The organism is Campylobacter lari (assembly GCF_001017575.1).
In the GTDB taxonomy this organism is placed as follows: domain Bacteria; phylum Campylobacterota; class Campylobacteria; order Campylobacterales; family Campylobacteraceae; genus Campylobacter_D; species Campylobacter_D lari_C.
The window spans coordinates 342,832-400,502 of record NZ_CP011372.1 but is presented as its reverse complement, the minus strand read 5'-3'; the positions used below and the strand labels follow the sequence as shown (position 1 = coordinate 400,502).

The 57,671-nt window shown below is 29.0% G+C and carries 57 protein-coding genes and 3 pseudogenes (2 of these 60 only partly in view); 30 read left to right on the top strand and 30 right to left on the bottom strand.

The genetic code is table 11. The features are described 5' to 3' along the window. The 4 genes from CD56_RS02135 to mqnE all read right to left on the bottom strand — a co-directional run. Nucleotides 1-1,249 carry the 5' portion of a molybdopterin guanine dinucleotide-containing S/N-oxide reductase gene (locus CD56_RS02135; protein ID WP_047208057.1) on the bottom strand. The gene continues 1,151 nt to the left of window position 1, outside the view, so only the first 1,249 of its 2,400 coding nucleotides appear in the window; it begins with the start codon at nucleotides 1,247-1,249; its stop codon lies off the left edge, out of view. Between the two features lie 64 nt (nucleotides 1,250-1,313). Next, nucleotides 1,314-1,754 carry a phosphoribosyltransferase gene (locus CD56_RS02130; protein ID WP_047208056.1) on the bottom strand — a complete coding sequence of 147 codons (441 nt, stop codon included), beginning with the start codon at nucleotides 1,752-1,754 and terminating at the stop codon, nucleotides 1,314-1,316. Between the two features lie 9 nt (nucleotides 1,755-1,763). Further along, complete coding sequence (locus CD56_RS02125; protein WP_047208055.1) at nucleotides 1,764-3,080, bottom strand: NCS2 family permease; 1,317 nt, start codon at nucleotides 3,078-3,080, stop codon at nucleotides 1,764-1,766. A gap of 8 nt (nucleotides 3,081-3,088) precedes the next feature. Further along, nucleotides 3,089-4,153 carry an aminofutalosine synthase MqnE gene (mqnE, locus tag CD56_RS02120; RefSeq protein WP_047208054.1) on the bottom strand — a complete coding sequence of 355 codons (1,065 nt, stop codon included), beginning with the start codon at nucleotides 4,151-4,153 and terminating at the stop codon, nucleotides 3,089-3,091. A 115-nt stretch (nucleotides 4,154-4,268) separates the two neighbouring features. Between mqnE and CD56_RS02115 the strand changes: the two genes are divergently transcribed. From CD56_RS02115 to CD56_RS02090, 6 genes are all read left to right on the top strand, one after another. Beyond that, nucleotides 4,269-6,623, top strand: coding sequence for a hypothetical protein (locus CD56_RS02115; protein WP_047208053.1), 2,355 nt, complete (start codon nucleotides 4,269-4,271; stop codon nucleotides 6,621-6,623). A gap of 3 nt (nucleotides 6,624-6,626) precedes the next feature. After that, nucleotides 6,627-8,426: a glutamine--fructose-6-phosphate transaminase (isomerizing) gene (gene glmS / locus CD56_RS02110; protein ID WP_039640970.1), complete on the top strand. Its 1,800-nt coding sequence runs from the start codon at nucleotides 6,627-6,629 to the stop codon at nucleotides 8,424-8,426. A gap of 127 nt (nucleotides 8,427-8,553) precedes the next feature. Next, on the top strand, nucleotides 8,554-9,945 hold the full coding sequence (fumC, locus tag CD56_RS02105; RefSeq protein WP_039617716.1) for a class II fumarate hydratase: 1,392 nt from the start codon (nucleotides 8,554-8,556) through the stop codon (nucleotides 9,943-9,945). Between the two features lie 43 nt (nucleotides 9,946-9,988). After that, the gene (locus tag CD56_RS02100) at nucleotides 9,989-10,363 is read left to right on the top strand and encodes an HIT family protein (protein ID WP_039640966.1); all 375 of its coding nucleotides are present in this window, start codon (nucleotides 9,989-9,991) and stop codon (nucleotides 10,361-10,363) included. Nucleotides 10,364-10,802: 439 nt separating this feature from the next. Further along, the gene (locus CD56_RS02095) at nucleotides 10,803-11,915 is read left to right on the top strand and encodes a DUF4153 domain-containing protein (RefSeq protein ID WP_235375840.1); all 1,113 of its coding nucleotides are present in this window, start codon (nucleotides 10,803-10,805) and stop codon (nucleotides 11,913-11,915) included. A gap of 49 nt (nucleotides 11,916-11,964) precedes the next feature. Further along, a complete protein-coding gene (locus CD56_RS02090) occupies nucleotides 11,965-12,339 on the top strand; it encodes a DUF1090 domain-containing lipoprotein (RefSeq protein WP_039617709.1) in 375 nt (124 codons plus the stop codon). Between the two features lies 1 nt (nucleotide 12,340). On the opposite strand, the gene CD56_RS02085 is transcribed toward CD56_RS02090, so the two are convergent. From CD56_RS02085 to nadD, 3 genes are read right to left on the bottom strand one after another with little or no spacing between them, the layout of a single operon-like run. After that, on the bottom strand, nucleotides 12,341-14,716 hold the full coding sequence (locus tag CD56_RS02085; protein WP_047208051.1) for a tetratricopeptide repeat protein: 2,376 nt from the start codon (nucleotides 14,714-14,716) through the stop codon (nucleotides 12,341-12,343). A gap of 9 nt (nucleotides 14,717-14,725) precedes the next feature. After that, nucleotides 14,726-15,055 (bottom strand): ribosome silencing factor, encoded by a 330-nt coding sequence (rsfS, locus tag CD56_RS02080; RefSeq protein WP_047208050.1) that lies wholly within the window; start codon nucleotides 15,053-15,055, stop codon nucleotides 14,726-14,728. A gap of 13 nt (nucleotides 15,056-15,068) precedes the next feature. Then, nucleotides 15,069-15,614: a nicotinate (nicotinamide) nucleotide adenylyltransferase gene (nadD, locus tag CD56_RS02075; RefSeq protein ID WP_039628047.1), complete on the bottom strand. Its 546-nt coding sequence runs from the start codon at nucleotides 15,612-15,614 to the stop codon at nucleotides 15,069-15,071. Nucleotides 15,615-15,673: 59 nt separating this feature from the next. Here nadD and gap point away from each other — a divergent pair, with 59 nt between their 5' ends. The 10 genes and pseudogenes from gap (at nucleotide 15,674) to CD56_RS08505 (ending at nucleotide 24,800) form a co-directional block, all read left to right on the top strand. Then, nucleotides 15,674-16,669: a type I glyceraldehyde-3-phosphate dehydrogenase gene (gap, locus tag CD56_RS02070; protein ID WP_039628046.1), complete on the top strand. Its 996-nt coding sequence runs from the start codon at nucleotides 15,674-15,676 to the stop codon at nucleotides 16,667-16,669. A 1-nt stretch (nucleotide 16,670) separates the two neighbouring features. After that, complete coding sequence (locus tag CD56_RS02065; protein WP_047208049.1) at nucleotides 16,671-17,873, top strand: phosphoglycerate kinase; 1,203 nt, start codon at nucleotides 16,671-16,673, stop codon at nucleotides 17,871-17,873. Further along, nucleotides 17,870-18,550 (top strand): triose-phosphate isomerase, encoded by a 681-nt coding sequence (locus CD56_RS02060; RefSeq protein ID WP_047208048.1) that lies wholly within the window; start codon nucleotides 17,870-17,872, stop codon nucleotides 18,548-18,550. The genes CD56_RS02065 and CD56_RS02060 overlap by 4 nt, the downstream gene beginning before the upstream one ends. A gap of 3 nt (nucleotides 18,551-18,553) precedes the next feature. Beyond that, nucleotides 18,554-20,188 (top strand): hydrogenase small subunit, encoded by a 1,635-nt coding sequence (locus CD56_RS02055; RefSeq protein WP_047208047.1) that lies wholly within the window; start codon nucleotides 18,554-18,556, stop codon nucleotides 20,186-20,188. 125 nt (nucleotides 20,189-20,313) lie between these two features. Beyond that, nucleotides 20,314-20,859 carry a hypothetical protein gene (locus tag CD56_RS02050; protein WP_047208046.1) on the top strand — a complete coding sequence of 182 codons (546 nt, stop codon included), beginning with the start codon at nucleotides 20,314-20,316 and terminating at the stop codon, nucleotides 20,857-20,859. Nucleotides 20,860-20,872: 13 nt separating this feature from the next. After that, nucleotides 20,873-21,565, top strand: coding sequence for a dUTPase (gene dut / locus CD56_RS02045; protein WP_039617693.1), 693 nt, complete (start codon nucleotides 20,873-20,875; stop codon nucleotides 21,563-21,565). After that, entirely contained in the window at nucleotides 21,562-22,272 is a 711-nt protein-coding gene (locus CD56_RS02040; protein WP_047208045.1) for an EI24 domain-containing protein, read from the top strand. Before dut ends, CD56_RS02040 begins: the two co-directional genes overlap by 4 nt. Continuing rightward, complete coding sequence (locus tag CD56_RS02035; protein WP_039628036.1) at nucleotides 22,265-22,672, top strand: pyridoxine 5'-phosphate oxidase family protein; 408 nt, start codon at nucleotides 22,265-22,267, stop codon at nucleotides 22,670-22,672. The genes CD56_RS02040 and CD56_RS02035 overlap by 8 nt, the downstream gene beginning before the upstream one ends. A gap of 130 nt (nucleotides 22,673-22,802) precedes the next feature. Next, nucleotides 22,803-23,459: pseudogene (locus CD56_RS08510) on the top strand (cache domain-containing protein); the annotation flags it as partial. Between the two features lie 114 nt (nucleotides 23,460-23,573). Further along, nucleotides 23,574-24,800 carry a methyl-accepting chemotaxis protein gene (locus tag CD56_RS08505; RefSeq protein ID WP_308401028.1) on the top strand — a complete coding sequence of 409 codons (1,227 nt, stop codon included), beginning with the start codon at nucleotides 23,574-23,576 and terminating at the stop codon, nucleotides 24,798-24,800. A gap of 31 nt (nucleotides 24,801-24,831) precedes the next feature. On the opposite strand, the gene fldA is transcribed toward CD56_RS08505, so the two are convergent. The 5 genes from fldA to CD56_RS02005 all read right to left on the bottom strand — a co-directional run bounded on the left by fldA (nucleotide 24,832) and on the right by CD56_RS02005 (nucleotide 28,347). After that, nucleotides 24,832-25,323, bottom strand: coding sequence for a flavodoxin FldA (fldA, locus tag CD56_RS02025; protein ID WP_039617689.1), 492 nt, complete (start codon nucleotides 25,321-25,323; stop codon nucleotides 24,832-24,834). Next, nucleotides 25,324-26,016, bottom strand: coding sequence for a hypothetical protein (locus tag CD56_RS08055; protein ID WP_052768358.1), 693 nt, complete (start codon nucleotides 26,014-26,016; stop codon nucleotides 25,324-25,326). 3 nt (nucleotides 26,017-26,019) lie between these two features. Next, nucleotides 26,020-26,337 (bottom strand): DUF2325 domain-containing protein, encoded by a 318-nt coding sequence (locus CD56_RS02015; RefSeq protein ID WP_039625466.1) that lies wholly within the window; start codon nucleotides 26,335-26,337, stop codon nucleotides 26,020-26,022. A gap of 86 nt (nucleotides 26,338-26,423) precedes the next feature. Then, nucleotides 26,424-27,557 (bottom strand): tRNA pseudouridine(13) synthase TruD, encoded by a 1,134-nt coding sequence (gene truD / locus CD56_RS02010; protein WP_047208758.1) that lies wholly within the window; start codon nucleotides 27,555-27,557, stop codon nucleotides 26,424-26,426. Then, entirely contained in the window at nucleotides 27,526-28,347 is an 822-nt protein-coding gene (locus CD56_RS02005) for a thiamine-phosphate kinase (RefSeq protein WP_047208043.1), read from the bottom strand. Before CD56_RS02005 ends, truD begins: the two co-directional genes overlap by 32 nt. Nucleotides 28,348-28,444: 97 nt before the next feature. Between CD56_RS02005 and CD56_RS02000 the strand changes: the two genes are divergently transcribed. Genes CD56_RS02000 through CD56_RS01950 form a run of 11 tightly spaced genes read left to right on the top strand, consistent with a single transcriptional unit; the run spans nucleotide 28,445 to nucleotide 36,365 of the window. Next, complete coding sequence (locus CD56_RS02000; protein WP_052241334.1) at nucleotides 28,445-29,083, top strand: DUF5644 domain-containing protein; 639 nt, start codon at nucleotides 28,445-28,447, stop codon at nucleotides 29,081-29,083. 9 nt (nucleotides 29,084-29,092) lie between these two features. Next, on the top strand, nucleotides 29,093-29,797 hold the full coding sequence (locus CD56_RS08050) for a hypothetical protein (protein ID WP_052243072.1): 705 nt from the start codon (nucleotides 29,093-29,095) through the stop codon (nucleotides 29,795-29,797). Next, nucleotides 29,781-30,176 carry a hypothetical protein gene (locus tag CD56_RS01990; RefSeq protein WP_047208042.1) on the top strand — a complete coding sequence of 132 codons (396 nt, stop codon included), beginning with the start codon at nucleotides 29,781-29,783 and terminating at the stop codon, nucleotides 30,174-30,176. The genes CD56_RS08050 and CD56_RS01990 overlap by 17 nt, the downstream gene beginning before the upstream one ends. After that, nucleotides 30,169-30,825, top strand: coding sequence for an RsmD family RNA methyltransferase (locus tag CD56_RS01985; protein WP_047208041.1), 657 nt, complete (start codon nucleotides 30,169-30,171; stop codon nucleotides 30,823-30,825). The genes CD56_RS01990 and CD56_RS01985 overlap by 8 nt, the downstream gene beginning before the upstream one ends. A 57-nt stretch (nucleotides 30,826-30,882) precedes the next feature. After that, nucleotides 30,883-31,929 (top strand): flagellar basal body P-ring protein FlgI, encoded by a 1,047-nt coding sequence (locus CD56_RS01980; protein ID WP_047208040.1) that lies wholly within the window; start codon nucleotides 30,883-30,885, stop codon nucleotides 31,927-31,929. Continuing rightward, nucleotides 31,929-32,294 (top strand): rod-binding protein, encoded by a 366-nt coding sequence (locus CD56_RS01975; RefSeq protein ID WP_039617679.1) that lies wholly within the window; start codon nucleotides 31,929-31,931, stop codon nucleotides 32,292-32,294. Before CD56_RS01980 ends, CD56_RS01975 begins: the two co-directional genes overlap by 1 nt. A 60-nt stretch (nucleotides 32,295-32,354) precedes the next feature. Then, nucleotides 32,355-32,561 (top strand): hypothetical protein, encoded by a 207-nt coding sequence (locus CD56_RS01970; RefSeq protein WP_047208039.1) that lies wholly within the window; start codon nucleotides 32,355-32,357, stop codon nucleotides 32,559-32,561. A gap of 43 nt (nucleotides 32,562-32,604) precedes the next feature. Further along, a complete protein-coding gene (gene flgN, locus CD56_RS01965; RefSeq protein ID WP_039617675.1) occupies nucleotides 32,605-33,039 on the top strand; it encodes a flagellar export chaperone FlgN in 435 nt (144 codons plus the stop codon). Nucleotides 33,040-33,049: 10 nt separating this feature from the next. Beyond that, nucleotides 33,050-34,879, top strand: a complete 1,830-nt coding sequence (flgK, locus tag CD56_RS01960; protein ID WP_047208038.1) for a flagellar hook-associated protein FlgK — start codon at nucleotides 33,050-33,052, stop codon at nucleotides 34,877-34,879. Then, complete coding sequence (locus CD56_RS01955) at nucleotides 34,879-35,628, top strand: TIGR02757 family protein (protein ID WP_047208037.1); 750 nt, start codon at nucleotides 34,879-34,881, stop codon at nucleotides 35,626-35,628. The genes flgK and CD56_RS01955 overlap by 1 nt, the downstream gene beginning before the upstream one ends. After that, entirely contained in the window at nucleotides 35,613-36,365 is a 753-nt protein-coding gene (locus CD56_RS01950; protein WP_047208036.1) for a TSUP family transporter, read from the top strand. Before CD56_RS01955 ends, CD56_RS01950 begins: the two co-directional genes overlap by 16 nt. Here the strand turns inward: CD56_RS01950 and CD56_RS01945 are convergent. The 10 genes and pseudogenes from CD56_RS01945 to rplM form a co-directional block, all read right to left on the bottom strand. After that, a complete protein-coding gene (locus CD56_RS01945; RefSeq protein ID WP_047208035.1) occupies nucleotides 36,362-37,522 on the bottom strand; it encodes a type II secretion system F family protein in 1,161 nt (386 codons plus the stop codon). The genes CD56_RS01950 and CD56_RS01945 overlap by 4 nt on opposite strands. After that, nucleotides 37,519-39,033 (bottom strand): GspE/PulE family protein, encoded by a 1,515-nt coding sequence (locus CD56_RS01940; RefSeq protein ID WP_052768357.1) that lies wholly within the window; start codon nucleotides 39,031-39,033, stop codon nucleotides 37,519-37,521. The genes CD56_RS01945 and CD56_RS01940 overlap by 4 nt, the downstream gene beginning before the upstream one ends. After that, nucleotides 39,026-39,355 (bottom strand): transformation system, membrane protein CtsX, encoded by a 330-nt coding sequence (locus CD56_RS01935; protein WP_052241327.1) that lies wholly within the window; start codon nucleotides 39,353-39,355, stop codon nucleotides 39,026-39,028. Before CD56_RS01935 ends, CD56_RS01940 begins: the two co-directional genes overlap by 8 nt. After that, nucleotides 39,336-40,726, bottom strand: a pseudogene (gene mshL, locus CD56_RS01930) (pilus (MSHA type) biogenesis protein MshL). Before mshL ends, CD56_RS01935 begins: the two are co-directional and overlap by 20 nt. After that, nucleotides 40,698-41,021 carry a hypothetical protein gene (locus CD56_RS01925; protein WP_039628027.1) on the bottom strand — a complete coding sequence of 108 codons (324 nt, stop codon included), beginning with the start codon at nucleotides 41,019-41,021 and terminating at the stop codon, nucleotides 40,698-40,700. Before CD56_RS01925 ends, mshL begins: the two are co-directional and overlap by 29 nt. Nucleotides 41,022-41,024: 3 nt before the next feature. Continuing rightward, on the bottom strand, nucleotides 41,025-44,579 hold the full coding sequence (gene nifJ, locus CD56_RS01920; RefSeq protein ID WP_047208032.1) for a pyruvate:ferredoxin (flavodoxin) oxidoreductase: 3,555 nt from the start codon (nucleotides 44,577-44,579) through the stop codon (nucleotides 41,025-41,027). 117 nt (nucleotides 44,580-44,696) lie between these two features. Then, nucleotides 44,697-45,341: an HAD family hydrolase gene (locus tag CD56_RS01915; RefSeq protein WP_039617658.1), complete on the bottom strand. Its 645-nt coding sequence runs from the start codon at nucleotides 45,339-45,341 to the stop codon at nucleotides 44,697-44,699. A gap of 3 nt (nucleotides 45,342-45,344) precedes the next feature. Then, nucleotides 45,345-46,331 carry an OmpA family protein gene (locus CD56_RS01910; RefSeq protein ID WP_047208031.1) on the bottom strand — a complete coding sequence of 329 codons (987 nt, stop codon included), beginning with the start codon at nucleotides 46,329-46,331 and terminating at the stop codon, nucleotides 45,345-45,347. Nucleotides 46,332-46,579: 248 nt separating this feature from the next. Then, nucleotides 46,580-46,969, bottom strand: coding sequence for a 30S ribosomal protein S9 (gene rpsI / locus CD56_RS01905; RefSeq protein WP_039617655.1), 390 nt, complete (start codon nucleotides 46,967-46,969; stop codon nucleotides 46,580-46,582). Between the two features lie 2 nt (nucleotides 46,970-46,971). Further along, entirely contained in the window at nucleotides 46,972-47,397 is a 426-nt protein-coding gene (gene rplM / locus CD56_RS01900) for a 50S ribosomal protein L13 (RefSeq protein WP_039617653.1), read from the bottom strand. Nucleotides 47,398-47,585: 188 nt separating this feature from the next. Here rplM and CD56_RS01895 point away from each other — a divergent pair, with 188 nt between their 5' ends. The 3 genes and pseudogenes from CD56_RS01895 (at nucleotide 47,586) to CD56_RS08500 (ending at nucleotide 49,336) form a co-directional block, all read left to right on the top strand. Then, nucleotides 47,586-48,389 (top strand): DnaJ domain-containing protein, encoded by an 804-nt coding sequence (locus tag CD56_RS01895; RefSeq protein ID WP_080956326.1) that lies wholly within the window; start codon nucleotides 47,586-47,588, stop codon nucleotides 48,387-48,389. Then, a pseudogene (locus CD56_RS01890) lies at nucleotides 48,389-49,048 on the top strand (WG repeat-containing protein); the annotation flags it as partial. The gene CD56_RS01895 and the pseudogene CD56_RS01890, both read left to right, overlap by 1 nt. Before the next feature lie 15 nt (nucleotides 49,049-49,063). Beyond that, the gene (locus CD56_RS08500; RefSeq protein WP_407712417.1) at nucleotides 49,064-49,336 is read left to right on the top strand and encodes a WG repeat-containing protein; all 273 of its coding nucleotides are present in this window, start codon (nucleotides 49,064-49,066) and stop codon (nucleotides 49,334-49,336) included. Nucleotides 49,337-49,422: 86 nt separating this feature from the next. Here the strand turns inward: CD56_RS08500 and CD56_RS01885 are convergent, their stop codons facing one another. The 8 genes in view from CD56_RS01885 to ccoP are tightly spaced (at most 9 nt apart) and all read right to left on the bottom strand, a layout consistent with a single transcriptional unit that may run on beyond the window. Then, nucleotides 49,423-51,105, bottom strand: a complete 1,683-nt coding sequence (locus CD56_RS01885) for an NERD domain-containing protein (RefSeq protein ID WP_047208030.1) — start codon at nucleotides 51,103-51,105, stop codon at nucleotides 49,423-49,425. 9 nt (nucleotides 51,106-51,114) lie between these two features. Then, entirely contained in the window at nucleotides 51,115-53,859 is a 2,745-nt protein-coding gene (locus CD56_RS01880; RefSeq protein ID WP_047208029.1) for a RecB-like helicase, read from the bottom strand. Continuing rightward, on the bottom strand, nucleotides 53,856-56,243 hold the full coding sequence (locus CD56_RS01875) for a PD-(D/E)XK nuclease family protein (RefSeq protein WP_047208028.1): 2,388 nt from the start codon (nucleotides 56,241-56,243) through the stop codon (nucleotides 53,856-53,858). The genes CD56_RS01880 and CD56_RS01875 overlap by 4 nt, the downstream gene beginning before the upstream one ends. Beyond that, nucleotides 56,243-56,755 (bottom strand): FixH family protein, encoded by a 513-nt coding sequence (locus CD56_RS01870; RefSeq protein ID WP_047208027.1) that lies wholly within the window; start codon nucleotides 56,753-56,755, stop codon nucleotides 56,243-56,245. The genes CD56_RS01875 and CD56_RS01870 overlap by 1 nt, the downstream gene beginning before the upstream one ends. Nucleotides 56,756-56,757: 2 nt before the next feature. Further along, nucleotides 56,758-57,333, bottom strand: a complete 576-nt coding sequence (locus CD56_RS01865; protein ID WP_039617643.1) for a hypothetical protein — start codon at nucleotides 57,331-57,333, stop codon at nucleotides 56,758-56,760. Continuing rightward, entirely contained in the window at nucleotides 57,330-57,431 is a 102-nt protein-coding gene (locus CD56_RS08250) for a hypothetical protein (protein WP_087685197.1), read from the bottom strand. The genes CD56_RS01865 and CD56_RS08250 overlap by 4 nt, the downstream gene beginning before the upstream one ends. Nucleotides 57,432-57,433: 2 nt before the next feature. Beyond that, nucleotides 57,434-57,646 (bottom strand): DUF4006 family protein, encoded by a 213-nt coding sequence (locus CD56_RS01860; RefSeq protein ID WP_039617641.1) that lies wholly within the window; start codon nucleotides 57,644-57,646, stop codon nucleotides 57,434-57,436. Further along, on the bottom strand, nucleotides 57,646-57,671 hold the 3' end of the coding sequence (gene ccoP, locus CD56_RS01855; protein ID WP_047208026.1) for a cytochrome-c oxidase, cbb3-type subunit III. 853 nt of this gene lie beyond the right edge of the window; only the last 26 of its 879 coding nucleotides appear in the window; its start codon lies off the right edge, out of view; its stop codon occupies nucleotides 57,646-57,648. The genes CD56_RS01860 and ccoP overlap by 1 nt, the downstream gene beginning before the upstream one ends.

Genomic DNA, 57,671 nt, shown 5'->3' with positions numbered 1-57,671 from the left:
CAGGGATGTTAGTATCAAGATTATTTTTACCTTGTGGTAAGCCTACCGGTAATCTTACACCTGAAAATGCTTGTCCACCACCTGAATAATGCATTGAAAAACCAAATCCACCACCAGGTAAACCTACTTGACCTATCATTGAAGCTAAAACCATTAAAGTCCAATCAGCTTGCTCACCATGATGCGCTCTTTGCATAGCCCAGTTACCTGCTAAGAAAGTTCTATTTTTCACAAAAGTATCTGCTAATACAGTAATAACTTTTTCTTCAACACCGGTAATATTTGCAGCCCAAGCTGGAGTTTTATCAATACCATCGGTTTTTCCAAGTAAATAAGGTAAGAATTTGTCAAAACCATCGGTATATTTTTCAATGAATTTTTTATCGTATTTTCCACTTTTATATAAATAATTCATCATACCAAGCATTAAAGCTACATCGGTATTTGGACGAATTTTAATCCACTGAGCATTTAAAATTTCTGCTGTTTGAGTGTATTGAGGATCAATACTAATAAATTTGATATTTGATTTACTGTATTTTTTATAATACTCATCATTGCCACGATTTGCAACTTTAAAGTCAATTTGATTACATTTATAAAGATCAGCTCCCCATAAAACATAAACTTGGGTATTTTCTAAAATAACCTCATGAGAAGTTTGTAATGAATAAACTTCCAAATCCCCTACTATACTAGCATTTACTTTACCAGCAGCCCCATTGCTATACTCACCATCAGTACCAATGTGACCACCTAAAGCGGTATTGAAAAATCTTCCTGCAACAGAATTACAATTGTGCAATAAACCTACATGCCCCCAAGCACCATAACTTGCATTAAATAAATTTTCAATAGGAGTTTCTTTTAATTTTTCTAATACAAGCTCTAAAGCTTTTTCCCAACTTACTCTTACAAAAGGCTCTTTACCTCTTAATTTAGGTCTTTTTTTACCTTCTAAAAAGCTTTTTCTAACACAAGGATATTTCACTCTAGTATCTGAATAAGTTCTATCGATAATAGCATCAGTGATAATAGAAGGATGTTTGTCAGATTGTTGTGGTGTAACTTTTACAAGTTTTCCCTCTGAATTTACTTCAGCCCAAAAAGCACCAAAATGAGTTGCATGAGGAATTTTTTTAGTATCATAAAATTTAGTTCCCTCGCTTGCAGCTATTAAAGGATTAACCGAAGCAATAGCTGAAGTAGCAGCGAGTCCTTTTAAGAACTTTCTTCTTGTCAGTCTCATAAGTCCCTTCCTTTCAAAATGAAATACAAATTGTCATTATAGTATTTTTTTTTTTTTGAAAAGATCAAATTTTAATACTCCAAAAAAAGTCAATCCACTCTTTAGCTTCTTTTATATAAAACTCAGGAATTAATAATGCTGAAGGTTTGTAAAAAACACTTGCTACTTTAAGTTCTAAATGAGGATATTTTTCCATTAAAACTCTTTTGATTTCTATCATAGTTTCACCACTATCTATAATATCATCCACCAAAAGAACTTTTTTATATGAACTAAGATCAGGAATGTTGAAAATTTTAATTGTATCTAGTTTTTGTGTATCTTCATAATGAATAGAATTTAAAGAAAATAAGTTTCTATTTCCCATACCTTCTGCTAAAAAATGACCTAAAGTCATACCACCTCTTGCAATGGCAAGTAATACATCAGGATTAAATTCTTCCTTAATTTTGCGTGTAAAAGGAATAATTTCTTTTTGAAATTCTTCATAAGCATAATAATACATAATCACTTCCTATAAAAATTGTAATAAAAATACTAGCAATGAAATCGCACTTAATACAATAATACCAAGATTAATTTTATCAAATTCTTTTTGCATAATACGCATAAATAAATACGCAATAAATCCAAAAGCAAAACCTGTAGTAATAGAGTAAGTCAGTGGCATCATAATAATAATAAAAAATGCACTCACTGCTATAGCTTTATCTTTAAAATTAATATTTGCAACTTCCATAAACATCAAAACTCCAACAAGCACCAAAATAGGATAAATAGAATTTGCAGGAATAGCTTTAAACACCGGCAGTAAAAATAAAGTAAAAACAAAACATATAGCAGTAACTAAAGCTGTAAGCCCCGTCCTACCTCCTGCTTCTACCCCTGCTGAGCTTTCTACAAAAGCAGTTACAGTAGAAGTTCCAATAACAGCACCCATAGCCGAACTAGCAGCATCAGCACCTAAGGTTTTACCTAATTTTTTCTCACCTTGTTTTGGATCATCAAAGATTTTTCCTCTTGAGCCTACACCTGTGATTGTACCCACACTATCAAAAAGCTGAGTAACAAAAAAAGTAAGTACTATAGGAATCATACTAAGCTCTAAAGCTCCTTTAATATCAAGCTTACCAAATATAGTGCTTAAACCATTATCTCCACTAATAACTGGTAAAGATAAAAGTTGCTCTGGAAACCTAGCTCCATCAATACCAAAAATCCAAGCACATAAAGCACTTACAAAAACAGCTAAAATAAACGCAGCTTTAATCCTCCAAGCCCAAAAAACAAAAACTAAAAATAAACCAAATAATCCAAAAAGTACTTTAGTGTTTGAAAAATCACCCAAACCTACTAAGGTTGCTTCGCTTTTGGTGATAATCCCCATTTGCACAAGCCCCATAAAAGCTATAAAGGTTCCAATACCTGCTGATATAGCTTTTCTTAAATCATTTGGTATGCTTTTTATCACCCAAATCCTAAAATTAGTAAAAGATAATAAAGTAAAAATAACACCCGATAAAAACACAGCTCCCAAAGCGCTTTGCCAAGGAATTTGATAGGTATTGCACACACTAAAAGTAAAATACGCATTTAGCCCCATACCCACACTCATAGCCACAGGAGTATTAGAGAAAAAAGCGCTAAAAGTAGTAGCTATAATAGTCACTAAAGCGGTTGCAACAATTAAAGCTTCTAGTGGCATACCTGAATTACTCATAATATTTGCATTAACTGGTATAATATAAATCATTGCTAAAAAAGTAGCAACACCTGCATAAATTTCAGTTTTTACATCACTATTATGCTCTTTAAGTTTAAAAAAATCCATTTTTATCCTTAATAAGTTTTTAATTCATTATACAAACTATCACGTTCTATCGCTATATAACCTGAGCTTTGAATCATTTCTACAAAAGTTTTTAAACTCAAGCCATTTGAACTTTTTGCACCACCTGCACTTTGTATACTTTCTTTTTCTATAGTACCATCTAAATCATTTGCACCAAAATCTTGAGCTACCATAGCTAAATTTATACCCATGGTTGCCCAATAAGCTTTGATATTTTTAATATTATCAAGCACTATCCTTGCAATAGCCAAGGTTTTTAAAATTTCTACCGAACCAAGTGGTTTTTTACCTGTAATAAAACTATTATCTTGTTGCCAAACCAAAGGAATGAAAGCATTAAACCCACCGGTTTGATCTTGAAGATTTCTCAATCTTATCATATGATTAATTCTATTTTCTCTACTTTCTATATGCCCAAAAAGCATTGTGGCATTACTTTGTCTACCTTTTTCATGCCAAAGTTTATGAATTTTTAGCCAATTTTCACTACTTACTTTACCATGACAAATTTTTTTTCTAACTTCCTCATCAAAAATTTCAGCCCCACCACCTGGCATAGAATCAACACCATATTCAAGCATTTTTTCTATCACTTCTTCATAGCTCATATTAAAAGCCCTGCTTAAAAAATCAATCTCAGCAGCAGTTAGGGCTTTAATATGTAAAAATGGATATTTTTCTTTAATCATTTTAAAAATCTCCAAATACCACTGCCATGAAGTGTTTTTATTGTGCGCTGAAACGATATGAATTTCTTTGGTATCTCTTAAAACTGTTTCATCGACTATTTTCATTATCTCTTCGTGGGACATAGTATAAGGATTAGGATTTTTCCTGTGTGCTGAAAAAGCACAAAATTTACAAGTATCTGCGCATATATTTGTAGGGTTAATATGGCGATTGATATTAAAATAAACCTTTTTACCATGCAAATTAGTGCGAATTCTTTGTGCATATTTACCTAAAGTAAAAAGCTCTAAATCCCAAAGCTTATTAGCTTCTTCTTCATTTAATCTTTCTTGATTTTCTAGTTTTTCTATAATTGTTTGCATATTCTTACCATTTTTTAAATTTAAATTACAATTATAATTTTAACTTACTTAAAATTTAATACAAAGTATTTTTGGTATGATACTAGTAAAATTAAATAAGGATTATTATCAAGTTATGAATATACAAAAAATTCAAAAATTAAAAAATTCTTTAAAAGATTATGAAGCTTATTGTTCTAGACTTTTTTTAAAACAAGGTTCATTTAGTTTTTACCACTCTAAAGAAATTGATCGTTTTATAGAAGATGTTTATGAGCTTGTTTTAAATGATTTTTTTGATGATTATTTTCCACATAATGATAAATTCCCTTTTTGTATTATCGCTATTAAACAATATGCTAAAATGAATTTAAGTATAAAAGAAAATGTTGATTTATTACTTATTTATAAAGATATAAAAGCTTATAATATCAAGCCTTTAATGAAAGCATTTATTGCTTCTTTAAATGATATTAATTTAAATATCAATTATCAAATTTGTGAAATAAATGGACTTTACAATATAGCTAAAAATGAGTTAAAACAAAATATTTTACAATATCGTTATATTTGCGGTTCTAAAATTTTATTCAAACAAATCAAAGAAAAAATTTCTCAAGCTCAAGATGAGTTAAAAGAAGAATTTGCTTTGAAAATCTTGCAAGAGTTCAACCCATATCATCAACCTTTAATCAAGCAAGAATTTGATATTAATAAAAATTTTGGTGGTTTAGATGAGCAACTTGATATAGAAAACCTAAGTATATTATTTAAAGATTCTCCTAAAAACTATATGCTTAATTTTATCAACGAAAAAGAATTAAGTGAATTTAAGCTTGCGAGTGATTTTTTATTTTCACTTAAATGCGCAATGAATCTTTTAGAAGGTAAAAATACCAATTTGTTTTTAATACAAAATTCACAAGAACTTGCTAACTTGATGCAAAAAAAAGAAAAGAAAAATTTAGATCTTAAATCTATACTTATTCAAAAAGCTATGCAATGCATGCAAACTTGCGGAATTTATACGCAATTTTTAGCAAGGTGCATCCAAGAAAAACACTACAAAGATAGCAAGCTTTATGAAACACAAGATAGCTTTTTTACTTATTCTAGCAAAAGTGAAAACCTAAACTCGATATTAAACCAACTTTTAAAATTAGATGATAAAGATTATAATTTTGATATTAAACTCATTTTTGCACTAAAAAGAGCAGAAAACAAAGATGAAAATTTAGAATTATTCAAGAAAATTTTAGAAAGAAGGCATTCTTTTACTCTTTTAAAACTTCTTGCTGATGCTAATATTTTAAAAGATTTTTGCAAACCTCTTACTCAAAGTAAATTTTTACTCGAAGAAGAAGGTATTTATAGCGCGTTAGATAGAGTATTACTTTGCTTAAAATACTTTGAAGAAAAAGATTATGACTTTGATGAAAATACACTTTTAATAATAAAACTCACTATACTTTTAAGCGCTATTCATGAAGAAAATGAAATTTCTTTAGCAAATATTTACAGAGCTTATGTAGGAAAATTCCAAATTGATAATGAACTTCTAGATCTTGGCTTAAGATTATATAAAAATTTTAACTCTTTTAAAGACATTATAGAGAAAGAGGATATTTATAATTCTACTATTGTTTTAAATTTTATTTCCAAATTAAATGATATAAATACCTTAAAAACCTTACATCTTTTATCTTTTTGCAATGCTAAAGCTTTGGGTATAGAAAATCATTTTTATTATAAAAGTTTAGAAAGATTATTCCAAAATGCGTTAGAAGGCTTTGAGGATGAAAATTTAATTGATGAGAGTCAAAGAAGAGTAAAAAAAGAACAAACTCTAAAAAGAAGTAAGGCTTTTTTAGATCTTGATGAACAAACTCAAGATAATATCACTCATATTAAATCCAATCTATTTTTTATAAAAAATAGTTTTGAAAAAATCATTAAAATAGCACAAATTGCACAAAAAGAAAATTTTACTTTTTGGCTTGATAATCAAGATAATTTTACTCTAGAGCTTATAATGAATAGAAAAAACAATCTTGAAAATATACTCAATACTTTAAGTTCTTTAAATTTAATCTTTATGAGTTTTTTTGAATTATTTGATGAAAAAGTTTATTTGAAATTTGAATATTCAGATATAGTAAGCGATACTCAAAAGCAAAGTTTAGAAAATTTACTAAATTCTAAATTACATTTAAAAGTACAAAAAAAGGCAAAAAAACCAAACATTAAAAAAGATGAATTAAAATTAGATATGAATTACTCCAAAAACTATGCCAAAATAACCTTAAACACAAAAGATCAAAAAGGTTTAATGGCTTATGTGATGGATGTGCTTGTAAGATATGATATTATCTTAAGCGCAGCAAAAATTCAAACCATAAAAGAAAGAACGCGAAATGTTTTGATTTTGCATAAAAATGAAAGCTTGCAAGATCATAAAGATCAAATTCTTAAATCACTAATAAGCGAGTAAAAGATGTGTGGAATAGTAGGTTATATAGGAACTAAAGAAAAGAAAAAAATCATATTAGAAGGCTTAAAAGAGCTTGAGTATAGAGGTTATGATAGTGCTGGTATAGCAGTAATGAAAGATGGGGAATTAGACTTTTTTAAAGCGGTTGGAAAATTAGAAAATTTAGCTAATAAAACTGCTAATTTTAATAGTGATGGCTTTGGGCTTGCTATAGGTCATACACGTTGGGCAACTCATGGAAAACCAACTGAAATAAACGCTCATCCACATTTAGGACAATACTCTTGCGTAATACATAATGGAATCATAGAAAATTACCAAGAATTAAAAACAAAACTCACACAAGAAGGTATTAATTTTCTAAGTCAAACTGACACTGAAGTTATTGTACATTTATTTGAATACTATGCAAGCAATTTAGAACCATTTGAAGCTTTTAAAAAGACTATAGCTGAACTAAAAGGTGCTTTTGCAATCTTGCTTGTAAGTAAAAAAGATCCGAATACAATTTATTTTGCCAAAAATGCAGTGCCACTCATCATCGGAAAAAATGGCGATGAAAATGAATATTATTTTGCATCAAGTGATGCGCCATTAGTTTCTTTAGTGGATAAAGTAGCTTACCTTGAAGATGGAGATTATGGATATGTAAATTTAAACGAATGCAAAATTTGCCATGATCAAGCTTGCATACAACCTACTTTTGTAGCTTTAAGTCAAGATAAAAGTTATGCCCAAAAAGATGGTTATAGATTTTTCATGGAAAAAGAAATTTATGAGCAAAGTAGAGTTTTAGGCGAAGTTTTAATGGGGCGCTTACAAGGTGAACAAATTGTTTTTGAAGATATAGATGAAGCGCTTTTACAAAACATAGATGAAATCACACTTTGTGCTTGTGGCACAAGCTATCATGCAGCATTAAGCGGAGCTTATTTGCTTGAAAGACTTGCAAAGATTAAAACTAAAGTTGAAGTAGCAAGTGAATTTAGATACAGAGAAGCCATTATAGGCAAAAATACTCTTTTTATAGTAATCTCACAAAGTGGTGAAACAGCTGATACACTTGAAGCTTTAAAAATAGCAAAAGCACAAGGAGTTAAAACTTTAGCAATATGTAATGTCGATAATTCTAATATCGTGCGTTTGGCTGATATATCATTACTTACTAGAGCGGGCATTGAAAAAGGTGTGGCTTCAACTAAAGCTTTTGCTACTCAAGTAGCAACTTTATGGATGCTTGCAATCTATCTTGCACAAAAAGCAAATTTAGATATGAGTAAAGAAATCAAAGCTCTAAGAAGCTTGCCAAGTATAGTTAAAGTTGAACAAAACTTGCATGAAAAAGTACATAGAATTTCAAAAAGATACCTACATGGTCATGGCTTTTTCTTTATAGGAAGAGATGTATTTTATCCATTAGCTTTAGAAGGGGCTTTAAAATTAAAAGAAATTTCATACTTACATGCTGAAGGATATCCAGCAGGTGAAATGAAACATGGACCTATTGCTCTAGCAGATAGTGAGCTTTTTACAGTTGCACTAATGCCGCAAAATTGCCTTTATGAAAAAACCAAATCAAATGTAGAAGAATTAGCTGCAAGGGATTCTACCTTGCTTGCTATTTCTCCGCTTGATTTTGATTTAAGTGATGATTTTATAAGAACTTCAAAACAAGAACACTATATGTGTGAATTTTTTGAAATGATGGTGATTTTACAGCTTCTTGCTTTAGAAGTTTCTATAAGACTTGGCAATGATGTGGATATGCCAAGAAATCTAGCAAAAAGCGTTACTGTAGAATAATATTTTGTGTAGTTTTGAAAAAACTACACTTTTTTAAAAAATTTTATAAATGCTTCTTAAATTATAAGCAAACTTTAGGGTTTATTTGGTTTAAATATCATATCTTATTTTATTACAAGGAAAAGCCATGGAATATAGAATCGAACACGATACTATGGGAGAGATTAAAGTTCCTAATGATAAATATTGGGGTGCGCAAACTGAAAGAAGTTTTGAAAATTTTAAAATTGGTTGTGAAAAAATGCCAAAAGTTTTAATTTATGCTTTTGCAAATCTTAAAAAATCTTTGGCTTTAGTTAATAACAAACTTGGCAAATTAGATGATGCTAAAAAAGATGCTATTGTGCAAGCTTGCGATGAGATTGTAGCAGGAAAATTTGATGATAACTTCCCACTAGCAATATGGCAAACAGGTTCAGGCACTCAAAGTAATATGAACATGAATGAAGTTATAGCAAACCGTGCAACTGAAATTATGGGCGGTGATTTTAGAAAAGAAAAACTTGTTCATCCAAATGATCATGTAAATATGAGCCAAAGCTCAAATGATACCTTTCCAACTGCTATGAGTATAGTTTCAGTAGAGCAAGTAGAAAAAAAACTTATCCCTGCTTTAGATGAACTTATTGCAACTTTTGAAAAAAAAGTAAAAGAATTTGAAGGTATTATTAAAATAGGAAGAACCCACCTTCAAGATGCTACACCACTTACCCTAGCTCAAGAATTTAGTGGATATCTTTCTATGTTACTTCACTCAAAAGAGCAAATCATCGCTTCTTTGCCTACATTAAGAGAGCTTGCAATAGGCGGGACAGCTGTTGGTACAGGATTAAACGCTCATCCAGAACTTAGTGAAAAAGTAAGTGAAGAATTAAGCAAGCTAATAGGTACTAAATTTGTTTCAAGTCCAAATAAATTCCATGCGCTAACAAGCCATGATGCAATTAATTTTACCCATGGAGCTATGAAAGGTTTAGCTGCAAATTTAATGAAAATAGCAAATGATATTAGATGGCTAGCAAGCGGCCCTAGATGTGGTCTTGGAGAGTTAAACATACCTGAGAATGAACCAGGAAGCTCTATCATGCCAGGTAAGGTTAATCCTACTCAGTGTGAAGCTTTAACTATGGTTGCGGTACAAGTTATGGGAAATGACGCAGCAATTGGTTTTGCAGCAAGCCAAGGAAATTTCGAGCTTAATGTTTTTAAACCTGTGATTATTTATAACTTCTTGCAAAGTCTTGATTTATTAGCTGATGCTATGCATTCATTCAATATCCACTGTGCTGTTGGTATAGAACCAAATAAAGAAAAAATAGATCATAATCTACATAATTCTTTAATGCTAGTAACTGCACTAAATCCACACATTGGTTATGAAAATGCAGCTAAAGTAGCAAAAAATGCTCACAAAAAAGGCATTTCTTTAAAAGAAAGTGCTATGGAGCTTGGCTTAGTAAGCGAAGAAGACTTTGCTAAATTTGTAGATCCTACAAAAATGATAGGTCCAAAAAAATAATCAAAAGACTAGGGATAATCCTAGTCTTTTCTTAAGAGTTAGTATGATTTATGAAAATGATTATTTATTTATAGAAAAAGAAAATTCTCAAATTCCTTGGGTGAAAATTTTTACTAAAGAAAATTACAGAGAATTAAGTGATTGTCCAACCTTTTTACAAAATATGCTTTTTCAATATGTTTTAGCTTGCGAATTAAGCCTTAGAGAGTATTATAACCCAGAAAAAATCAACATAGCTTCCTTTGCAAACTATGTACCAAGAGTGCATTTTCATGTTATGGCACGTTTTAAAGAAGATGCTTTTTTTCCTGAATGCATGTGGGGAAAACAGCAAAGAGAAATTAAAGATTTAAATTTACCTGATTTTGATGGATTTGTATCAATATTACTTAAAAAAATAAAAAATATTTATGTTTAAAAAATTTATTAATTCTAGCTATATAGCTTTATTACATCATCCACTTGGAGTTATTTTTTATTTATGTTTTTGGTTTTTTATAGCATTTTTTTATAGTTCATACCAGACTAGTATTTTTTTACTTTTAACCCTATTTATAATTTTTTGCGAAACATTCACTGAATCAAAAAGCAATTTAATACAAAATTATAAAAGTTTGAAAAATTTATGGGTTGGGTTTTTTGGACTAATTTTTTATATATTTTTGAATTTTATCTTTAAAAAAGATAATGTGGAAAATAATTTAATATTTCTTACCGATAATACTTTATATATTTCCTTAACAATAGCTCTTGTAACTTTGGTATGCGCAAGAAAATTACATGATTTTAATTATTTCCATAATTTTTTAGCTGCCCTTTTTTTTAGTGTAAGCTTTTGGCTTATTTTTGGTGTATTTTTGGCCATATTTTATAGTTCGTTTAATTTTTTATTTGATATTTCTTCAAGTAAACTAAATTCTCATGTTCTATCATTATGGATTTTTAGTGCTGGAATTTTTTCTTTATTTTTACTTGGCAATTTTACTTCATATATTTTTAATAAAATTTTTATATTCATACTAAATACTTTTAGTGTTTTATATATTATCATGCTTTTTTCTTATAGTTTAGGAGTATTTTTTAACCTTTTAGAAAGTCTTAGCATAGTTCATTTATGTCTTTGGTTTGGTAATTTTTTATTAATTAATCTTTGGATAAATTTATCTTCTTATAAAATCAAAAAAGCATTACTCTATGTCTTTTTTGTTATAGTACTATTATTAAATATTTTTGTATTTTATGCTATTATAATTAGAATTGCACAATATGGCTTTACACCAGAACGCTTAGCGGTATTGGCTTTAAATTTATGGCTTTTGGTTGCAAATTATCTAAGTGTATTTAAACAAAACATAGCATTAAAATTTTCTTTTTATCTGCTTGCACTTATATCCTTATTTTTAGGATTTTTTGCAAATTACATAAGCTTTTCTTCACAAAAATACCAATTACAAAAACTAGAAAACTCTATACATTCTTTAAATCTTGACTATACTCAAAGTAAGCAATACTACAATCAAATTAAAAGCATCAAAAACACCTTGCATAATCTTAATAAAAATTATAACAACAATTATAGTTTTGATGATTTTTTAAAAACTTATAATTTAACTCATTTAAAACCACAAAAAATAAAATTTCATAATATGTCTAAAAAATTTCATCCAAAATACTCCAAATTAAAAGAAAATTATGATGAAGTATTGTTTGATTTTATTGCTAATACAAGTGAATTTAAATATTTTATGAAGATTGATGGTAACACCTTGTATTTTTTACTTCAAGAAAAAGAACTTTTAAAACTTGAAAATTTTGACAAAGTCTTAAAAAACTACCAGAAAAATTCGCAATTAAGCTACAAACTTAACAATGACTCATCTTTGATTTTTATCCCTTTAGAATTTAATATTAGCATAAAAGGTCAAATAACTTTTTTTAAAACTCATGTTTTTATTAAAAACAGCAAATAAATTATTTAATATAATAAACTAAAATATCAAAAAAAGAAAGGTTTAAACTATGAAACAGTTGTTATTCCTACTTACACTTTGCTCATTTGCATTTTCCACACAATGTGAGGTTAAAATAGAGCAAATTCAAAAAGAAATAGCTTATGCTAAAAATTACAATCATCAAGAAAAAGCTTTAAGCTTAGAATTAGCCTTAAAAGAAGTGCAAGCAGATTGTGCAAAAGATCCTCTTTTTTATGATAAAAAATTAGAGGCTAAAAAACTTAAAGAGCAAGAGATAGAAAAAATCGAACAAGAGTTAAAAGAATTAAAAAAACAAAAAGACTATATGAGTAAAACAGAGTATAAAAATAAAAAACAAGCTTTAAAAGATAAAAAAGACAAAATCAAAAAAGAGATTGAAGAATATATCAACAAACTCTAGTTTAATTCCAAATTTGCCACCATTTTTTATTTTGCTGCTTTAATTTTTGCATTAAAATATCTTGATTTTTTAATGCAAACTCATTTTCTTCATCAAGTTTTAATAATTCTTTAGTGCACTCCAAAGCTTGCTCATATTCTTTTAACTCTTCTAAACACTGAATTTTTCCCACCAAAGCATCGGTATTTTCATTTACTATCTTTAAGCAATCTTCATAACATTGTAATGCATCATGAAAATCACCTAAATTTCTTAAACACTCTGCCTTATAATAATGTGTCCAATTTTGACTATCATCTAAATTTAAAGCCATATTAAGATATTTTATAGCCTCTTTAAAATCTTGTAAATATACTTTAACCGCACCCATAAAATGATAACACTCATATGATTTTGGCTCAAGCTCACTTGCTTTTTTTGCAGCTTCAAAGCTTTCATCATATTTTCCTAAAAAGCTTAAAATTTGTGCTTTTTCTATCCAATACTCACCAATATCATCAATTATTTTTAAGCATTCATTGATATCTTTTAAAGCTTCGTTGTATTTTTCAAGATTTCTTTTGCATTTTGCTCTATGAAAATACGACTCATCATCTTCTTCGTTACTTAAAATCACGCTATCATAACATTTTATAGCCTCTTCAAATATATAAAGATCTTCATAACAAAGTCCTTTATAATACTTTGCACCATTATGGTTTTTATCGATTTTTAAAGCCTTGTTTAAATCTTCTATAGCTTCTTCTTCTAAGCTTAAATTATATTTAGCAATTCCTCGCCAAAAATAAAGTTTAAAATTATTTTTATCCACCTTGTGTGCTGCATTACAATAAGCTATTAATTCTTCATAAGATTCAAGCTCTTTTGCACAATATGCCCTTTCAAATAATACATCTTTTAAATCAATATAATCTTTATATGTTTTTATAAGCTCATTGTATTCATCCATAGCTTCTTGAAATCTTTCAAGTCTACTTTTAATCCAAGCTCTTTGAGAAAGGGAATTAGCATAATCTTGGGTATTATTTTGCTTTTTATAATATTTAACAGCTAGTTCACTATCTTCTAAAGCTTCCTCATATTTTTCAAGATCAGATTTTAAATAAGCCCTATTAAAAAATACATCGGGATATTCTTTTTGATATTTTAAAGCTTTTTCATAGCTTATCAAAGCTTCATCATATTTGTCTATTTCATATAAACTATTACCTAAATGATAAAAACCATAAGGAACTGCGTGTTCAAGTTCTGCTAATTCTGATGGAGTAAAATCATGTTTACTTACTCTTTCTTGATAATATTTAGCTGCTAAATCAAAATCCTCTATAGCCTCTTCAATCATTTTTAGATTGATTTTAGTATTGCCTCTATTAATATATGCTTGGGCATATTCTTCATAAAGCTCAATTGTTTTATCATAATACTTCAAAGCTTGCTCATAATCTTCTAAATCATACAAAACCCTAGCCAATGCAAAACATGGATATTGCAAATTTTCATCTAATTCAATTGATTTTTTAAAAGCATCTATTGATAATTCTATCTTTTCCAAGTCTTTATAAATATGTCCCAAAATTAAGTACGCCATTGCATTTTCATTATCTAGTTCAATAGATTTTAAGCAATCTTGCAAAGCTCCTTCTAAATCATCAACCTTGCGTTTATTATTGGCCCTTTTATAATACGCATCAGCAAAACTCTCATCTTGCTCAATCATCTTGGTAAAAAATTCTATAGCTTTTTGATAATCTTCTAAATTCTCATAAGCTACCCCTTGATAATAAAAAATCTGCGAGGATTCAAAGCCTAAATCTTGAGATTTTTTAAAATCAATTAAAGCTTGTTTTGGATCAACACTAAGCAAGGCAATGGCTCTAGTATAATAAGCTATATAATACTCGGGAGCTAAATCAATACAAATTTGCAAATCTTTTAAAGCTTTTGCATGTTCATCTAAAAGTATATAAACCCTAGCTCTGTTAAAATATGCTAAATAATATGCATTATCTAGCGCTATAGTTTTATTAAAAGCTAAAAGCGCTTCTTGTAATAAATCTAATTTAAAATTACATAAGCCCAAAAGATTAAACAAAAATACATTACTAGGATCAAATTCTACAGCTATAGTTGCATCTTCAAGTGCTTCTTGAAATTTTAAGCAATTAAATCTACAAAACGCTCTATTATGATAAGCCTCTAAAAGCAAACGCTCTTTATCCTCATCATCTATAAAAATCACTTTACCATCTTGCGCTAGTGTAACTTCACCTTTACAAAAAGCTATAAGTTCACTTAAGACTTCGTCACATTTTTCAAATTCTGAATTATCAAAATATTCTTTAGCTAAATCTGATAACTCAGTAATCAAATTATCCAATTTTATTTCCTAGTTTTGATTTTCTTTGTTTAAACTTTTTAAAAATTCTTCTATATTATATTTTGCTCTATAAGTTTCATTCATTAAGTGAATCAAAATATCTCCCAAATCAAGTACAGTCCATTCTTCACTACTTTCTATATTTAAAAACTCCTCACCCTTGCTTTTAAGATTAGTTTTTAAATCATCAATCAAAGAAAGCGCATGTCTTTCCCCCATAGTAGTAGCAATCACTACAAATTTGACAAAATAATCCCTATCTTGCATATCAAAGGTTTCTATTAAATCTGCTTTTTTATCATCTAAAATTTGCACTATATTATTAATTCTTTCTTGCATTGTTTTCCTTTTGTTAAATATTTTTAAATTTAGAATAATAAAGCTTAACTTCTTCTTTGATTTGCTCACAAACTTGTGATGTTTGCAAGGTTTCTCTTATAAAAGAAGAAGAGATATCTACTTTAGTATCTAAGGTTTTAAAATGTTTTGGTATAAAAATACCATCTCTTTTAGCTACAACAAATTCTACCAAATTTTGCAATCTTTCAAATTCATGCCATTTTTCAAGACTTTGTAAATGATCAGCTCCCAAAATAAGATAAAATTTAGAAATTTCATATTGTTTGTACAAAAAATCAACACTTTCTATACTAGGTACAGGTCTTTGTTTTTTTATTTCAAAATCACAAATTTCAACTTTTTCCAAACCTCCCCAAATCATCTCACACCATTTTAAGCGTCTTTGTTCATTTGCGGTAAATTCTTGCTTAAAAGGGCTAATAAAAGTTGGCATAATAATGAGCTTATCAAGCTCTAAATTTGCTAGCGCATTAAAGACTATAGCATTATGCCCTAAATGAGGTGGATCAAAACTGCCACCAAAAAGTGCGATTTTCATTAAAATTTAACCTTTTTTTAGTAGAATTTTACCTACTTAATCATAAAAAGGAAATGAAAATGGCTGTAAAAGTTGCAATAAATGGTTTTGGACGCATTGGAAGATGTGTTGCAAGAATTATTATGAAGCGCGATGATATCGAGCTTGTAGCGATTAATGATACTACTGATATAGAGCTTACTAAATATCTTTTTAAATATGACACCGTTCATGGGGTATATGATGGTAGTGTTGAAAATGATGGTGATGATTTAATAATTGATAATAAAAAAATAAAAGTTTTAAAAAGTAGAAATGTAGCTGATTTAGACTTTGCAAAATATGGCGCACAGATTGTTTTAGAATGTACTGGCGCACACTTAACTATGGAAAAATGTCAAGGATTTTTAGATCATGGGGTACAAAAAGTTATCATGAGCGCACCTGCAAAAGATAAAACTCCAACTTATGTTTTAGGGGTAAATGCTCACGAATACAAAGGCGAAAACATCATCTCAAACGCAAGTTGTACTACTAACTGTCTAGGTCCAATTTGTAGAGTTTTGCAAGATAATTTTGGCATAGAAAAAGGTTTAATGACAACTATTCATGCCTACACAAACGGACAAAGCATTATTGATGCAAAAGCAAGAGATAAAAGAAGATCACGTGCTGCTGCTCAAAATATCATCCCTACTTCAACAGGTGCAGCAAAAGCTATGAAACTTGTTATGCCTGAACTTGATGGAAAATTACATGGTCAAAGCATGCGTGTACCTGTAGCTGATGTGTCAACTGTGGATTTAACTGCAACTTTAAAGAAAAAAGTAAGTAAAGAAGAAATCAACGAAGCCTTTAGAAAAGCAGCTGCTAGTAATTTAAAAGGTATATTATTGGTTGATGATGAAGAAAGAGTTTCAAGTGATTTTATAACTTGCTCTTATGGTGCAATTGTAGCAAGTGATTTAACTCAAGTAATTTGTGATGATTTTGTTAAAGTGGTTGCTTGGTATGATAATGAATGGGGATATTCTTCTCGTTTAGTAGATATGGCAGTATTCGTAGCAAAGGCTTAAGATGAGTAGTATTTTATCGATTAAAGATATTGATCTTGCAAAGAAAAAAGTATTTATAAGATGTGATTTTAATGTTCCTCAAGATGAGTTTTTAAATATTACTGATGATCGTCGTATTCGCTCAGCTATCCCTACCATAAGATATTGTTTAGATAATGGTTGTGCAGTTATTTTAGCTTCACATTTAGGGCGCCCAAAAGAAATAGCTTCAAAATATTCTTTAGAACCGGTTGCAAAAAGACTTGCACGTTTAATGGCTAAAGAAGTCATCATGGCTAAAGATGTTATAGGTGAAGATGCAAAGAAAAAAGCTAGTGAATTAAAGCCGAGTGAAATCTTACTTTTAGAAAATTTACGCTTTGAAAAGGGAGAAACTAAGAATGATGAAAATTTAGCCAAAGAACTTGCTTCTATGGCCGATGTTTATATTAACGATGCTTTTGGGGTTTGTCATAGAGCTCATGCTAGTGTTGAAGCTATCACTAAATACTTTGACAATACACACAAAGGTGCAGGCTTTTTACTCCAAAAAGAAATCGAGTTTGCAAGTAATCTCATCAAACACCCTGCGCGTCCTTTTGTGGCGGTAGTAGGTGGCTCTAAAGTAAGCGGAAAACTACAAGCTTTGACTAACTTACTTCCAAAAGTAGATAAGCTTATCATAGGTGGAGGTATGGCCTTTACTTTCTTAAAAGCTCAAGGTTATGATATAGGAAATTCTCTTTTAGAAGAAGATTTAATTGAAGAAGCAAATAAAATCTTACTCAAAGGTAAAAATCTAGGTGTAAAAATTTATCTTCCTGTGGATATTACAGCAGCACAAACTTGCTCTCAAGAAGCAGTGATGAAATACACCCCTGTACAAGAAATTCCTGCGGGTTGGATGGGGCTTGATATAGGTCCAGCTAGCGTAAGGTTGTTTAAAGAAGCGCTTTCTGATGCTCAAACTATATGGTGGAATGGACCTATGGGGGTTTTTGAAATAGATAAATTCTCAAAAGGTAGTATTAAAATGAGCCATTATATTAGCGAATCTCATGCAACAACTGTAATAGGCGGTGGTGATACTGCTGATGTTGTAGCAAGAGCAGGTGATGCTGATGAGATGACTTTCATTTCAACTGGCGGTGGAGCATCATTAGAACTTATAGAAGGAAAAGAACTTCCTGGTGTAAAACCTTTGACTATAAAGGATAATGAATGATTTTTGCAGCAAATTTAAAGTGCAATCACACAAGATCAAGCTTTGAACTTTACGCTCAAAAATTAAACCAAAACTTAAACAAAGAAGATGAAGTTTTCATCTTCCCTCCTAGTGTAGCTTTCTTAAAAGACAATTTTTCCTTCCAACAAGGCGCGCAGAATTTCTACCCTTGTGAAAATGGAGCGTATACTGGAGAAATAGGTAAAATTCACTTGGAAGAATTTAGTATCAAAAGTGTTTTAATAGGCCATTCTGAAAGAAGAGCTTTAAGTGAAGATGAAAGCTTTTTAAGGGCTAAATTTGATTTTGCAAAAAATCTTGATTTTAATATCATTTATTGTATAGGCGAAAGTTTAGAAACTAAAAATGCTAACAAAAGTTTGGATTTTTTAAAAAAACAAATTGAAAATATTGACTTATCTTATAAAAAACTTATCATAGCTTACGAACCTATTTATTCTATAGGCACAGGAGTTAGTGCCAATCTTGATGATATTAACACTATACTTAATTTTTTAAGAGAATTTACCAACGCTAAGCTTTTATATGGTGGAAGTGTCAATCAAAGCAATGTTAAAGAAATTTGCGCTTTAAAAAATTGTGATGGAGTATTAATAGGTTCGGCTGCATTAAATGCAAATGATTTTTTAAATATGATACAAATAGCTAAAGGTTAAAAAATGTCTTTAAGCAATGAAAAATTAAAAAGCATATTAGAGCATAAAATCGCTCTATTGGAAAACTCACACAAAGAAGAAAAAAATATCTCATTAGAGGCTGTAAATTCTATTATTAAAATTTTAGGTTTACCAAATGATTTTAGCCCTTTAGCGCATAGATATTTTCAACTTCACACCCCACCTAGCCTTATATGGCTTCATTTAAGCGAATGCACAGGGTGTAGTGAAAGTTTGCTTAGAACTTCATTGCCTGATTTTTTGGATTTAATTTTTGATTTTATTTCTTTAGAATATCATGAAACCTTTATGAGCGCAAGCGGACATCAAGCAGAATCACATCTAGAAGAAATTTTAGAAAAAAAAGATTTTCTTTTAGCTGTTGAAGGTGGGGTTTGTGCTATAGATCCTTTTTATTTAACCATAGGAGCACATGGTGAAAATGGATATGAAATTTTACAAAAATGTGCTAAAAATGCTAAAACAATCTTTGCTATGGGGACTTGTTCAAGCTATGGAGGAATTCAAGCTGCGCATCCAAATCCTACCAAAAGCATAGGAATTTCTAAAGTCTTAGAAGAAAAAGTAATCAATATACCAGGTTGTCCTCCAAGCGATGTAAATATCATCGCAGCACTTTGTTTTTATATATTATTTGAGCAGGATATGGCTTTAGATGAACAAAATAGACCTTTAGCTCTTTATGGAAAATGCTTGCATGATTTATGTGAAAGAAAGGCTAAATTTGAAGCAGGAAATTTTGCTCAAAGTTTTGATGATGAGAATATAAAACAAGGCTATTGTCTTTTTAAGGTAGGTTGTAAAGGACCTTATGCTTACAATAATTGCCCTAAGGTTAAATTTAACTCCAAAACCTCTTGGCCAGTAGCTGCAGGACATGGATGCATTGCTTGTAGTGAAGAAAATTTTTGGGATGATTTTGGTTTTTATGAAAAACCTATGAGTAATGAATTTGCTTATAATGATTTTTCTATTATATTAGATGATAAAATAGCCCATAGTAGTTCTATCGATGAGCTTAGTTCAGATAATATTTTACTAGATTTAGAAAGTGAAATTAGTGGGATTTTTTATCTAAATGATATAAAGATTAATTTTTTAGATTTTAGTTTTGAAGCTAATCCTAAAGTTTTTTTAAATAATTTTGCAAAAACCAAAATGGCTATGACTTTAGTGCAAAATTATCAAGAACAATTTAAAACATATTATGATTTTATACAAGAAAATTATAATGATGAAAGCAAAATTAGTAATAATATCTTAGATTTATTTTATTTTATCTATCCATTTATTAGCGGAAAAAAATTAAACCATTTAGATGAGTTTTTAGATCTTGCTTTAGCTTATAAGTTTAAACATCCTAGCAAATTTGATTTTAAAATCACAATTAACGAGCAAGCAAAACTTGATGTTTCTAAATCTATGCGTATGCCTTTGATTTATATTTTAGGTGGCTTAGATAAAGAAGCCATTGCCTTTGGGTTGATTTTTTCTTTAAAAGAACATTTAAAACAAGCTTTAAAAGTATGCAAAAAAACACACAATAAAAAGCAAATTTTAATATGTGCAAAAAATGAAAAATTATTAAAATTATTTTGGGATTTAACGAGCATTTAAAGACTTAATGTTAAAATATTTATCTCCCTAATATTTGAAATTTGCAAAGTATAAAAACTTTGCAAATTTGTTTAAGATTGAGTTATTTTGACGATATAGCTTTATCTTGACTTGAAAGGAATGTTATGCAAATTTCTAGTTATAATTCTCAAAATTTTTCTATGGATATTAAAACAAAAAATGGCAATCATCTTTCTTTTTCTATGTATGATAAAAAAGAGGCAAAATTTGACAAAGATGGTAATTCGGCCTCTTTAAGCCTTAGAAATCAATTTGGTTTTTCATTCTCATATAATGGAACCAAACTTTCACAAGATGAAATAGAAGAAATAAAAGAAGCAGTAGCTAAAGTACAACCTCAAATCGATGAATTCATGAAAAACTCAAGAGTAGGAACTTTAAAACCAAAAGAGCTTATCACCACTGCAATGAAAATTGGCAATGCTTTACCTGAACCAAAAAATGAAGAACATAAAAAAGCTACTTTGCACGAATTGTTTAACACCATGGATAAGAGTTTAAACAAAGAAATAAATAAAACTGATCTTGAAGATATTAAAAAGCAAATTTTTCAAGATAGTGCTAAATTATTAGAAGAAATTTGGGAACAATACAACAAACAAAAAGAACAAAAAGAAGAAGATAATAAAGAATTTGGATTTTATGCTTAAAAAAGGAAACAACATGGAAGTAAAAGATATTTTAAAAAGCATGCTAGAACTCCAGCAAAAACTAAATGATGAGACCAATGGTATAGGTTGGGAAAACGGCTATACTAAAGAAGGCAAATTAATTAGTTTTAGAAGATGTATTTATATGGAGTGTGCTGAGCTTATTGATTCTTTTGCTTGGAAACATTGGAAAAGCATACATACTCCTGCAAACTGGGATAATGTACGCATTGAAATAGTGGATATATGGCATTTTATTTTAAGTTTAATTTTAGAAGAATATAAAGAAAAACAAATCGATGATAAAAACTTCATAGCAGAAGAAGTTTCTTCTGTAACTTTTTTTGATGATTTTTGTAAAGAAACTTCTAATCCAAGTGAAGCAGATATTTATGGAATTTTAAATGATATTGAACTTATTATTCATAAATGCAGTGGATTTGATTATGATTTAGGTGAACTTTTAAGCGTGTATTTTGTTTTAGCTAGAAAATGTGGTTTAAATTTCTTTGAGCTTTATAAAACCTATATTGGAAAAAATATATTAAATCAATTCAGACAAGAAAACGGCTACAAAGAAGGCAGCTATAAAAAAACATGGAATGGCACAGAAGATAATGAAGTTTTAAATCAAATTTTAAAAGAAACGCTAGATTATAAAGAAATTTATCAAAAACTTCAAGAAAATTACAATCAAATTAAATGAGTATATTATATCTAAGCTTGCAAGATTTTCTTAGCAAGCCTTTTTTAAAATTTTCTCTCTTGCCATTTTTAATTAGTTTATTTCTTTTTGCCTTACTTGTATATTATAGCTATGATATATTCTTTTCTTACATAGAAGATGTAGTTAGCGGTTCTTTTATGGCTTGGTTTTTTAGCTTTTCCATAGTGCAATTTTCACTTGCATTTTTAAGTGTCATAGGCGGATTTTTCATAGTAGTATTTGCCTCAGTATTTTTTACTATGTTAATAATTTCTTTTTTAACTCCTTATATAGTCAAAAAAATCAATCAAAAATATTACAACCATTCTATACAAAAAGAAGTAAACTCTTTAGAAGTTTTACTAAAAACATTCAAATTTATACTCATCTCATGCGTATTGTTTGTAGTAGCTACTTTCTTATTGGTTATACCCTTTGTTAGCATTGTAATTTATTATGGAGTATTTTATTGTTTATTTCACAAACTTTTATTATTAGATGTGTTAAGTAATGTCTTAGATAAAAGCAATTTTGATGATTTTTATAAAAACTCATCACCTTTGTATTTCAAAATTATCACTTTGATCTTTTTTGCTTTATCAAGCATACCTTTACTCGGTTTATTTTTACAAGTATTTTATGTAATTTTTTTAACTCACTTAAGTTATCAAAAAATTTTAAAACTTAAAGCTAGTAACAATGGATGAAAGAATTAAAAATTTCATCCATTCACAAAAACTTTTAAATTTAAGCATGCTTGATGAGGATGGTGGAGTATATTGTGCAAGCTGTTATTATGCTTTTGATGATAAAAATTTAGCTTTAATTTTTGCCAGTGAAGAGCACACTAAGCATATTCAACTTTCCTATAAATCCCCTAAAGTGGCAGTTAGTATAGCATTAGATACAAACATTATTAATCTCATTAAAGGAGTGCAAATTAAAGCTCTTTTTCAAAAAGCCACCATAGAACAAGAAAAAATATATTATGAGAGATTTCCTTTTGCAAAATTTGCTAATGCTTATATTTTTGCTTTAAATATACAATGGGCAAAATACACTGACAATAAAATTCTACTCTCCAAAAAATTAGAATTTTTTATTTAAAAATATTTCGCAATATAATATTTTTTAATAAAAATAAATATTTTTTATAAAATTTTAAATATTTTTTCAATAAAATCTTATAAACTATTATAATCATAGAGTCATATATTGACTTTTTCAAGGAGAAAAAATGCTCTCATCGCTAAAGAAGTACCTACTGGGAAATTTTTCCAATAAAATAGCCTTTTTGGTCTGTATTTTTGTTGTAGTATTGCTATGTGTTTTGGGTTTTTTTAACTATGTTAAATCTAAATCCAATAGCCATACACTACTAGTTCAGTTTCAACAAAAAGTTGCTTTTGATGTTAGTAAAAGATTTGATTTATATGCAAGCGATAGACGTAATGTGATCAATTCTTTAACAAAATACATTAAAGAAAATAAAAACAATCTAACCCCAGAGCAATACACTAGTTTACTAAAATCCATAGGAGATTCTTTGGGTTTTGATTTAACCTATGTAGGCTTTGAAGATGGTAAAATATTTAGATCCAATGGCAACAATCAAACTCCAGAAAGCGGATATGATCCTAGAGCTAGAGGGTGGTACAAAGAAGCTAAAGAAAAAAGAGAGCTAGTTGTTACAGAACCTTATATATCATCTAGTATGAAAAAACCTACTATTTCTTACGCCAGCCCTATTATGGAAAATGGTAAAGTTATAGGCGTTGTTGCAGCTGATTATGATTTGAAAAAATTCTCAGAAGAAGTTTTAGCCATAGGCAAAACACCTTATTCACATGCAGCGGTTTTAGCTCATGATGGAACTTATCTTTTTCACACTGACTCATCTAGAATTTTAACTTCAACAGACATTAGTAAAGATATTATTTCAAGCTACTTTAAAACACCTGAAGGCGCAAACAAGACCCTTTCTAAAGATATTTTTAAAGTTCAAACCATGGAAGAAGGAACCAAGGCTTTAATTTGTAATGGCAGTATTAATCCAAAATACACTATTTGCTCTATAGCTGATTATGATTTTTATAGTGATGCAGCCAAACAAACACTAATGGAGCAAATTATTATCTCTCTAATTGCTATTTTTATAACCTTGATATTTATTAGAATGATTATTTCATATAATCTTAAACCTATTGCAATTATTTCTTCGGGATTACATAATTTCTTTAACTATCTAAATCACAAAGACGCTCATTCTCATCCTATTAAACTTAAAACTCAAGATGAATTTGGAAAAATGGCCGATGAAATCAATGAGAACATTGAAATTATTAAAGAGGCGTTAAGTAAAGATGCAAAAGCTATTGAAGAATCTGTAAATGTTGCTAGAAAAATAGAAACAGGTGAGCTTGATTTACACATTAGCTCTCATGCTAATAATCCGCAAATTCAAGAACTCATAGAAGTTTTAAACAAAATGCTTACCACCTTGCAAACAAAAATAGGTCGTGATTTAAATGAAATTCAAGCTGTATTTGATAGCTACAAACATTTAGATTTTACAGCAGCTATCAACACACCAAAAGGCGATGTAGAAAAAGCAATCAATGCACTAGGAAATGAAATTAAAAATATGCTCTCCCAATCACTCAATCAAGGTGAATTGTTAAACCAAAAAGCTGAGGCGCTCAAGCAAAGCATGCAAGAACTTACCAATGATGCCACACATCAAACCTCATCACTACAAGAAAGCGCAAGAGCTTTAGAGCAAATGAACTCAGCTATGAGTGAAATTTCCATTAAAGCACAAGATGTAGTAAAGCAAAGCAATGATATCAAAAGTGTTACTACGGTGATTTCAGATATAGCTGAACAAATTAATCTCCTTGCATTAAATGCTGCTATTGAAGCTGCACGCGCAGGAGAACATGGACGTGGCTTTGCTGTTGTTGCCGAAGAAGTTAGAAATCTAGCAGAAAGAACTCAAAAGTCTTTAGGTGAAATAGAAGCCAATACTAATATCTTAGCTCAATCTATAAGTGATATGGGAGATTCTATCAAAGAAGAGGCAAATGACATTAGTCAAATCAATGAGTCAGTTGCTACTATAGAAAAGCTCACACAACAAAACTCTCAAACAGCTATAAGAACTAATGCTATTGCTAATGAAGTAGATTCTTTAGCACAAGATATATTAAGTGAAACTAAAAAAAGAAAATTCTAAGTTATATTAGATGCCTAAAGGCATCTAATATTTAAGAAAAAGAAGGTTTGATTTGCTCTAACCAAGCATCAATTCTACTTTCAGTTAAATCCTCATGATTATCATTATCTAATGCAAGTCCTACAAACTTATCGCCTTCTACGGCCTCACTTGATTCAAAAGTATAACCACCTGTAGAAACAGCGCCTACTAAATTTGCACCTGCTGCTTTTAAAGCTTGAGCAAGTTTACCCATAGCGCTGCAATATGTATCTGAATAGCTTTCACTATCTCCCATACCAAAAACTGCAACAGTTTTGCCACTAAGATTTAAAGCAGAAAAATCAAAACCATCCCAATCATCTTGAAAATCTCCGCTTCCCCAAGTAGAAGTACCACAAATTAATTTATCATAAGAATTAATTTTTTCTGCATCAATATCTGCGATATTTAATACATCAGAAATTCCCATTTTTTGAGCAATCATATTTGCCGCACTTTCAGTATTACCCATAGAGCTACCATAAATTACTGCTATTGACATTTAACATCTCCTTAAAATTTGATTATTAATAGTATAGGGAACTAATTTTAGCAAAGTTTTGTTATTTTCACATAAATTATGTCTTATTTCTTTATTTTGAGTGAAATTTTTATTTCTTGGATACACAATATAAAATCTTTCAAAAGAATTATCTTTTATAAATTGTAAAGCAAGCTCTACATCTTTATCACTATCTTTATAAAATAAAGGCATAACTGCCATTTTTTCATTGATGATAATAATGTTTTTATCAAGCTTTATCTTAGATTTTGTATTGCTTTTGCAAATTTTATCATATACAAAAGCCTCAAAAGCAACTTGCAAAGGTAAAGTAAAAATAGGTGATAAAAACACATTTTGTATTAATTTAGCTAAAGCATATTTTGGTTTCTTTGCTTCAAGCTCTAATTTATTTAAATTTCCTTCTTTATATGCTTTGATGATTTTATGAGAATATGGACAAAATTGCTTTACTTTACTAAATCTCAAAGTTCTTTCTGCGCTCATATTTTGAATTTTTAACTCAAAAATATTTCTTAAACAGCCAGCTTGTTTTGCATAGACATAAGGTATTTTTAGATCATCTTCAACCAAGGAATTATATAAATTTAAAAAAATATAATTAATACTTTTTTGCTCTAAATCTCTAAATATTTTAGGTATAAAATCCTCTTTTTCATTAAATCCAAACATACACTAAGCCTTCTTTGCACACTCATAAGCTTGATCAAGTCCAAAAACTTTACAGTACTCACAATAAACACAACTAACACTGCGTTTAGCACAAACTAAAGGTATATTGCGTTTTTTTGCCTCTGTTTTGATTTTTTTCATAGTATTATGATTTAAAAAACTAGTCAGCATAACTATACATTCAGTATTTTGTGGAATGGGTTTTCTATTTACCCTATTTTCATTTCTAGCATCCCAATGCTCTATATTTTTTGCACCTAGGTTTGTTAAAACTGCCTTAATTGGAGTTATTTCATCTGCTCCGATAACCAAAACTGACATTGAGCTTTCCTTTTTATAAAAATGATAATTGTTATTATAATTTATAAAAGATAAATTTTAACTGATACTCAATATCAATTTTAAAATTATATATTATGTGTTTGTTCAAAGATGTCTGTGTGTAAAATTTCCTCCAAAACCACCGTGGCATACGAGCCTTTTTGCAAGAAAAACTCCAAAGTAAAATGAGCTTTTTCTTCATCATAATAACTTTTGCAATCTTGCAAATAAGACCACATAAAGCGCCTTGAACCTTGCATTCTATCTTTAAACTCATATGCAAAAGAAAAAATCTCATCTTCTAATTTTTTAGCTAGACCTTCGTTTGCTTCATAAGCTTTAGAGCCTATTAAAAGACCCATTGCGCTAATATCTTTTTGATTAAATCTTTCTACTTCACTTGATAAATCTTCACATATAAAACATTTACCAAAAGGATAATGTCCTAAAACTTCACCCTTTAAAAGCTTAAAAAACTGTGTTTGATTTTTTAAACTTTTGATTTCTTCTTTTTCTAAACCATAAATTTGCTTTATTTCTTTTTCACTAAAGTCATTAATAAAATGTGATAATTCCACCCTTTTGCTCAAATATCTATTAAAAAGCTCGCTTTGAAAAGCAGAAATTAAAAATTCTTGCATTTTTTTATTTTTGATTTTTTTGCCTTTTAAAATTTCTAGTCCTTGTGAAAAATTATCTTGAAATTTGCCAAAACGCTGATATCCAAAATAATTAGCAAAACCTTGTTTTTGGATATTTTTAAAAGCTTGTTCTATTTTTAAAGCATCCACTTTTGAAACTTTTTTTAATCTTATAAAAAATGAATTTCCTTTTAAATGCCCTATTCTAAGTTTATTATCATGATAAAAAGTTTCTAAAATTTTCATCTTATCATGTTTAAAATTTCTTAAGCTCTCTTCAAATTTTTTAGGCATAGAAATATATTGAAAAGTTAAACCTTGTTTATCTTTTAAACCGCTATAGCCAAAATCTTTCATTTTAACACCGCTTTGCTCACTTAAAATTCTCAAAGCCTCGCTAGTGCTAAGATCTTTTTTTTGTATATGCAAAATTAAATGTTCACCTTTGCCACTAAATTCATATAAAGGCTTTTCTCTTACTACAAAATCATTGCTATTTTTTGAAAAATACACATCTATCGGGCTATGTTTTAAAGCATATAAGGGTTTAAAAATGATGTTCTCTTCCATAAAATTTATACCTTCCTGTTGTTGTTTTTGCAAAAATATTTAGTTTAATTCTATGTTTTTTTGCCATATTTTGTATAAATGCTTTATGTTTTTTATCAAAAGCAAATAAAATTTCATATTCTTCTGCACTATTTAAGCTAAATTTATCTAATTTTTTAAGGAATTTTATACTAAGTTGGTTTTGAAACAGCATTCTTGATAAGTCTTTATTTAAACCATCTGAAATATCCATACTTACTCTAACTTTTTTTGCTATATCATAAAAAAAATTTTGTCTCAAACTAGGTTTTATAAAACGATGTTTAGAATGCAATTTTCCACCGCGAAATAAAATATTTAAACCTTTTAAACTCTCACCTAATTTCCCACTAAAAGCAAACAAATCTCCTTTTTTCAAACCTTTTCTAAAAATAGCCTTTTTATTTACTTTAGAAATAATAGTTACACTAATATTGATTTTATTATCCGCTATAGTATCTCCACCTATAATTTGTACCCCAAATTCTTTTGCACTATCTAGTAAGCCTTTTTGTAAAGCTTTAACTTGTTTCATTTCTAAACATTTTGGCAAAGAAAGCCCTAAAAGAGCATATTTTGGCGTAGCATTCATAGCAATTGCATCAGAAATATTAACAAGCATAGCCTTTGCTCCAACTTGCTCTAAACTCATCCAAGAACGCTTAAAATGCACGTCTTCACAAAATAAATCTTTAGAATAACAATATCCATCGATGATTGCCCCATCATCTCCATTGATAGGATTAGCAAAGGCATTGATAATAATTTTTTCTTTATCCATGTGAATATTTTATACAAAAAGCTTTTAATTTTATATAATAATCAAATTTTTATAAGTTTAAAATGTATATAATGAAAAATAATACCAAGGATAAAATATGCAAATAACTTTAAGAATTTTTCGTTTTGATAAAGATAGTGATTATTTAGCTTATTATAAACCTTATGTTTATGATAGTAAAAATTTTAAAAGTGTTTATGATATTTTAGTGCAAGTGAAAAAAGATGATATATATTTTGACTTTGAAGAAAATCCAGAAAGTTGTATTAAAATCAACCAAGTTGCCCTTAGACAACGAAGAGATTTAAATAATATCATTGAGAAATTTGGAAAAGAACTCATCATAGAACCACTTGACACCAAAAGAGCAACCAAAGATTTAATCATGGATAAAAGTGATTTTTTAGAAAAACTCGAACTTTTTAAAGGACTTATTGATATACACGATATAGAACTTTATAAACAATATGACTTTTTATATTATACAAGTGAAATTAGAGAATTTTTACCTGAGTATCTTGGCGATAGTTTTTTTATCTTTGCTTATAAGATGTTGCTTAAATATCCAGAAAAAGCACCGCAATTTTTAAAATTAGTCGCAGATGAAGAAAAAGGAATTTACTATCATACTAAATTTAAAAATTTTATTTCATCAAATGAGCTTGATTATGAATCTTATATTAAAGAATTAAAAGTAATGCTTGTAAAATCAGGCCTTGCAAGAAGTATTTTTTAAGGAATTAAAATGTATAAAATTTATACTAATAGCAATAATGATTTATTTTGTTATTTTGATATCATCAAAGATGCTTTAGATAAAGTTGGAGTTCAAAGCGCATTATGTGAAAAGCCTTTAGGTAAAAATTATTTTATTATTGATTATGATCCAAAAGAAATACTAAATGAGTATTCAAGAATGATGAATGAAGATAATATCTTAGCTTGCGAATACAGCTCTTATGAAATTATGAGTAAAATTGAAAAAATTCAATATGCTCCAGAAGTTTTTTTAAAGCATCTTAAACAAGAACACATTAAACATTTTTTTGAGCAATTTAATATAGGTGTTTATCAAGGATTTTCTAATGCAAATTTTTCTTTAGAACTTACTAAAATACTTAAAGCAAATATCATAGACTTTGAAAGGAAATACAAAAGCTGTGGCTATGGATTTTTAAATTTAAATGCTGAGCTAGCTTTCAAAAGTGCTGCTGCTACAATGTTAGATGCTTATGATAGTGGTTGTGATTTTTTAGTAGTTGAGGATTTTTATTCTTTTTATATGTTTGACAAATGCTATAAAGAATTACAAGCTATTTCAAATAGAAATTTTGAAGATTTTTATATTTTAAGTTTTGCAGAGCTTGCAAATTTAGCCCTAGGTATAGTACCATATACTTTAAAAAAACACAAATTAAAAGTGAGTTTAATCAATGAAAATCGCTCTTGAATGTAAAGATTTAATTTTAGAAAAAACTTTAGAAATTGCCTTGAAAGATTTTTTAGTTTTAAAAAAAGATTGTGATTTTTTAGTCTGTGATGAAAAAATCAATACACAAAAACCACAATTTATCATCAATAAAAAATCAAATTTTTTAACCCCTCCTTTTAATATGCAAGAATTGCTTAATGCCTTAAATGATTTCAATGCAAGTTTGCAAAGTATTGCTTATAAGATTGCTATGCGTGAGAAAAAACTTATGAATCAAAAATGTGAAGCCATTTTAGAGCAATTGCGTCAAGAAAGTCATGAAAAAATCGATGCGATATTTGATCTTTACAAAATAGAGTTAAAAAACCTCATCAAAGAAGAAAATAATAATGCATAAAACACAAGAATATCAAAGCGTAAAAGATTTTTTAAAAAATTACAAAGAGGATAAAAAAACAAACTCAAAAAAACAAACTCAAAAAATTTACACCACCATAGAAAGTGGAATCTATAAGGGTAAAAAAATTTTACTTCCTAGTCTAGACATCACAAGAAGTACCAAAAGCATAGTAAAATCTTGTGTTTTTAATGTTTTGCGTTTTTCTTTACAAGATAAGGTTTTCATAGAAGCCTTTGGAGGAAGCGCTTTAATGGCATTAGAAGCAAGAAGTAATGGTTGCTTAAAAAGCTATGCCATAGAAAAAGATAAAAAAGCTTATGAAATCGCTTTAAAAAATGCATCTAGTATTGATCAAAACACCATTTGTCTCAATGATGATACCTTTAAAAAAACCCCTCAAATTATTCAAAATTCCAAAGAAGATATTATTTTATATCTTGATCCACCTTTTGATATTAGAGAAGGTTTTTTTGATATTTATGAAAAAACTTTAAAATTGATAGAAAATATAAAAAATTCAAATGTTAAAATCATCATCATAGAACATCACAGTACTTTTAAAACTCCAACTAAAATACAAAATTATCAAAAAACTAAAGAAAAAAAATTTGGTTCAACCACTCTAAGTTTTTACTCCTTTGCATAAATTTGGAACTTTTTTTGCTTTAATTTATGAAAATAGCATAGATTAAAGGAAGAATCGATGAGAATATTATTTTTAAGCTTAGTGCTAAGTCTAAGCGTTTTTGCAGCTACTATTAAAGAACTTACCAATGTAGTAGGTGTTAGAGATAACCAACTTATAGGATATGGTTTGGTTGTTGGTTTAAATGGAAGTGGAGATGGCACAAGTAGCGAATTTACCCTACAATCTATTTCAAATATGCTTCAAGGTATGAATGTAAAAGTTAGCCCAGGTGATATAAAATCAAAAAATACAGCAGCAGTAATGGTTACAGCAAAACTTCCTGCTTTTGCAAGAAGCGGAGATAAGCTTGATGTAAGTGTAGCTTCTTTAGGTGATGCTAAATCTTTACAAGGTGGAACCTTACTTATGACAGCTCTAAAAGGGGTTGATGGAGAAATTTATGCAGTAGCTCAAGGTTCATTAGCTATAGGTGGACTTAGTCCAAGACCAGGTGCAGCAGGAACACACTCAACCTCAGCAAATGTTATTAATGGTGCAGTAGTTGAAAGAGAAATACCTCAAAATTTCAGTCAAACAGATGATCTGATTTTAAGCTTAAAAGAAGCAGATTTTAAAACAGCTAACAATATAGAAAGAGTTTTAAATACTATTTTTGATACAGATATAGCAAAGGCTTTAGATTCTAGAACTATAAAATTAACAAAACCTGAAGAATTTTCTCATGTTGAATTTATGGCAAGAGTATTAGAACAAGATATAGCTTATACTCCAGAAAGTAAAGTGATCATCGATGAAAGAACAGGAACCATAGTAGCGGGAGTAAATATAGAAGTTGAGCCTATATTAATTACCCATAAAGATATCACTATAAAAATCGATCCAAACAATACTGTAGCTTTAGGACAAAATGAAATCGATATGAAAGATGGTGGTATTTTAGATCCTGTATCTAATACTTTAAAAATCACAAACAACAAAACAACAGTAGCAAACATAGCTAGAATGCTAAATAAACTTGGAGCAGCACCAAATGATATCATAGCTATTATGCAAAATCTAAAAAGAGCTGGTGCAATTAGTGCTGAATTAGAGGTGATATGATGAGAGTTGATAATTATTTAGCGAGTAAAAACTATAGCAGTGAACTTTATGAAAGTATTACTAAACACAATAACAGCTACAAGGCTGCTAAAAATTATGCAGATAGTGCTTTTAAAAATGATTTAACTCATATACAAGCATTAAATGATGAAGATAAAGCTTTAAAAGAACAAACTGACGCTTTTGAAGCTTTTTTAATCAAAAGCGTTTTGGATATTTCTTTAAAACAAGAAAATTCTTTATTTGGAAAAGATGCAAGTGATGAAATTTATTCATCTATGTATAATGATACTATGAGTAAAGCATTAAGCGGGGGGTTAGGTTTTTCAAAATTATTATTTGATTATTTAAAAGAAAGGGGTTAAGTTATTTTTTTAAGTGTCGATATAGTTCTTAGAGTTTTTCAATAGAACTGGAGGCTTAAAATGATAAACCCTATACATCAAAGTTATGTAGCGCAGGTTGCTACTAATGATATAAATAAAACAGAAAACAAAGAAAACAACAAGGCAAAAGAAACTCAAAAGGCAGAAGAAAGTAAAGCATCTATCATTGCTTCTCAAATTAAAAATGGCGAGTATAAAGTAGACTTACAAGCCACTTCTAAAGCAATAGCAGATTCTTTATTATAATTTTTATCCTTTTTTGGGTTAGTGCCTAAGAAAGGATAAAAAAATGGTTAAACAACACTTAGACGAAACAAATTCTATTTTAGAAAAACTCATCAATCTTACTTTAGAAGATATAACCCAAATTCAAGCTGCTAATCACCAACATGTTAGCAAAAGCGTAGAGGAAAAAACTAAACTTGTAAATGATTTTCAAATTGCTAAAAAAAATCTTGATAAGGCTTTAGTAGAACTTAGCAATCAAGGAAATAATAAAGGCTTAGATGAGCTTTTAGATGATGAAGATAAAGAAAAACTTGCTCTTTTAAAGCAAAATTTAAACACCTTGCACCAAAAAAATAAAGAATACGCTAAATTAGCTCTTATTATTAAAAATTTTTATGACAATCTTCTAAACACAATGTTTGAACAAAATGGAACAAATAATGCTTATGGAGATCAAAAAACAATTCCAGATTCATTATTTAAGATCAATGTTTAAAGGTTAAATCATGGGAATTTTTGATAGCTTATATACAGGGGTTAGCGGTATTAGAGCTGCTGAACTTCAAATTAATACAACAGGCAATAATATCTCTAATGCAAATGCAGTATTTTATACTAGACAAAGAGCTGTACAAAGTTCTGGAATGTCCATTGATAGAGGTGGTTTGCATCTAGGGACGGGCACACAAATTGACACCATAAAAAGATTACATGATGAGCATTCTTATTATGAGTTAAAAAATGCCACCACTCAGCAAAACTATACAAATTATTTAGGACAAATTTTGCAAGAGGCAAGCCAAAGATTTCCTGATATGCAAGGTACTGGTATTTTGCAAGATTATAAAAACTACTATGATGCATGGAATAACTTTGCATCTAATCCAAGTGATGGAGCAAGCAAAATAGATCTTATTGAAAGTGCAAACACACTAACTCAAAATATACAAAAAACACTACAAGATCTTAATAAAATGCAACAAACTGTCAACGAGCAAATCAAACAAACTGTAGATGAAATCAACAACATTGGTCAAGAGATTGCAAATATTAACAAACAGCTTGAAAATGAAGAAGTTTTACCAACTGATAATGCAAATCAACTAAGAGATAAAAGAGATGAACTTGAACTTAGGCTTTCAAAGCTAGTTAATGCAGTAGCTTGGAAAGGAACAAGCTCTCAAGATAGTACTTTAGAATCTACCATGACTGATTCAGGAAGATATTATGATTTAAGCATTCAAGGTTTTAGTATAGTAAATGGTTCTAGCTTTCATCCTTTAAAACTAGACAATAATAATCCTAATGGATTTTATCAAATTTATTATGAAGTAAATGATGAAAATCGTTACGATTTAACCAATAAAATTTCAGGCGGGCAACTTGGTGCTCAGCTTGATCTTAGAGGTAGAAACTATGATGGTAATCATGATACTTACAGCGATGGAAAATTGCAAGAATATAAAGATATGCTAAATACTTTTACAAAAACACTCATAACTCAAACTAACAATGTCTATGCTCAAGCAGCTACAGATAGAGTTAATTCAGATGATTTAAAAGGATTAAAACCTGATACTTCTTTAATGAGTTATGATAAAAACATTCAAGCAGGAAGTTTTGATATAACAGTTTATGATGAAAAAGGCAATGCAGTAGCCACAAGAACCATCAAGATTGATGTCAATACAACCATGGAAGATGTTATCAAGCAAATTAATGCAGATATTGATGATAACAAGAATGGTCAAGGTGGTGATGATTTAAATGATTATTTTCAAGCTTTTTATCATTACGATGGACAAAGTGATAGCGGAAATTTCCAAATCAATAGCTTAAAAAAGGGCTATAAAATAGCTTTTAAAGATAATGGTACAAATTTCCCAGGTGCTTTAAATGTATCTTCATTTTTTAATGGCCAAGATGCAAATGATATTAATGTCAACTCAAGCATTAGAAATGATCCAAATAGTTTAAAAGCAAGCTCAAATGGTGTTGATGGAAATAATGATGTAGCAAATGCCATGCTACAACTTCAAACCCAAAAAGTAAATTTTTACAATAAAGATGGTACAGTAGATACTATGTCTTTAGATGGATATTATAGAAAATTTACAGGTCAAATTGCTTCAGATGCTGAAAGCAATGGTTTTGCGCATGCAACTAATATGACAGTATTTAATACAGCCTATGCAGAATATCAATCAAAAAGTGGTGTAAATACCAACGAAGAATTAGCAGCACTCATACAATATCAAGCAAGTTATGGCGCCGCAGCTAAAATCGTAACCACTGTTGATCAAATGCTTGAAACCTTACTTGGTTTAAAATCTTAATGCAAATTAAAGCTCTTTTAGATGAAGCTATCTTAAGCAAAAATACTCAAAAAGAGCTTTTCTCTCATCCTGATCCTTTACAAATTGCAAGTATTTATAAAGATGAAACCATAGCCTTACTTTGTGCTTTATTTGCTTATGGAAATGCTAAAAATATTGTAAATTTTTTAAAAAAACTTGATTTTTCCTTGCTTGAAAGAAATGATGAGATTATTAAAAAAGAATGTAAAAATATAAAATACCGCTTTCAAAACTCTCAAGACATAGCTCAAATTTTTATCACACTTAAACGCTTAAAAAATGAAAATAGTATAGAAAATATTTTTACCGAGGCCTATCAAAAAGAACAAAACATCACACAAGCAATAAAAGCCTTCATGGAAATAATTTATAAGCTTAATCCTTATAAAAGCTATGGTTATGAGTTTTTCTTTTCAAAAGAATTTAAAACCCCAAAAAGTCCTCTAAAAAGATACAATATGTATCTTAGGTGGATGGTAAGAAAAGATGAGCTTGATTTGGGTTTGTTTAAAAATATCGATAAAAAAGATTTACTCATACCTTTAGATACCCATACTCATAAAGTTTCATTGAAACTTAAGCTTTTAAAGCGTAAGATTTATGATTTTAAAAGTGTTTTAGAGCTTACTCAAAGTCTTAAAAAATTTGATCCACAAGATCCTATAAAATATGATTTTGCTCTATATAGAATCGGACAAAACAAGGAAAGCTTATGGGGCTTGAATTAACTTATTATGTGATTTTATTTTTTGTTGCTGCTTTTGCAGGCTGTGTTGATGCAATTGTAGGTGGTGGTGGACTTATTACCATACCTGCTTTATTTGCTTGTGGTATTCCTCCTCATTTAGCTCTAGCCACTAATAAGCTTCAAAGCACCTTTGGCTCACTCACCGCAGTTTTAGCTTATAGAAAATCTATGCATATAGAGAAAATAGCTTTAGGAATTTTATTTACTGCTATTGGTGCAGCCATTGGAACTTATGCGGTTTTATTAATAGACCAAAATGCTGTTAAAATCATTGTATTAGTTTGCCTTATTTTGATCTTTTTATATACTATTTTCAAACCTGATTTAGGTCATGTACATAACAAAGCTAAAATGAGCACCACAAGTTTTCAAATCACTTTTGGTTTATTACTTGGCTTTTATGATGGCTTTTTAGGGCCTGGAACTGGGTCTTTTTGGATTTTTGCTTGTGTGATATTTCTTGGTTTTAGCATGAAAAACGCAAGCATTAATACTAAAATCTTAAATTTTACTAGCAATGTAGTAGCTTTAGGGGTATTTTTATACTCTTATGAGGTGCTTTGGAAAGTTGGCATTTTAATGGGTATAGGCCAAATTCTAGGCGCCTTTGTAGGTTCAAAACTAGTTTTAAAAACACAAGGAACTTTTATCAAAAAACTCTTTTTAACCATGGTTGCTTTAACCATAGCTAAGGTTGCTTATGATTATCTTGCTTAAATTCCTTGACTAATTTGCCACATAGGCAAAAATACACCTAAAGCTAATACTAAAATCAAACTCGCCATAAAAATTGTCATCAAAGGTTCTAAAATAGCCAAAAGTCTTTGAGTATAATTTTCTTTTTTATATTCATAAAATAAAGCAAGCTCGTAAGTACTTTCATCTAGTTTAGAACTTTTTAAAGCTAAATTTAACATTCTTATCACAAAAGAATCAAAAAGCTTTGTCTTAGAAAAAGCTTGAGCTAAATCAAGTCCTGATTCAAATAAAGTTTTTGCAACAAACATTTTATTTTTAAAAAATTGATTTTCTATACCTTCACACGCATATTCAAAAGCTCTTTTTATATCCACACCTGCTTTTAATAAATATGAAAAAATTAAGAAAAAACAAAATTTATCTTGAAAAAATATTATTTTTCCAAAAATGGGAGTGTAAAAAAGAATTTCATGAAAAAATAAAGACTTTCTAAAAGAATAAGCAAGCATTATAAAAAATCCAATACCTAATAAAATAAATACATAAAAATGTTTAAAAAAATCTCCTACAATAAAAAGAATTTGAGTGATTTTTGGTAAATCTAATTCAAGTTGCAAAAATAAAGTCTTAAATTCAGGTAAAACCAAAATCATCAGTACAAAAAAAGCTAAAATAATACATGTAAAAACGAAAAGTGGATAAGTTATAGCCTTTTTAAACTGCTTAAAACTATGAAGGTTTTTCTCTTTTAGATTAATGATAATCTCAAAAGCCTTATATAAATCCTCCTTACCATCACAAATTTTTAAAACAGCACATTCTCTAGAATTTAAAATACCTCTAAAAGCTTCATTATAAGAGCTTCCATTTTTGAGTTTATTATAAATCACACTAAATATTTTAGCTACATATACATCATGATTTGATCTTGCAAACTCTAAAATAGCCTCTTGCAAGCTTAATCCTGCTTTTAAAACCATATTTAAATCTTTAAGGATAAAAATAAGCTCTTCTTCTTTGATTTTATGTTTTGTTACTCCAAGGTGTTCTTCAACACTAATAATATTTTCAAATGATTTTTGTGCAAGATTTCTAGCTTCATATAGATTTTTAGCTTTAATTATACATTGCTTTTGCTCTTTGTTTAAAGCATAAAAAATAATAAATTTTTTCAAAAACCAATCTTTCTTAGCTCATCTACACTTGTCAAACCAAGCTTAATTTTTTCCAAAGCATCTCTACCTAAAGTTAAAAAACCTTTTTTTAAAGCATAAGTTAAAATATTTTCATAATTTGCATTATTTTCTATCATACTTTTTAAATTATGATCTAAAAACAAAAATTCAGCCACCATTAAGCGCCCTTTATATCCACTATACATACACTTAGCACAACCATTTGCTTTATAAAATTTTCCTTCAAAAACTTGATTTTGAAAATGAAATTTTTCATCGCTAGCTTCTTTACATTCACATAGTTTTCTTACCAAGCGTTGGGCTATGATCAAATTAAGTGCATAAGCTATTAAATATTCTTTTGCACCCATGTGCTTCATTCTAAAAATAGCTTCTATAGCACCATTAGTATGCAAGGTACTCAAAACCAAATGTCCACTTAGGGAAGCTTTTAAAACTATATCCAAACTCTCCTCATCTCTAATTTCACCCACCATAATCACATCAGGATCTTGCCTTAAAACTGCTCTTAAAGCTTTGTGAAAATCAAAGCCGGTTTTAGAATTTAACAAAATTTGCTGAGCATGTTTAAGCTTGTATTCTATGGGATCTTCTAGAGTAATGATTTTTTTATTTTGGTCAAACTCATTTAAAATAGCATGCATGAAAGTACTTTTACCACTCCCTGTTGGCCCACAAAATAAAATCAAACCATAGGGAGCATTCATACATTTTTTTAACGAGGTTAAATTTTCTTCTTTAATAAAAAGTCTATCAAGTTTTAAAACATACTCATCTTGTTTTAAAATTCTAAACACTATACTTTGTCCAAATAACAAAGGCATAATTGAAATTCTAAAATCATATTTTTGTTCTAAAATAACCTTAGAAAAACTCCCATCTTGGGCTTGTCTTTGCTCTGCTACATTAAGCAAAGCAATGATTTTTACATGCATTAATAAAGCCTGATAAGAACTCACATCAAAACTATGGATATATTTTAATTCTCCATCTATTCTAAATCTTATCAAAACTTCATTTTCCAAAGGCTCCAAATGAATATCACTTGCTCTTAAAAAACAAGCATAAGTTAAAATTAAATTCAAAAACTGCTCTAATAAAAACTCATCTTTATTTTCATCACTTTTTAAATTAAGTTCTAATTTATCAAGGTAGTTTTGAAAGCAAATTAAAAATTTAATCCTTTCTAGCAAAAATTTAAATTGTGTAAGATCACAAAGAAAAATTTTAACAACCTTTAAGCGGTATAAATTTTGTATTTTTTCTAAAATACTCTCATCTAAAGGCTTTAAAGAAGCTATATGAATATTTTCATCATCTTCATAAAAACAAAAAATATTATATTGTTCTATTAAAGAAAAAGGCAAAACATGAAGATACTTTTCTATTTTGAGAGTTTGATTTAAGTCTAAAATTTCTAATTTATACTCTAAAGCCAATTCTTGCAAAGAAAGTTCATTTAAAGTTTTTATTGCTTTTATATCATTCAAAATAATTTCCTAAAAGTTTTTCATACTCTTCTTTAGCTTTTAAAGCATCTTCATGCTTTCCAAGTTTTAATTTAGCATTGATAAAAACTAGCCACGCCTCTTTTTCTAACAACTCAAATTCATTTGCCTCAATAGCCCAAAAGATAGCTTTTTGATAATCTTTTATTTGATAAAAATATTTAGCTAAATTTAGAGCATTTTCATAACTTGGATGATTAATAAATTTTTCATAAAATACATTTTGCTCAAAACTTTCATTTTGAATATTCATTGCATTTAAAAAAGACAAACAAATTAAAAAATTAAAACATATCATCTTCATGTTCAAAACCTAATTCTTTTAAGCTTAATACTTTTTTATCAGCTCTTATTAAACTTGGCTTGATGATAAAAACTATTTCGCTAATATCTTCTAAATTTTGCTTTCCTTGAAATAAAGCTCCAAAAAGTGGTATTTTAGATAAGGCACTGACTTCATTATGATTACTAATCGTATTTTTACTAATCAATCCACCCAAAATTAAAGTTTGCCCATCATCAACTTCAACTACAGTAGAAAGCTTTTTTTGTATGGTATCAGGTGCTATATTTCTTGGTTTATTTTGTCTATGGTTATCAACACTATATTTAAAATCACTCAAACTAGGATTAATTCTAAGCATGATTTTGTGATCATCTGAAATTTCAGGCAAAATATTTAGTAAAATTCCTACAAAAATAGAATAATTATTATAAGTCTCACTAATGGTCGTACCATTTTCAGTACCCTTAGAGCTTTCTTTTACTTGATAATTAATCGTATCACCTATGGAAATAATAGCTTGTTGATTATTAAGCGCCATAAGTTTTGGGTTAGAAAGCACAGTAGTTTTGCCATTTTCTTGTAATAAATTTAAAATAGCTTTAGTTTCAACATTGGCTTTAAGATTGATATTTCTAACACCGCCTTTATTGATTATAAAATCATTATCATCTCCATTAAGTTTAAAAGCAAGCTCTTGCCAGTTAATCCCACTTGAATGACTTTTATTTAAATGTACGGCAACTATACTTACATCAATTAAAACTTGCTTTTTAAGTCTTTTATTTAAATCTTTTAAATATTTTTCAACTCTTGTAAGCTCATATAAAGTAGCATTTAAAGTGATAATCCCTGCATTAGTATTAATAATAGGCTTAGTTGTATTTTCATCTAATAAAGCTTGTATTTCTTCTGAAATTTTTTCCCAAAAATCAAATTTATCCGTGCTAATGACTAGATTATCTGCTTCTTTAGTACTATCATAATCACCTTGTTTAGGTCTTGAATCTACTGAAGCTTTGGTGATACTTTGCCCTTCTCTAATAGAGCTTATATAGTGCACTTTAAAAGTTTTAACTTGTCTTCCATAAATTTTTAAAATATTTTTTCATACTCATAAGCAAGATTATTCTCCATCAATAAAAGTTTAAAAATTTCTCTTAAAGACATTTTTCTTATGTGTAGATAATTTTGAGTATAATTTAACTTTTCTCTAGCTAATGAATCTTTTATTATAATACTAAAACCACATTCTCTACCAAGTTCATTTAAAATTTCGATCAAAGAAGTTTTATTTTCTACACTTATATCAAAAAAGCGCTGATGACACTGTGAGGCAAAAACATTTGTAAAAGTTAAAATACTAATAAATAAAAATATTATTTTTTTCATACAATTTTAAAACCATGATTTTTTCTTCCTTTATCAATATAACTTGAGAATTTTTAATCTCGACAATCTTAAAACCTTCAATATCATCATTCAAAGCATACCATTTATCATCAATCTTAACTTTATTAGAAACGATAGCTTGTAAGGAAAAATCAGATTTTATATTTGTAGTTTTTTGAAAAAAAGGATCTTGAATCAAAGAAAAATCAACATCATTACAACTTTGATTCAAAAATGGGTACTTAGCACCAAAAGCACCAAGTACCCATAAACTCACAAGTAAAAATCGAAGCAAATTTTAATTTTCATTACTAAAATCAGCACTTGCTAGACGTTTAAGTTGTCTATAACGGCGCTGTGCTTCTGCTTTATTTTTTTCAAACAATTCTTTTGCTTGCTCAGGATTTGATTTTTTAAGTGAGCTATAACGTACTTCATTCATTAAAAAGCTTTCATATAAATCCCAATCAGGCTCTTTAGAAGAAATTGTTAAAGGGTTTTTACCTTCAGCTTCCAAACGTGGATCATAAATGTAAGTTGGCCAATATCCACATTTTGTAGCAAGTTCTGCTTGATTTCCTGAATTTCCAAGCCCACCTTTAATACCATGAGCTATACAAGGAGAATAAGCAATAATCAAAGAAGGTCCATCATAAGCTTCTGCCGCCATTACAGCTTTTAGTAGCTGTGCATAGTTTGCATTAGAATTTACCTGAGCTACAAAAATATAGCCATAAGTCATAGCAATTTGGCCTAGATCTTTTTTCTGTACTGGCTTACCTGCTGCAGCAAACTGGGCTACTGAGCCTGTTCTTGAAGATTTAGAGCTTTGACCTCCGGTATTTGAATAAACTTCAGTATCAAGAACTAAAATATTTACATTTTCACCACTTGCTAAAACATGATCAAGCCCACCATAACCTATATCATAAGCCCAACCATCACCACCAAAAATCCAATGTGATTTTTTACTTAAATAGCTTTTAAGCTCTAAAATATCATTTACAGTTTTAATCTGTTTATTTTCTTCTAGCAATGGTACTAACTTATCTCTTAATTCTAAAGAAGCTTTAGAATCTTCTTTATTTGCAATCCATTCTTTATATAATGCAGAAAGTGCATTAGGAACTTCTTGCATACTTTCATTCATAATTTGCTCTATTTTATGTCTTGTTGTTTCAGTTGCTATTTTCATACCAAGACCAAATTCAGCATTATCTTCAAATAAAGAATTACCCCAAGCAGGTCCATGACCATTTTTATTACTTTTTCTATATGGAGTTGAAGGAGCTGAACCACCATAAATAGAACTACAACCTGTTGCATTAGCAATAATCATTCTTTCACCAAATAATCTAGTGATTAAAGTGATATAAGGAGTTTCCCCACAACCTGGACACGCACCATGGAATTCAAATAAAGGTTGAGCAAATTGAATACCTTTTGCATTTTCTCTATTTAAGATATTATCTTTATAACTTACTTTTTTGAATAAATAGTCTGCATTTTCTTGCTCACCATGATCAAGCTCTTCACCTAGTGGTACCATTACTAAAGATTTTTCTTTAGTAGGACACTCATGCACACAAAGCTCACAACCTGTACAATCAAGCGGTGAAACTTGAATTTTGAAATTCAATTTTTGATCTTTTACGCCTTTTGCGTTTAAGCTATGTTCTTTCACGCCTGCTGGAGCATTTTCTAATTCTTTTTCATCTATTAAAAATGGTCTAATAACTGCATGTGGACATACTGAGGCACATTGGTTACACTGAATACAATTAGTTTCTATCCATCTTGGCACCATAACACCGACGCCTCTTTTTTCATACTCAGTAGTACCATGCTCAAAACTACCATCTTCATAGCCCAAAAATGCTGAAACTGGTAAATCATCACCCTTAGCTGCATTCATAGGTTTTGCGATTTTTTCAACAAACTCGGTGCCTTTATAAGCTATAGTTTCTTCTTTTGCTTCATCAGCTAAATTTGCCCAAGAAGGATCAATATCAACTTTTACAAGTCCATCTGCACCTACATCAATAGCTTTATAATTCATCTCAACTATAGCATCACCTTTTTTGCTATATGATTTATAAGCTAATTCTTTCATATATTTTTGTGCATCTTCAAAAGGAATGATATTAGCAAGTTTGAAAAATGCTGATTGCATGATTGTATTTGTTCTACTACCTAGTCCTATTTCCCTAGCAAGTTTTGTAGCATTAATGATATAAAAATTAATTTCTTTTTGCGCTAAAACTCTCTTAACTGCGTTAGGAATTTTTTTAATAGTTTCTTCTGCACTCCAAATACTATTTAAAAGGAAAGTTCCACCTTTTCTAATACCCGCTAAAACATCATAAATTTCTAAATAAGCAGCCACTGAACACGCTACAAAATGCGGAGTAGAAACTAAATAAGTTGAAGTAATAGGCTTTTTAGAAAATCTCAAGTGACTTCTAGTGTAACCACCTGATTTTTTAGAATCATAAGCAAAATAAGCTTGCGCATAAAAGTCTGTTTTATCCCCTATAATTTTAATAGAGTTTTTGTTTGCACCTACAGTACCATCAGCACCAAGCCCATAGAATAAACACTCTATAGTACTCTCATCACCTAAAGAAATTTTTTCTCCCACAGGTAATGAAGTAAAAGTCACATCATCATTAATTCCTATAGTGAAACCATCTTTTGGATTAGCTAGATTTAGGTTTTCAAAAACCGCTAAAAGTTGAGCAGGATCTACATCTTTTGAAGAAAGTCCATATCTACCACCAACGATTAAAGGTGCTTTTTCTTTTCCATAATATGCACTTTTTAAATCCAAATAAAGTGGCTCGCCTAAACTTCCTGGCTCTTTAGTTCTATCTAAAACAGCTATTTTTTCAACACTTTGAGGCATTACATCAAATAAATATTTTAAACTAAATGGTCTATATAAATGAACTTTTAAAACCCCTACTTTTTCGCCTTTGTTGTTTAGATGATCTACAACCTCTTTTAAAGCTTCAGTCACTGAACCCATTGCTACTACAATGCGTGTTGCATTTTTATCCCCATAATATACAAAAGGCTTGTATTCTCTTCCTGTAATTTTTGAAATTTCTTGCATATATTCATTAACAATATCAGGAATAGCTTCATAGTATTTATTTGCTAACTCTCTTGTTTGAAAATAAATATCATCATTTTGAGCCGTACCTCTTGTTTTTGGATTTTCTGGATTTAGACAGGAATTTCTAAATTCTAACAAAGCCTCACGATCTAATAAGCGATCAAAATGCGCATAATCCATTACTTCGATTTTTTGAATTTCATGGCTCGTTCTAAAACCATCAAAAAAATGCATAAAAGGCACTCTACCTTTAATAGCTGCTAAATGTGCAACACCTGCTAAATCCATACTTTCTTGCACAGAATGTGAGCAAAGCATAGCAAAACCTGTTTGTCTTGCAGCATAAACATCTTGATGATCTCCAAAAATAGACAATGCTTGAGAAGCTAAAGCCCTAGCTGCCACATGGATAACCCCAGGTAAAAGCTGACCTGCGATTTTATACATATTTGGTATTTTTAATAAAAGCCCTTGAGAGGCTGTATAAGTAGTAGTTAAAGCACCTGCTTGTAAAGAACCATGAACTGTCCCTGCCGCTCCTGCTTCACTTTGCATTTCCACAACTTTAACCGGTACTCCAAAAAGATTTTTTTTACCTTGAGAAGCCCATATATCAGTATAATCTGCCATAGGAGAGCTTGGGGTAATAGGATAAATTCCAGCAACCTCTGTGAATGCATAGGCAGCATAAGCTGCTGCTTCGTTACCATCCATTGTTTTCATTATTTTACTCATTTAATTATCCTTATAATTAAAATAATTACTTAAAATCAATAGCTACTTTATCTTTAATTGTCTTAAACAATGATAAAAATTTTTTATTATTTATATGTATAGGGTTTGAATGTGAAATTATCGGATATTTTTTATATGTTTTACAGCTTCATAAGTATTTTCAAAAAGTGGAATTTTAAATTTAGCTAAACTTTCCTTGCTTTCATAACCACTACTTACTGCTATGGGTTTGATACCCGCATTACAAGCTGCTTGGATATCCAAATGAGTATCTCCTATCATAAATGCATTTTCTTTGCTTTTAGATAATTTTTCTAAAGCTAACAAAATGGGTTCAGCGTTTGGTTTTGGGTAAGTTACATCATCTCTACCTATGATAACTTTAAAATACTCTCCTATACCCAAATGATCAAGCAAAGGTTTGGAAAATTTAGAACTTTTAGTCGTTACAACGGCTAAATCAGCAAATAAACTAGCCTCATATACACTTTCTTTTGCCAAAGAAAGCAAAGAAGTTTGCTCTATATAGATTTTTTGATATACGCTTCTGTAGGCATTAATATACTCACTTGTTTTTTCTTTTGGCACTCCAAGTTTTTCAAAAGCTACATCTAAAGGAAAGCCTATTAAAGCTTTAATGGCTTCATGATCTCTTAAAGGCTCGCCAAAAGCTTTAAAAGCAGCATCAAATCCATCCAAAATGGCACTTGTAGAGTCTATCAAAGTGCCATCTAAGTCAAATAAAATTGTCTTTTTTAACAAAGCTCACTCTTTAATGAAAAATTTTGCTTCCACGCGTCTATTTTGCGCACGACCTTCTTTAGTATCATTGCTTGCTTTTGGTTTGTCAAAACCATAGCCTTTAGTTGCAATTTTTTCTTTAGCAACACCTGATTTTTCAAGTTCTTTTGCAACTGCCTTAGCACGCTCTAATGATAATTTTTGATTATAAGTTTTAGAGCCTGTGCTATCTGTGTGACCTTCTAAAATAGTATAATATTGTGGATTTTCTTCTAAAACCTTACCTACTTCTTGGATTTTTTGTGCAAATTCAGGGTTTATACTAATTTGATCAAAACCAAAATGCCCTTCAAGTGCTATTGTTTTTTCACAACCTATATGATCAAGCAAAGCACCCTTTCTTGGCTCTGGACATGATTTATCTATTTGTTTTGCTTGTGGTTTTTCTTCGATTTGTTTAGTTGCAGTTTGAGGAGCTTTTGGAGCTTTATTGCCAAAATAAAAACTCAAGCCAACACTAGAAATCAAATTATGTTCACCATTATTGAATTTAATTTGATCTCTTGCTTCAAGTCTTAAAGCTAAGTCTTCGCCAAGTGCAAATTTAAAACCCGCACCATATTGAGCAAACATACCGCTTTTATTTTCATAAGCTCCATGGCTTAAATACTCATAACCCGTTCCCAACAAACCATATAAATATACATGATTAGCTAGATCAATTCCTTTAATAGCATTTACATAAAATCTTGAAACACTAGTATCTGTATGTGTATTATCGTTTGGATTATTATATTTTGCATTATCATAATACTCTAAGCCAAGCTCAGCTTGATCTATCCATAAATCATCATAATGATAACCAAATCTTAAACCCACTCCACCATAATTTTTAAGATCTAAATTTCCTTCTGGGGTTGTATAGTTAAAGGTTGGAGTGATTTCTATTTTACTAGCATCAAAAGCAAACAAAACACTAGCTAAACTAACTAATCCTATAATTTTTTTCATAAACTATCCTTAAATAATGAAAATAAATGGGGTATTATATAAAAAGAAGATTAAAATAAAATAAGCCCCTTTTGGGAAAGGGGCTTAAATTTACTACAAAAAGGAGGTTTCCCTGATCGGACTTTGAAATTATAAAAGTTTATTCTAAACAAAAAATCCTTTGATTTTAAACAAAACAAAAATATATGAAAAAATGTGATTTTAAAAATAAAAGAGAGAGTGGATCCAAAAAATGGATCCAAAAAAAATTAACGTTTAGAGAATTGCGGGCTTCTTCTTGCTTTTCTGCGACCGTATTTTTTACGCTCAACAGTTCTACTATCTCTAGTAAGAAGTCCTTTTGGTTTTAATAATGCTCTAAAATCTGCATCCATAGCAGCTAAAGCTCTTGAAATACCATGTCTTAAAGCTTCAGCTTGAGCGCTATATCCACCGCCTAAAGTTGTTGCTTTAATATCCATAGAAGTTTCTTGTTTAGTTACTAATAAAGGCTGAACTACTTTTAATTTTATAGCTTCATGTCCGCCAAGCCAAGTGTTTAAATCCATACCATTAACGATGATTTTACCACTACCAGCTTTTACCCAAACTTTAGCTACAGCGGTTTTTCTTTTACCTGTTGCGTATGTTGTTGCCATGATTATTTTCCTTTATTAGCAATTTGAGCAGTATGAGGATGTTCGCTACCTGCATAAATTTTTAATTTTTTAAGCATAGCTCTACCTAGATTTGTTTTAGGTAGCATACCACGAACTGCTAATTTATATAATTTAACTGGATTTTTTTCTAATAAATCACCAAATTTTTCACTTTTTACGCTTCCAAAATACCCTGAATGTCTGTGGTATAGTTTATCTTCTGCTTTATTTGCACCTGTGAAAACTGCTTTAGAAGCATTGATAATGATTACATAATCTCCACAATCAACATTTGGAGTATAGCAAGGTTTATTTTTACCTCTTAAAATAGTCGCTACTTCTGTTAAAAGACGACCAAAACGCTTTCCTTCAGCGTCTAAAACGATCCATTCGCGTTTTACTTCGTTTGGCTTTGTTATCTTTGTCATCATCTTACCTTTGCCAAAAATTTTTTTAGAAATGAGATTATAATTATTTTAGCTTAATTAATACTTAATTTAAGAATACTTAAAGCTTAAATATTTTGATTAATTCTTGCAGATAAAAGTAAAATAGCACATTTTAAGTAAGTTCTTTATAAAATAACTTTTTATTATATTAAAAATAAGGTTTTATTTTGTTTTCTTTAAAATTTAAAACTCAAGAATATAGAATTTGCAAGCATTGTTCAGAATTTAATCCTGATAAAGACGCTAAATTTTGTATATTTTGCGGAAAAGAATTATACCATGTTGCAAGACAAAAATTTGATTATATTTATAGTAAAAATCCTGCTATCATGGTTGCTTTTTTGGCAAAAGTTGCCAAAGTAGATAATAAAATCATTACTCAAGATTTATCTAAATTTATATCTTCTTTGCTTGATAAGATAGAAATGTTTTATACTAAAGAGTATAGTGGCTTTAGAAATACTTATGCAAGTATTTTTGAGTATGAGAAAAGTCAAGGAAGAAGCATTAGTGAGCTTTGCTCTAACATACGCATAAGCAAGGAAGAAGCGGATTTTCTTATATGTTTATTGCTTGATCTAATATATTATGATAAACAAATGAGTGCAAATGAAAACACCTTAATGGAAAATATCATCATAGGACTTGGATTAAACCTCATAAGCTTTAGAGAAATAAAAATAAGATATGAACAAATTTATAATTTCACACATGAAAACACTCAACAAAAACAAGAAAAACACCAAGATGAAATAAAAATCACCCTAGAACAAGCCTATGAAATTTTAAATTCTCATCCAAATGATGATTTTGAAAGTATAAAGAAAAATTATAGAAAACTAGCTAAAGAATACCACTATGATAATCTTCATTCTAAAGAGCTTCCACCTGAACTTTTAAAGATAGCTCAAGAGATGATGAAAAAGATCAATCTAGCCTATAAAATCATAAAACAAGCAAGGGGTGAATGATGCTTATTTGCAAGCGCTGTAATATGAAAAATTTAGATGTAGCTAAATTTTGTAAAGAATGTGGAAGTAATGAACTATACGATCCACAAGCAAAAGAAAAACTAAAAAAAGAAAGACAAAGACAAGAAGAATTAAAAAAATTAGAAGAAGAAAGAAAAAAGAAAATCGAAAAAGAGATAAAAATAGCCCAAGAAGAAAGAGAAAAGAAACTCAAACAAAGAAAAGAATTCATCACAAAACACAAAAGTAAAATCATAGCTAGTGCGATAATTTTGTTTTTGATAGCTTTAGCTAGTGTGTATCAGTATTTTTACGGTGGAAAATATAGCCGAATTTACATAAGCGAACTTGAAAGTAAATGCCACAGCGATGAAGCAAGTTGTAAAATACTCCAAGCTATCTACAAAGAAAAATGTGATAAGGGAGATAGTAAAGCTTGCATAAGTGCTTATATACACAAACATAAGGATCTAAGAGCTATCAAAGATAATAATCAGTGGAATTTAGTCAATGAAAATAATAAAATTTTAGTTGAAAATGTATTTGATTATATGTGGAGTTTTAGTGAAGGTTTGGCTGGTGTTAAACTGAATGGTAAATGGGGTTTTATTGATACAAGTGGAAAAATTGCAATAGAACCTAAATTTGATTTTATCGGAAATTTTTATGAAAAAATGGCAGCTGTTAAACTGAATGGTAAATGGGGTTTTATTGATACAAGTGGAAAAATTGCAATAGAACCTAAATTTGATTTTGCTTTGAGTTTTAATGAAGGTTTGGCTAGAGTTAAACTGAATGATAAATGGGGTTTTATAGATAAAAATGGGGAAATTGTAATAAAACCTATATTTGATGATGCTTGGAATTTTAGTGAAGGTTTAGCAGGAGTTTTACTAAACGGAAAATGGGTATATATTGACAAAAAAGGTAATATTATAAAAGATTAAATTATCATACTAGGGTTGAAAAATAAAAAAATAATACAAGAAAAACTTTAGAAATTTAAAACAATTGAGAATGGCTGTAAATTATGCTACATCCATTCTTTAGAATATTCTAAATATTTTTTATTGTTATTTAATACCACTAAAGCTTCTTTAGCTCTTGTTAATGCAACATAGGTTCTAAAATCATTACAAATACTACTTTTATTTTCACTAATATAAATAATTACTTTGTTTTCCATACCTTTAAAACTATTTATGGTGGATATTGTCACAGCATCACTTTCTAACGAGAAATCATCTTTATTATCAAACATATGTTCAATGTTTATATTGTTTTTAACTAAAAAACACATCATGCTATGCCCTATATTTTTATTGGGTACTAAAATGCTTATATCTTTTAGTTTATATTTCTCATTTATGAAAAACCTACAATAATATAAAATTTTATCATACAGATCTTTTTCTTCAATATTCTCCCAAACCAACGAATACAAATCTAAAGTATTTTCATTTATGATAATTTCTGAATTTAAAAAATCACCAAAGTTCTTATCAGGATGATTTTCTAAATAATCCTTTAAGAATGTTTCAAAAAATAGATTAGTCTTGTGAATTAAGCTTGGCAAACGGGTAGATCTTTTCACTTCTTTTAAAACAGCCCAAGCGCCTTTAAATTTGTATTTATATCCACCCATACTTTCTTCAATCCATGATACACTTCTGTTATATAAATTTTGTCTATCATCAGCTGCTAATAAAACTTCACTATTTTCATCTAAAAAATAAAGCAAAATATCAAACCACTCTTTTTTAAAATCTTGTGCTTCATCTATTAATATTGCATCGTATTTTCTATTTTTCGAATTTGATTTTTTTTCTTGAAGTTTTAAAACCTGCTCTATTAAAGCACATTCATATAAATCAAAATTATTGCCATATTTTTTTACTTCTAATCCATTTTCTTCTACATATAATTTAATAAATTCATGAAAATGATTATATTCTATAAATTTCCATTCAAAATCTTTGCATGTTTTATTTATTTGGTCTCTTATATATCTTTTTAATGTTCTATTAAAACAAATAATTAATACTTTTTTGTTAGCTATTGCTATATTTACCGCTTTTTGTGCAACAACCAAGGTTTTTCCACTCCCTGCAACCCCTTTTAATCTTCTCCATGTTTTTGGAGTATGTTCTATAAGTCTTTTTTGTTGTTGTGTTAAATTTATATATTCTCCATTTTCTTTTTTGTGTTTTTTTGGAAGTAAAAAATCTCTTATTTCGTTTGGTGATTTAATAAAGCTATTTGGATAATTTATTATAAATTTAATTAAGTTATATTTTTTATCACATCCAAAAATTTCAATACCTCTTTCCCCTATAAAGTCAATGACATCTTGGGTGCAGCTATTATAAAAATAATGAATACAAATAGCAGGAAGTTGCTTAAAATAATTAAATTGAGTTTTATATCTTCTAAGCTGAGAATTTGGATTAGCTATTTCAGAACGTCCATCATTAGTATATTTATAATATTTATTCTTTTTACTATCTTTTTCAAATCTTTCTAATTTCCAATCTTTAATTTCGATAATAAATACACCTTTATGCTCGTGAAAAAGAATAATATCAGGTCTATTTCCATTCAAATTAGGTTGGACATAAATTTCATAATCCTCTGGTAAATTATCATTTAAATATTTAATTAAGAATTTTTCACCATCAGTAGATTTATAATTTGAATTTACAATAAAACATCTCATACAATTTCCTTAAACCTCCACTATCTCCACTTTATTTTTTAAAATATACACCAAAAAAGCCTTAGTAGAAGTCTTGGCTAAGATTTTTTCTATGGCTTCTTTGTAAAGTAAAACTTGCTTCTTATGCTCGTTTAAATTTAAGCCTGTTTTATAGTCTATAATGATGGCTTCATTATCATCAAATGCAAGCATATCAAGTTGTTTTTGTTCGCCTTTATAAGTGATGATTTGCTCTTTTAGTAGCTTTTTACCCACTAAAAGCGCGTTAAAGCTCTCATCTTTTAAAAGCATAGTAAGTCTTTTAAAAAGCTCATTAAAACCTTCATCATCTAAGTAAAAACGATATTTTTTATACACCATTTGCTTGCAAAATTCAAAATTACTTTTAGTGTTAAAGTCAAAATATTGCAAAAACTCATGCAAAGCCAAGCCAAAATGTATTTGCGTGCTTGAAAGATGACTTTTTACTTTAACTTCTTGCAAATTTACCTTTTGAAATTCTTCAAAGCTCTCTATTTGTTCTAAATTTTCTAAAGGCTCATTTGTTTGAATAAGCTGTTCTTCTATAATGCCTATTTGTTTTTCTTCATAGTCTTGAAAATAGCTCTTAAAGGTTTTAAAACTCTCATCGTTTTTTACAATAAAAAGAGAGTTTTTAGCTCTGGTAAGGGCTACATATAGACAATTTATCTCATCTTCTGCTTGAAGTTTTTCTCTTTTAGCTAAAAAGGCATTGTAATTTTCATCTTCAAGATATTTTCTAGCACTGTGTCGGTATTTTACTTCCCAACCTTGCTCTAAATCATACTCAAACATTAAAGTTTCATTATCTGGAGCTTTTTTACTAAGTCTATCAAGTACGATTAAATTTTCAAATTCAAGCCCCTTAGACTTATGCACGGTCATAATACTTACTCCATCATCTTGAGCTTGCAAAGACTTTAGCTCACATGGAGCAAATAAAAAATCAAAGAAATTATCAAAAGTGCTTGCATACTCTAAGTATGCGATGAGATTAACATCGCTTAAATCAAGCTTTAAAACATGTACTAAGTATTTTAAAATCTCACTTACACTACGGTTTAAATCAAGTGTTATAAGCTCAAGTTCTTTTTCTAAAATACTACTTGCAAAGTACAAGCTAAACTCATCTTTAAGCACACAAGCCTTTGCATACTCAAAAAGCACTCTTACGCTAATACAATCCATCAAAGCTACATTGCTTTGCGTATAAGCTTTAATGTTATTTTCTTCAAGAAATTCTTTCATTAAAGTAGCATCTTTATTAATCCACACCAAAATGCAAATTTCACTAAGCTTTATGCCTTTTTCTAAAAGCTTTTGAATGATCTTTAAAACTTCTTTACCACTTGCTTCATGCAAAGAACTTTTTGGTGGGATATGATTTTGCAAAACTTCCACATATCCACCTTCTTTAATGCTTTTTTGCAAAGTAAAGCTAGGATTTAAAAAGCTATCAAAAAATTTATCTTTAAAAACTTCATTTACATAATCAACAATGATTTTTTTACTGCGATAATTAGTATCTAAATGCTCTAATTTAATTTGCGGAAAGTCTTTTAAAAGCTTATCAAAAAGCTCTTTTTTACCCCCTCTAAAACCATATATACTTTGCTTTTTATCTCCTACATAAAAAAAGCTTCTGTTTTTTTTCGCTCCCTCACCTGAAACAAGCTCAGCAATGATGGGTTTTAAAATTTGATACTGCAAAACATTAGTATCTTGAAATTCGTCGATTAATAAATGCGAAATATAGCCATCAAGCCTAAAATAAATCAAATCTTTATTAGTTTCATCACTAATTAACTCATAAGTTTTTAAAGCTATATCTGAAAAAGTCAATGCATTTTGCTTGGCATTGTTTTCATTTCTTGCTTCTTTAAAATGCTTCAAAAGCTTTGCAAGCATACTTATGCGGTAATTTTCCATTTGAGTAAAATACTCTTTTGCGCTTTGTAAAAACTCTGCTCTTTTTTGTAAAAATTCACTATCGATGACTTTTACAAAATATTTTTTATCTAAATCACAGATGATAGGTTTAGTAAAGAAATCTTCTATGTTTTCAAATTCGAAATTTTTTTGATAGTTTTTATCTGTGCTTAAATTTCTTGCATAAGCTATAAACTCACTTAAGCTTTTTTCTAAAAAAGTTTTATTTGGAAAATGTGCATTTTGTATAGATTTTATCTCACAAGATCTTTCATACAAGCTTTCAAGATTTTGTAAAAAATCATTTTTACTTTTTGTTTGGACAATGTAATAAGCCAAAGCCCTTAATTCTTCTTCGTCTAATTTAGCGATGAAATTTTTATAACTATCTTGACTTTCTATAATGTCAAAATCACTCATAAGACCTAAATTTAAAGCAAAAGAACGAATAATTTGCGAAAAAAAGCTGTCAAAAGTGTAGATATTAAGCTTGGATCTTAAAAATTCCTCTTTATATTTTTCTCTTAAAGCTATAAGCTCATCTTTGCTTTTACCTAGCATTTTCATAAGCTCATTACACTCTGCTTTATTTTCTCCATTTTCAAGCACATCAAATTCTAAAAAGGTTTTAAAAACTCTTTCTTTCATTTCACTTGTAGCTTTATTAGTAAAAGTAAGGGCTAAAATTTCATTAATCTTAGCTCCCATTAAAACCAAAGCTACAAAACGCACACTTAATGCAAAAGTTTTTCCACTTCCTGCGCTAGCTTCCAAAGCTAAAAAAGGCTTAAAATGATAACTCAAAGCTTAAACTCCTTTTTATAAAGCATGGTATAAGGGCTATAGGTATTGTCATTTTTTTGATTAAAAAATTCTTTTTCCAAAGGTTCTTTAGCAAGCTCATTAAGTAAATCTTTCAGTTCTTGTACGCTCTTACTTTTAGCATTTTCATGTATGATTTTGATATTTTTAAGATCATAAAAACAAGCTTTTGTATTTAATAAGGCATTTTGACTTTCTAATAAAAACTTATAAAAAGCAAGTTGATAAGACTTTTCATCTGCCTTGCCACTTTTATAATCTATAATCAATCTTTCATTGCCATTATTATCTACTCTATCTAAAAAGCCTATGGTATAAATTTTCACTCCATTTTCTGCAATAAATTCTTTTCTTGGTGGATTAAATTCACATTTTTCTACCACATAACCTTGCTTAAAATGCTCATTTTCAAGTGTTTGAAATTCTTTAAATATAGTTTGTATTAAAGCTAAATTTAGTGCATCAACTCGGTATTGCTTAATGCTTTTTGCCACTTGCATAAAAACTTCATAATCAAAATGATTTTTAGATTTTTGTGTATAATAAAGCTCTAAAGCCTTATGGATAAAACTCCCCAACTCATTTGCTCTAAGTGTATCATCTAAAGTCTTTGGCTCTTTTAATCTTAAAACATACTTATAATAATAATCCAAACCATAATACACAAGAAGATGAAATCTTGAAAAAGAAAGATCGCTTTGAAAATAATCGTGTTTTGCTTTAATACTTACAATAGGTTCAAGGTTAAAAGTACATGGATAAGTTTGAAAATATTTCACATAAGCATTATTGCTATAAGTTTTATCTTCATAAAGTGGAAGTTCAAGTTCATTTAAAAATCTTGATTTGATTTTTTCTTCATTTTCTACATAAGAAATTCCAACTAATTTTGCCTTGGCTATTAAAGTATAATAATAATGTCTTTGTAAATTTTCTCTTTGAGCATGAGTGATAAGTCCTGCTTTTTTACGAATTTCATTATTTAAAAATAACTCGCTTGAAACTCTTTTTGGGATAAACTCATCATTAAAATCAACTATAATTACCCCATCATATCTAAGTCCCCTACTTTCTAAAAGTCCCATTACAGTAACTTCACCACCACCAACACTGCTTAATTTTATACCATCAATTTGCATAAAAAATAATTCTAAAATTTGCACAAAGCTTAACTTGTGTGTTTTTATAAGCTCTTTGATAAAAACAAGCTCTTGATGTATATAATTTTTTAATTCCTCTTCACTATCTTCTAGCAAATTAAAAATAAAATTCTCAAAAAAATCATAAGAAATATTTTCATCAAAAAGCTTTTTAAACTCTGTAAAATCAACATTAGAAGAAAAAAAGTGTAAATTGCACAAATGTTTATTTAAATTACACCTTTCATAAAAATCTTCATTTTCATCATACTCAAACTCATCATCTTGAGCACTTTCATATAAAGACTTTAATCTATGATAAAAAAGTGTGTTTTTAATACTTTCTCCACTTGCATAGTTTAAAACATTATTTTTATCATAAAGTCTTAAAATATCTACAAAATTCTCATCAGGAGTAATCACTACAATATCTTTTGCACAAATACCCGCTTTTAAAAAAGAATTAATTTTTTCAAAAACAAAAGCAGCTTGTAAAGATCTTAAGTGAAAACTTTTATAACTAATCTTACTTTCTTTAAAAAAGCACTCTTCTTTTAAAATTGTTTTTTGATTTACATCAAACAAATAAGCATAATTTTCTTTAAGAGAAAGTCCTTGTAAAAAGCTAAGAGTATTTAAAAAATCTTTATTAAATTTAGTGCAATTAAACTGTACTTTAAGAGGAAGTATTTCCTTAACTTTTAACAAAAGCTCTACTTCAAAAGCATTTAAAAAACCTTGAAAATCAAAAACAATCTCATCATAATTTTTTAAAAAATCATTATTAATTTCATAATCTAGTGGCAAAGAAATATCATCATATAAATTTTGTTCTTTTAATAAAGCAAGATAATTTTTAAAAAGCTCTTCTAAAATTTGCAAATGCTCATCATACTGAGCATAAGCATCGTGAAATTTTAATGAGTTGATATCTTTTTTTTCTAAACTAAGCTCTTTAAAGAAACTAAATAAATAAGCATTATTCTTTAAGAAAGCAAAAAAATTACTCGGTATTTTTAAACTTTGCTCTAAATTTTTAGTTTGCTCGCAAGCCTTTTTCATCAAAAGCAAACATTCATAATGAGTTGCTTGAAAATATGGAGAAAAAACTAATTTTTGCATAAATTCGGCTATACTCATAGCCGGTTCTACTAAACTATCAATCTGTAGTTTTTTCTCATAATATTTTCTTAAAGCTCTTAGTGAGCTAAATACAAAAAGTTTCATTATCTAGTTTGTAAAAAGAATTTAAAAAATCCTACACTATTTTCATCTTGAGCGATTTTTAAAAGTATTTGCCAAACACCTTTTTCTTTGATATTAAAATCAAACACCAAATCACTTCCTTCTAATCTTGCTTGTAAATTTTCATCATTTTCATTTGTATGTGGGCGTGAAAGTAAAGTTTGAATTTGAAGCTTACTTAAGTCATAATCTTTTAAATTTTCAATAGCAATTCTCAGCTCATTTTGCCCTTCATTGATATAATAAACTTTATTTTTCTTATGCACAAAGCTTTCTTTATCTTTAATGCTTAGCTTAAAATTTTCATCAAAAGTCTTTTGTCTGTTTTGAATTTCATTATAATTTAACTCAACATTTTGATAAGAATCAAAATAAAAATTATCTTCATACACAGGGGCTTTGCTTGCAATAAAAATCGTAACAATACAAGCTGTAACAATAAGCCCCAAAGAAATCAAAATACCATAAGGCCAAAATGTTTTCTTATTTTCCATTTTTATTTTCTCCTTTTGATTTTTCTTTGAACTAGCATTAAAATTGCAACACATAAAAAGCCATAAATTAAAATTCTCATGATATTTAAAGTATCACGGTTTGAGTTTCCATAAAAAGGCTTTATATTAAAATGATTTGCCACTTGATCGGCAATATCTGCATAACCATTTAAAATAGCAGCATTATAAATATCTTTTTGTTTAGGATTTGCAAGTATAGGTAAAATCGTTCCTTTTTCAGGATAAGGACTTAAAACACCTTCTTTATCAAAATACTTCATAGCATCATCACTTGCAAGTATATCTACCTTATGCGAAGCTTTGGAAAAAACAAGTAAAATATATGGTTTACTCAAATTAGCTTCATAGCTTTTTAAACTTTCAAAATCTTTCTTATCACTTAAGGCTAAAGCGATATTCACACCAGTTAACTCATGAATTTGTTTCGAACTTAAAGTGATGTTTTGTTCTATTGCAGTGTTTAAGATGTTATCATTTAATAATATTTCAGCATGCAAGAAATTAGTAAAACAAATAAAGATGGCGGTTAAAAAACCGCCTTTAAATATATTTTTCATCCTATAAAAAGATGATTTACAGTTAAAACCGACCAAGCAGTAATTCCTGCTGCTACAACTAAGCCAGCTATGATTAAGTATTCAAGAACTTTTGCCATAATCATTCCTTTATGATGATATGTTCTTCTCTTTTAGAGTCAAACATTTTAATTTGCTCTGCATTTTCTATTTTATAAGGTTTTTGCATAACATCTTGCTGAGTTTTAAGACCCCAAACAGTAAGTCCAGCTAAAATCGATAACAATAAAACAGTTGCTATTAACATTCCACTAACGCCTGAAAGTGAAAATACACATCTATTTGAATTTTCCATTATTCACCCCTTGAAAGAGAAATCA

What these genes read in the sequence shown, in the direction of transcription:
- CD56_RS02130 (WP_047208056.1), bottom strand. Translation starts at nt 1,754, where the DNA reads ATGTATTATTATGCTTATGAAGAATTTCAAAAAGAAATTATTCCTTTT.
- CD56_RS02125 (WP_047208055.1), bottom strand. Translation starts at nt 3,080, where the DNA reads ATGGATTTTTTTAAACTTAAAGAGCATAATAGTGATGTAAAAACTGAA.
- mqnE (WP_047208054.1), bottom strand. Translation starts at nt 4,153, where the DNA reads ATGCAAACAATTATAGAAAAACTAGAAAATCAAGAAAGATTAAATGAA.
- CD56_RS02115 (WP_047208053.1), top strand. Translation starts at nt 4,269, where the DNA reads ATGAATATACAAAAAATTCAAAAATTAAAAAATTCTTTAAAAGATTAT.
- glmS (WP_039640970.1), top strand. Translation starts at nt 6,627, where the DNA reads ATGTGTGGAATAGTAGGTTATATAGGAACTAAAGAAAAGAAAAAAATC.
- fumC (WP_039617716.1), top strand. Translation starts at nt 8,554, where the DNA reads ATGGAATATAGAATCGAACACGATACTATGGGAGAGATTAAAGTTCCT.
- CD56_RS02100 (WP_039640966.1), top strand. Translation starts at nt 9,989, where the DNA reads ATGATTTATGAAAATGATTATTTATTTATAGAAAAAGAAAATTCTCAA.
- CD56_RS02090 (WP_039617709.1), top strand. Translation starts at nt 11,965, where the DNA reads ATGAAACAGTTGTTATTCCTACTTACACTTTGCTCATTTGCATTTTCC.
- rsfS (WP_047208050.1), bottom strand. Translation starts at nt 15,055, where the DNA reads ATGCAAGAAAGAATTAATAATATAGTGCAAATTTTAGATGATAAAAAA.
- nadD (WP_039628047.1), bottom strand. Translation starts at nt 15,614, where the DNA reads ATGAAAATCGCACTTTTTGGTGGCAGTTTTGATCCACCTCATTTAGGG.
- gap (WP_039628046.1), top strand. Translation starts at nt 15,674, where the DNA reads ATGGCTGTAAAAGTTGCAATAAATGGTTTTGGACGCATTGGAAGATGT.
- CD56_RS02065 (WP_047208049.1), top strand. Translation starts at nt 16,671, where the DNA reads ATGAGTAGTATTTTATCGATTAAAGATATTGATCTTGCAAAGAAAAAA.
- CD56_RS02060 (WP_047208048.1), top strand. Translation starts at nt 17,870, where the DNA reads ATGATTTTTGCAGCAAATTTAAAGTGCAATCACACAAGATCAAGCTTT.
- CD56_RS02055 (WP_047208047.1), top strand. Translation starts at nt 18,554, where the DNA reads ATGTCTTTAAGCAATGAAAAATTAAAAAGCATATTAGAGCATAAAATC.
- CD56_RS02050 (WP_047208046.1), top strand. Translation starts at nt 20,314, where the DNA reads ATGCAAATTTCTAGTTATAATTCTCAAAATTTTTCTATGGATATTAAA.
- dut (WP_039617693.1), top strand. Translation starts at nt 20,873, where the DNA reads ATGGAAGTAAAAGATATTTTAAAAAGCATGCTAGAACTCCAGCAAAAA.
- CD56_RS02040 (WP_047208045.1), top strand. Translation starts at nt 21,562, where the DNA reads ATGAGTATATTATATCTAAGCTTGCAAGATTTTCTTAGCAAGCCTTTT.
- CD56_RS02035 (WP_039628036.1), top strand. Translation starts at nt 22,265, where the DNA reads ATGGATGAAAGAATTAAAAATTTCATCCATTCACAAAAACTTTTAAAT.
- CD56_RS08505 (WP_308401028.1), top strand. Translation starts at nt 23,574, where the DNA reads ATGGAAGAAGGAACCAAGGCTTTAATTTGTAATGGCAGTATTAATCCA.
- fldA (WP_039617689.1), bottom strand. Translation starts at nt 25,323, where the DNA reads ATGTCAATAGCAGTAATTTATGGTAGCTCTATGGGTAATACTGAAAGT.
- CD56_RS08055 (WP_052768358.1), bottom strand. Translation starts at nt 26,016, where the DNA reads ATGTTTGGATTTAATGAAAAAGAGGATTTTATACCTAAAATATTTAGA.
- CD56_RS02015 (WP_039625466.1), bottom strand. Translation starts at nt 26,337, where the DNA reads ATGTCAGTTTTGGTTATCGGAGCAGATGAAATAACTCCAATTAAGGCA.
- CD56_RS02005 (WP_047208043.1), bottom strand. Translation starts at nt 28,347, where the DNA reads ATGGATAAAGAAAAAATTATTATCAATGCCTTTGCTAATCCTATCAAT.
- CD56_RS02000 (WP_052241334.1), top strand. Translation starts at nt 28,445, where the DNA reads ATGCAAATAACTTTAAGAATTTTTCGTTTTGATAAAGATAGTGATTAT.
- CD56_RS08050 (WP_052243072.1), top strand. Translation starts at nt 29,093, where the DNA reads ATGTATAAAATTTATACTAATAGCAATAATGATTTATTTTGTTATTTT.
- CD56_RS01990 (WP_047208042.1), top strand. Translation starts at nt 29,781, where the DNA reads ATGAAAATCGCTCTTGAATGTAAAGATTTAATTTTAGAAAAAACTTTA.
- CD56_RS01985 (WP_047208041.1), top strand. Translation starts at nt 30,169, where the DNA reads ATGCATAAAACACAAGAATATCAAAGCGTAAAAGATTTTTTAAAAAAT.
- CD56_RS01980 (WP_047208040.1), top strand. Translation starts at nt 30,883, where the DNA reads ATGAGAATATTATTTTTAAGCTTAGTGCTAAGTCTAAGCGTTTTTGCA.
- CD56_RS01975 (WP_039617679.1), top strand. Translation starts at nt 31,929, where the DNA reads ATGAGAGTTGATAATTATTTAGCGAGTAAAAACTATAGCAGTGAACTT.
- CD56_RS01970 (WP_047208039.1), top strand. Translation starts at nt 32,355, where the DNA reads ATGATAAACCCTATACATCAAAGTTATGTAGCGCAGGTTGCTACTAAT.
- flgN (WP_039617675.1), top strand. Translation starts at nt 32,605, where the DNA reads ATGGTTAAACAACACTTAGACGAAACAAATTCTATTTTAGAAAAACTC.
- flgK (WP_047208038.1), top strand. Translation starts at nt 33,050, where the DNA reads ATGGGAATTTTTGATAGCTTATATACAGGGGTTAGCGGTATTAGAGCT.
- CD56_RS01955 (WP_047208037.1), top strand. Translation starts at nt 34,879, where the DNA reads ATGCAAATTAAAGCTCTTTTAGATGAAGCTATCTTAAGCAAAAATACT.
- CD56_RS01950 (WP_047208036.1), top strand. Translation starts at nt 35,613, where the DNA reads ATGGGGCTTGAATTAACTTATTATGTGATTTTATTTTTTGTTGCTGCT.
- CD56_RS01935 (WP_052241327.1), bottom strand. Translation starts at nt 39,355, where the DNA reads ATGAAGATGATATGTTTTAATTTTTTAATTTGTTTGTCTTTTTTAAAT.
- nifJ (WP_047208032.1), bottom strand. Translation starts at nt 44,579, where the DNA reads ATGAGTAAAATAATGAAAACAATGGATGGTAACGAAGCAGCAGCTTAT.
- CD56_RS01910 (WP_047208031.1), bottom strand. Translation starts at nt 46,331, where the DNA reads ATGAAAAAAATTATAGGATTAGTTAGTTTAGCTAGTGTTTTGTTTGCT.
- rpsI (WP_039617655.1), bottom strand. Translation starts at nt 46,969, where the DNA reads ATGGCAACAACATACGCAACAGGTAAAAGAAAAACCGCTGTAGCTAAA.
- rplM (WP_039617653.1), bottom strand. Translation starts at nt 47,397, where the DNA reads ATGACAAAGATAACAAAGCCAAACGAAGTAAAACGCGAATGGATCGTT.
- CD56_RS08500 (WP_407712417.1), top strand. Translation starts at nt 49,064, where the DNA reads ATGGCAGCTGTTAAACTGAATGGTAAATGGGGTTTTATTGATACAAGT.
- CD56_RS01885 (WP_047208030.1), bottom strand. Translation starts at nt 51,105, where the DNA reads ATGAGATGTTTTATTGTAAATTCAAATTATAAATCTACTGATGGTGAA.
- CD56_RS01875 (WP_047208028.1), bottom strand. Translation starts at nt 56,243, where the DNA reads ATGAAACTTTTTGTATTTAGCTCACTAAGAGCTTTAAGAAAATATTAT.
- CD56_RS01870 (WP_047208027.1), bottom strand. Translation starts at nt 56,755, where the DNA reads ATGGAAAATAAGAAAACATTTTGGCCTTATGGTATTTTGATTTCTTTG.
- CD56_RS01865 (WP_039617643.1), bottom strand. Translation starts at nt 57,333, where the DNA reads ATGAAAAATATATTTAAAGGCGGTTTTTTAACCGCCATCTTTATTTGT.
- CD56_RS08250 (WP_087685197.1), bottom strand. Translation starts at nt 57,431, where the DNA reads ATGGCAAAAGTTCTTGAATACTTAATCATAGCTGGCTTAGTTGTAGCA.
- CD56_RS01860 (WP_039617641.1), bottom strand. Translation starts at nt 57,646, where the DNA reads ATGGAAAATTCAAATAGATGTGTATTTTCACTTTCAGGCGTTAGTGGA.